A 57,671-nucleotide genomic window follows, 5' to 3' on the forward strand; every position below is an offset into this window, starting at 1 on the left:
CGATGCTGTGCCCAGACTTGATCTAGGGTCATGCCAGCATACGGGCCGTTTTCAACCGTGGCAGGGCCATGCGGATGTGCCGAAATTGCCCAACATTCGCCGGTATGGTCGCTCGGAATATCATAGCCGAAATCATCATGTAATTTCGTGCCACCCCAAATTTTTTCATGAAACACTGGCTTTAAAAAGTACGGTTCACTCATAAGATTTACTCACTCCATTGCTGAATTTGATACTTAAAGTTTAGCATATATGAAAGCGGTTGTGAAACTAGAGCGGCAATTTTGTAACCGTATCCGCCAACCAAGCCGCAATCAAGCGACGACGCGCTGGTAAAAACTGCTGATTATTGGCAACTGGATGGACGCGGTTTGATAAGAAGACTAGCGCTTGTTGTCGTTGACGGTCGAGCATCAACAACGTGCCGGTGTATCCGGTGTGAAAAATGACCGGTTGCTGTCCCGCTGCACGGTGCCAGAGATTCCAGCCAAAACTCCGCCGTAAATGGTGGTTCGGCGTCCAGTCTTGATACAGACTTGCAATGGTCGCCGGTTCCAAGACTTCTGGAATCGTCATTTGACCAAGCATCAACCGTGAAAACCGGACCAGGTCAGCAACACTCGCAAATAACCCAGCTGAGCCGCAACGTGCTCCTAACACCCGTGCTTTCGGATCATGTACGATTCCTTGCAATAACCCTGTCGCTTCCGTATACGTCGTTGGAATGGCTTGTTGTGGGTCTGGATCAAACGTCGCGTCTGGCAAATTCAATGGCTTGATAACACGTTCTGTAATGACTTGCTGAACTGGCTGGTGATAGACTTGCTCAATGACTAAACCCATCAAAATCAACCCTAAATCCGTGTAAACGACACGATGATTCCGATTACGTTCACTAAGCGGTAACTGTTGAATCGCAGCTAATAGGGCTGTGGCACCCAACGCATTACGATTCGGTATATACCCGCTCAAGCCACTCGTATGAGTCATCAGGTTGCGAATCGTAACGGTCGTGGACGGTAACGTTGGTAAATAGTCATGAACTGGCCGGTCCAGGTCTAACTTCCCAGCTGCCAACAATTGTAAGGCCACCGTGGTCGTTCCCACGACCTTGGTCACCGATGCCAGATCATAAACGGCGTGTGGCCAAATCGGCTTAGTCGTCGGTTGCAGCTGGGCCACACCCACTTGGCGTTCAATAACCTGCTCACCATCAATCAGTGCATAGCTCGCACCCGGAATCACCTTCTTCGCCACCATTGCCGCAATCTGGGCTTCAGTTCTCTCAAAATTCACCATTAAATCACTCATTCTCTCTCAAATTTATCCCTTGGCTAACATCCTACATTGCAGACCGTAGCCGACTTCATACTACTTATTGTACAAAATACAACTAATACGCATTGTGCTAGTTAATTTGTCATGATTCATGGTTAAATCATGGCAAGTTGGCGTCCTGTTCGTCAGCCGATGAGCGCCTTAGTCCGACTTCCGGGGCTGGCTGACAACGCTGGAACAGGGCGGACATCGATTTAAACTCACGCAGAAACCCACTGCGCAATTTCAAATTCGAGTCTTCTTCTAGCCCGGGGACCCCACCCGGACAAGAAGAATTTCGCCCTTGAGCATTGTCAGCCAGCCCCTACAGTCGGGAACCCGCTCGAATGGCAGATGAACGGCCACCTATCTGGGTACAATTGACCACTGAATATTAAGTGACTGGTCCTTCAAGCAAACTTTTAATCGATATTCGATGATGCTTTATGGCACTTTAATACTGAGAAGACTATCGAATATGATTTACAAAATCCACGGCCGATAGTCCTGAATTTAGTCGATAAAATTGCCTTCGTTTGTAGTTTCTGGCTTTGCCATCTCAAACGGCTAAAGAAAATTCTGACAATTTCAGTGAAACTGCTGGTTAGAAGTTCAAAACATGGGTAAAAAGGTTCAGCTATTGTTTAAAACCAGCCTTACAGTTGACTATCAAAATGACCGTATGCTAAGAACCGACAACTAATCTAACAAAAAGTTGGGTCCGCACACGTCTGCCTTTCGAATACCATCCCGGCTGGAAGGTATTCTGGGCAAGGCCAAGTATTTTCAGAGTGTGAGGTTCAGACGGGTTGGGACTGAGGATTAGCCTAGCTAGAGCGTTAAGCGGCGAACTTCCGCTTGGCGTTCTGGCGTAGCTAACCGGAAGTCCCTGTCTGACCCGAACACGTTTCGTCCATGTCGCAGCCAGCGTGAAAGACCAGTATTTAAGACGTGATTTGTCGGCTTAAATCTGTGTTGTCCACCACGTTCCGGCCATTGACCAGAATACCTGGAAGCCGGCCTAGGACGTCTCCACAATAGCAAGTTTACGCTAACTCGTACTGTTACCAGCGGTCCTCAGCTGGCGGCACTTGACCTCCGCAATCAGCCTCATGCTCGCCGAAACAGCCGTGGTAGAACCACTAACCAGTAACAGCCAAGCGCGATGCCGCCAATCACGAGTGGCCAAGGTTTGGATAACAGCTGATGTTGATAGCCGAGTGTACACGCGACTAGCACCACCGTACTTGCCCATTCAATAACTTGCCAATGCCGATTCAATACTTTCATCCGCCCATTCGTCTCCTTTTATTGTAACGCGTTCCCCGTCCTGCTCGCAGGATCCTCAATAATCTTAACCTAACCATAATCGCTTGACCACCCTCTTTTGGCCAATTAGAAACCCCTGGTCTTTGTTACGGCTACGAATGATTTTTGCCGACTAATTGACATCAAAAATATCTGCCGCCAGTATCAAATTTTTCACCTACTTACTAACAACAGATCTTATGGCGCCAAAAAACGACCTCAATCGCGTTCGGATTACGAACCGACCAAAGTCGTCATTTAATGCTTCAAAATTAGTCTAAATCAACTTTTTGAATCCAGCCTTCAGGTGCTTCACGGTCACCGAATTGGATCCCAGTTAATTCATCGTATAACTTCTTCGTAACTGGTCCAACTTCCGTCTCACTGTAGAAGACGTGTAGCTTGCCTTGATGTTCCAAGCCACCAATTGGTGAAATAACGGCGGCAGTCCCACAAGCGCCGGCTTCAGCAAAGCGGTCTAAGTCATCGATGTAAACATCGCCTTGTTCCGTCTTCATGCCGAATTTGTGTTCAGCTAAGTAAAGTAATGAGTACTTCGTCACTGAAGGCAAAATCGAAGGTGACTTTGGTGTTACGAAGGTGCCGTCCTTGGTGATTCCAAAGAAGTTCGCTGAACCAACTTCTTCAATCTTACGATGTTCAACGGGGTCTAAGTAGACACAGTCTGAGAACCCATCGGCATGTGCCTTTTGACCTGGGAATAAGCTGGCAGCATAGTTTCCACCGACTTTATAAGCACCGGTCCCTTTGTGGGCAGCACGGTCATATTCAGAAGTAGTGAAGTTCGTTGGCGTCATGCCACCTTTGAAGTAGCTCCCAACGGGCATCGCAAAGACGGTGAAGATATATTCGTCAGCTGGGTGCACACCGATGTTACCGCCGACCCCAATCATGAGTGGCCGTAAGTATAACGTTGCGCCAGTACCATATGGTGGCACGTAGTCTTGGTTCGCCTTGACGACTTGCTTAACGGCGTCCACAAACATGTCAGTTGGCACTTGTGGCATTAATAACCGTTCACAACTCGTTTGCATTCGAGCAGCATTACGGTCTGGCCGGAATAATTGGACACTGCCATCCTTAGTCCGATAAGCTTTTAAGCCTTCGAAATCTTGTTGGCCGTAGTGTAACGCGGTTGAACCTTCACTGATATGTAAGGTTGCGTCTCCGGTTAATTCTTTCTTATACCAGTCACCATCTTTCCAATACGCGCGGTAACGGTACGGAAGGTTACGGTATTCGAATCCTAAGTTGTTCCAGTCCAATTGTACGTCTGCCATATATTTCGACTTCTTTCATATGTAATTTCCAAATTGATTAATTTGAATTTAATTAAAAGATTAATGGTTAATTAGAACTTTGTCAAGGGGCAATGAAACATTTTCAACGTTTGACTCAATTTTTGGTATAATGGGGGTAAATATCGCAAAGGACTGGTTCGTCGTGGCTAGTAATTCAGATTCAATTTATAACGTCATGTTCTATATCGCCCATCATCCGGCTGAAATCGCCTTTACGCAGCCAGAATACACGAATGTCGTGCGGATGGGCATCCCCGACAGCGTCAAGGTCGCTAACCCTGAAATTTATTTTCCTGACAACAAATTATTAGTCAATCGATTTCAAGATGACTTCGTTGCTAAAAATGGGAACCTGCTAGACTTCTTCTTCGATTATACTGAGAAAAAAGTGCCGAATTACCACGAAGTCTGGGTTTCATCCGCGCATCTCCCAGCTAAGAAAATGTATTTCCTGGAACTTTCTTTTGAATAGTGTGTGGCATTGCTATTAATTAGCGAAAAACCTGTATCACCGTATGCCAAAAGCACCGTTTAGTTCACCCCAATCTTGGGCTGACTAAACGGTGCTTTTAAGTCTGACCTACTTCGTCATAAAAATGTATAAATCCGAAGCAGAGACACCAATCGTGAACCGCACACCCTTAGAAGTGATTGGATCGATGGTGGTCGTCGTACTACTGTTATCCTTAGTTTCCTTTTGGAACTGCTTCATCACCGTCTTGGCATTGGCACCAGTGGTCGTCGCCATTAATGCAAACGCGGTTCCGAAGTTCTTTTGACGGGTCTTATTCTTAAAGGCCTTCGTTGGCACAATCATCGCTGCGCCCATCACGTCACCCTTTTGAACGTTCATCCGAATCTTATAGTCCTTAGTCGTCAAAACGTTGCTCAGCCCATCGCTAGGCGTCTTAGTCGGCAACAACTGCGACTTGACCTTTTGCTTAGCAGTCTTCATCGCCGCCGCAACGGCTTGTTGACTCGTCTGGAGACTAGCCGCTTGCGTCTTAAGCTTGGCCGCGGCAGTTTGTTGCGCTTGTAGCGTTTGAGCTGCCGTGGTTGCGCCAGTCCCGCCAGCCTTTAGTTGGGCTTCGGCTTTTTTGACCTTCGTCTGAATCGTGGCCTGTTGCTTCTTGAGTGCGGCACCTTCTCCCTGCAATTTTTGGGCCTTCTTCTGGTCCGCTTTGCTTAATTTCGAGGCAATCAGTGCTTGATTATAAGTCGTCGCCATCTTTTGATAACTGGCGAGCTTCTTAGCCCCAGCCACGTGGACGGTCTTTGAATCAGAACCGGCTTTGATTTTGACCGCTTGGCGGGTCGTCTTGGTCGGAACTTGAATAACGAACGTATGATTATGCACATTCGCCGTCTTTTGTTGCCCACCGTCGAGCTGATAACGAACCGTCTTGGTATTGGCTTTACCCTTAACGGCCGCAACCAGCCCATTCTGTTTGTAAGTGGTTTTCGTTGTCGATAACGTCGTTTTACCACAGCCTGCTAACAAGACCGTTAGCACACCGGCAGTCACGGCAACTAATGCTGTTTTCCGGAACAATTGACACCCCTCCTTTAGCTGAGACTAATATTACCGGTAAATTGACTATTATATAGATCGGCGTAGAAGCCATTCTTCGCCATCAACTGTTCATGATTCCCAGTTTCGACTACGGAACCATGGTTCATGACGATGATGTTGTCGGCATCTTGAATCGTTGACAAACGGTGCGCGACCACGAAGCTTGTCCGATTCTTTAAGAGCCGTTCCATCGCGTGCTGGATATGAACTTCAGTCCGTGTATCGACTGAACTCGTGGCTTCATCCAAAATCAGAATTTCGGGATCCGCAACGAACGCGCGCGCAATCGTTAATAACTGCCGTTGTCCTTGCGAAATATTTGACGCTTCTTCGTTCAGAACAGTCTGGTAACCATCCGGTAATTTCCGGACAAAACTGTCAACGTGCGCGGCTTTAGCAGCGGCGTAGATTTCATCATCCGTCGCGTCTTCACGCCCATACTTCAAGTTGTCAAAAATCGTCCCAGTGAACAGCCAAGTATCTTGGAGCACCATCGCAAAGTGTGACCGCAAATCTTCACGGTCTAAGTCACGAGTATCCGTCCCATTCAACTTGATCGAACCGCCCTTAATATCGTAGAACCGTTCCAATAAGTTGATGATGGTCGTCTTACCAGCCCCAGTTGGTCCAACAATGGCGACTTGCTGACCACGTTTCACATCCAGATTGTAATCTTTCATTAACAAGTCGTTATCCGTATAGCCGAATTGGACGTGTTGCAAACTGATCAAGTTATCCGTATCCGTTTCAGCAGGCAAGTTCGACTTGGTCTGCTTCATTTCTTCTTCGTCTAAGACTTCGAAGACCCGTTCGGCAGAAGCGACGGTCGATTGAATCGTGTTCAATAAGTTGGCCATTTGTGAAATCGGTTGTGAGAACTGTTGCGTGTATTGAAGAAAGGCTTGGATGTTCCCTAATGAGACCTTCCCATTGGCAACGTCGATCCCACCAATAATGGCGACAAACACGTAACCGATGTTGTTCAAAAACATCATCAACGGCATGATGATCCCAGAGATAAATTGGGCTTTCCATGCGGACTGATAGTAATTTTCGTTTTGGACTTCGAAGTCATCGATGGCATCTTGTTCCTTGTTGAAACTCTTGATGACCACGTGACCCGCATAGTTTTCTTCAACTTGGTTGTTCAGTAACCCCAAGCTCTTTTGTTGCGTGCCGAAGAATTTTTGTGACTTCGGTGCAATCACACCGACGACCACGACACTCAGTGGAATCGTCACGAGCGCGATCAAGGTTAGCTTCCAACTAATAGAAATCATCATCCACAGTGTCCCGATAAAGGTCACCGTACTGGTTACCGCCTGCGTCAGGTTTTGTTGTAGCGTATTGGCGATGTTATCCATATCGTTGACGGCCCGGCTCATGATATCCCCGTTAGAATGGGTATCGTAGTATGAGATCGGCACTTTTTGCATCTTGCCCTTAAACGAGCGCCGTAATTTATAAACGGTCCGTTGCGAGATCCGGGTCATGATATATTGTTGGATAAAGTTGAACAGTGCTGAGGCCAAATACATGATAATCACGATTAGAATAATCTGACCGATCTTTTCAAAGTTGATTGGATAGCCTGACTGACTGATTCCGGCCTTCTGTTGCGCAGCACCCTTCATGATTCCTTTGTAGATTTCGGTGGTTGCTTTCCCTAAAATCTTAGGCGTCCGAATCTGGAAGATAACAGATGCAATGGCAAAAATCATCACAACGGCCAAACCGACCCAACGATCTGACATGTAGCGCATCAACCGAATCGCCGTTTTCCAAAAACTCTTAGGTTTTTCAACTAAGCCAGCGTGACCACCAGGGCCATGTCCGCCAGCTGGACGTGCCGGTTTTGTACTGGTATTCTTCTCACTCATTACAGCTGATCCTCCTCTCGTAATTGTGATTTCATAATTTCTTGATAAACTTCATTATTAGCCTTCAATTCAGCATGTGTTCCCTTACCGACTAATTTGCCGTTATCGAGAACCAGAATCAAGTCAGCATCCGCCACCGTTGCGATCCGTTGCGCAACAATGACCACGACACTCTGTTGAATCTGCTTGTCTTGCCGTAATTCAGCCCGCAGTTGGGCATCCGTCTTGAAGTCCAAGGCAGAAAACGAATCATCAAAGACGTAAGCTGAGGCTTGTTTGACAAGCGCACGGGCAATCGCTAACCGTTGCCGTTGTCCACCGGAGAAGTTACCCCCGCCCTGTTCAACGTGGGCATCTAAGCCGCCTTCTTCTTTGACGAAATCGGTCGAACGGGCAATTTCAAGTGCATGCCAGATTTCATCATCAGTGGCATGTTCATTCCCAAACTGCATGTTTTCTCGAATCGTCCCAGTGAACAATGTCGCCGTTTGAGGCACGAATGAGACCGCTTGGTGTAAATCAGCTAGTTTCAATTGACGGACATCCGTCCCATCCAGCTTGATCAACCCACTTTCAATATCATAGAACCGTGGAATCAGGTTGACTAAGGTCGTTTTCCCAGACCCAGTTCCCCCAATAATCGCCACAGTTTGACCAGAATGGGCCTTGAAGTCGATATCAGCTAGTGCCAACTGTTCTGCACTTTGATACCGGTAGTCGACATGGTCGAATTCCAGCGTATGTTCCGTCGTTGCAGGCAAGGTCGTCGCCTTGTCAGGATCAGTAATTTTCGGTTCAATATTTAAGACTTCTTGAATCCGGGAAGCTGAGGCGGCCGCCCGTGGAATGAAGGCGAACACCATCGCCAGCATCATGAAGCTCATCAGTACTTGCATCGCGTAAGTCATGAAGGCAATCATGTTCCCGACTTGCATGGTTTGGCTGCTGATCAATTGACCACCAAACCAGACGATTGCGACGTTGGTTCCACTCATGATCAAAGTCATGACGGGATAAGCCAAGGCAACGATCGTATTAACTTTAATGGCATTCTGCGTGTAATCTTGGTTGGCATCTTCGAAGCGATTCTGTTCGAATTTATCTTGACGGAAAGCCCGAATAACCCGAACCCCGGTCAAGCCTTCACGAAAGACCAAGTTGATACGGTCGGTCTTGGTTTGCATCGCCCGGAAGAGCGGAATGGCAAAGGCCATGATTAAACCAATAAAGATCAACAGGACTGGAATCGACACGACGAAGATCCAAGTCAATTCATGACTCTTGGTGTAGGCCAAAAAGCTCGCCCCGACCAGCATGATTGGCGCCATGATCATCATTCGCAACGCCATCATGGCAACGTTTTGAATTTGAACCACGTCATTGGTCGTCCGCGTAATCAGCGAAGACGTCTCAACTTTATCAAATTCATCATTAGAAAAGTTGATGACCTTCTTATATATATCTGACCGCAAGTTCTTCCCTAACTGTTGGGAAGACCGCGCCGCCAAGAAGACGTTTCCAAAGGCCGCCACGACAGACAATAACGAAAATCCAATCATTTCAAATCCGATTTTCCAAATATAATCAATGTCACCAGTGGCAACCCCGTTGTTCACAATATTAGATGTCAAACTAGGTAGATTTAAGGTCGCAATGACTTGCACGATCATAAATAAAATCGCGCCAATCACCGCGGGATAAGAAATCCGACCCTTTGCTATTTTAAGCATTTACACGCTCCCCTTCATTCATTATTAAATTAATAATGCAGTATATTAATCTAACGAAAAACGGTCATCTTGTCAACCATCTTTACAAGTCTCACGCAAACTATTGTAACGCACTGACCACTAATTGGCACTTAAAAGGTATTAAGAATTCTTTAAGGCCGGTTGTGACGACTCAAAAAAAGCGCCCGCTAGCAACATTGCTAGTCAGACGCTGGTCTAATCATGATTTTAAGGCTTGTCGTGCGCGTTGTGGGACTGCACTCACCGTGACCGCTTCCCAGGAATTCACATTTTGGCCCTTGGTGTCGATTTTCAAATAGTGGCATTGTTTCAGGCGGTGGTCCGCGGTAAACGTTAACCAACGCCGCTTGCCCTGACCGTCACTAGTCCGCAGACGATAGGTGTAGACATCCTCCCCCATCTGACCCAAGTGATGGTCGATCGGCTGATTCGTCAGCCCGTAAACGGTCGTTTCAGCGACCATTGGATTGACATTATCCAATGCCATCGCAAACTCATCACCCCGATTCTTCGTCAAGGCTGGACTCAAGATACCTAGTCCAACGCCCAATAACCCCACCAGTGCAATTAAACCCAGTAACCCCTTTTTCTTCATCATGCGACTCCCCCTCGTATTAATTAAGTTAAGTTCTAAGCTTAACGGAAGTCTGGCACGAAAGACATGGTAATTAAGCTTTCTTAATTGCCTTAACAAATTACTAATGTGACTAACACTTCCTTAATTATTAAGGAAGTTATTTTAACAATAGTACAATTATTATCGCGCGACGGTCGGATATCGATTAGAATGAGAAGTAAGATAACTGGTCATTACATTATGGGGGGAACAACATGACTATTCGGGGAATCAAAGCTTTACTCAGTCTGGCACTCGGGCTGGGTCTTTTATCAGGCTGCCAAGCCGCTACGACCGCGACCAAGACAACTAGCAGCCAATCCAGTCAGACATCCAGAGTCACCACTAAACGCACGCAGAAGGCCACTCAGCGCCATTCTACAAGCCAGCCGTATCGGCATTGGCATTCTGTCAAAGTCGTCCACTTACCGATTTTAATGTATCACAGCATTTCTAGCGGTAACCAGTTACGCGTCCCAGCAAGCGAATTTCGCACCCAGATGACTTATCTGAAGCGTCACGGGTACCGCACGCTGACCGCCGACGAAGCCGTTTACGCACTCAAAACACATCGGGTCCCGCAACAAAAAATCGTGTGGGTCACGCTCGATGATAGTTATAAAGACAATCTAACGGCAGCTTGGCCGATCTTGAAACAGACCAACCAACACGCGACCATCAACTTCATTACCGGCTTCACGAACAAAAAGAATCACTTGACGCTTGCGGACGCCCAACGTATGAAAGCCTCAGGCGTCGTTGATTTTCAAAGCCACACTGTTCGCCATTTGGATCTCAATAACCTCACCTATCAAGTCCAACTGAGCGAGCTCACTTGCTCCAAAAAGTGGCTCGACCAACATCTGCAACAAAAGACCGCGGTCATCTGTTACCCAGCTGGTCGGGCGAACCAGCAGACGATCAGAGCGGATAAGCAGGCCGGCTACCAGTACGCCCTCTCAACCGCGCCAGGAATCGCCACTAGCACGCAATCACCCTACAACTTAACTCGTCAACGGGTCACACCTGGAATGTCGCTGACGGCCTTTGAGAGCCTGCTAACGGGGATACGGTAAAGCCAGTTGAGCCTTTTATTCAGTTGGTCGATTATTGGCGCTAATTTGGCAATCAAATTCAACTTGCGTGATTGTTGGACTGCTGCAATCCATGTTCACTCGTCACACTAACCGTTCGCTTGATGGAGAACCAGAAAATAGGTGCAAAAAAATCCCAGCTAAGCAAGGCGCTAGCTGGGATTATCCGTTTGATTCAATTGGGTATACTGGGCTCGAACCAGTAAATTACGGATTCAGAGTCCGCTGCCTTACCAATTTGGCGAATACCCAATAACAACTATTTAATAGTAACTTTTCCATCAAATACTGTCAAGACTTTGCTGAAATTTTATGCAGCTTTTTTGGATTTTTTCTTGTACTCAACCACGGTCATCAACTAAACTAGTCAACAAGAAGGTGAGGACTTGTCAAAGACAGAACTTGATCGGCTATTTAACCATTTTCGCCAGCAACTAATCGTCTGGGCGGTGACTGCAATTGGTTTAGCCGTGATGCGTAATTTTTTATTACCACAATTATTAACGTTTGTCTTCTGGTGCAGTGTAGCATATTGCTTACTACTTTTCATCGGCCTAGTCATCGTCACTATTTTTCGTTGGCGACGCTCATAATTCATTTGACAAGTGCCTTATCATTCGGTAAGATAATAAATGAATTTGTGCCCGCTGGTCAAATTGGTTAAGACGTCGCCCTCTCAAGGCGGAGTTACGGGTTCGATCCCCGTGCGGGTGATAAGTCGACGTCGGATGAATAATTAGAAGTAGGCTAAACGTTATGATATCAACGTTTAGCCTACTTTTATTTTGGCCTTAATTGGCAAAAATCGGCCACATTTGAGTACAACCACTCAAGTAGGCACTATCAACCAACAAAGGCACCAGTTCTAATCGTATTACGATGAACGAAGCTCTGCACTGCGTTGTGCTAATTGTTATTCGGCATTCATTAGGGTTAAAACGTGCCACTCAAATGGCTTACTGTTCGTCCGCACATGCGCGTTTTTTTGCCTTCCAAGGCAGTTGACAATCTCTGACCGCCATTGCCCAGAATGCCTGTAAGCCGGCGTAGGACAAGCCTATCACTGCATGTCTACGGTAATTCGCACTGCTTCCAGCGGTCCTCAGCTGGCTGTTTTTGAACTTCAGAACTGGCATGATTCATAACAAATTAGCCCCCCGCTCACCGCACCCAATTTTTCATTTTTCTCAAACAAAACGGTTTACGCACTCTGGTTGAGGTTTATAATAGAGATGTAGACTGTCTGTTAAGCCTTGTAAATTAGGTTCCATGTAAAGTCAATACAAAGGAGATAATGTTATTGGTATACAAAGATGTTTTTGGTATCGATCACGATGATTGTCACATTGTTCAGACGCGGCACGAGTTCAATCGGATCTTCATTATTGAAAATGAAGTCGGCTCTCGTTTTACTTGCATCAAGGACAACGCCCCACTAGAGAAAAAGATGTCTGGGCATTGGAAATATGCAAAGGCGAGCGACGCCCCGAAGAACTACGCCGTTCCTTATAAGGCTCAGAAAAACTAACAACCGGTGAAAAGAGGATTACGATGCGGCGTTATCAACCGTTAACCAAACCAGATGGGCGGGTTCCCCACTCGACTAGTCACCATACCAATCCCTATTATGGGCAACGCGGTGCCGACTGGGTCAAAAATACGAATGCTTCCCTATTCAATGCGAAGCAAACGCACTCACTAACCAAGCGTGAGACTGAACAACGCGTCAGTCAACGCGCTCGCCAACTGCTATGGCTAGTCCTGGCAATCATTGCGATGGTGCTAGGTGGTTTTATCTTATTCTCGTTGGCAATTAATTTCTAATCGTCACCAAAAAACGCAACTCAGCTTGTTTAATAAGCTGAATTGCGTTTTTTTTACTAGCCCTTGATTTCTTTTGTATCCACGAGAACCTTGCTGACCATTCAAAGCTCATCAGTTAATTCAGAGGTCCGAATGCGGCCAAATTCATCGAGGAAGTTACCCAGGCGTTCTTCATTTACTTTTTCAATAGCGCGAGCCATCTTCTCGCCCTTCTCGGTCAACGTTAAGTAGCGATACCGGCGATCATAAGGATCAATGTTAAGCACAATCAAATCATTGTTGATTAGATAGGTTAGCTTCCTTGAAATCGCGGAAGACGAAACGTGGCGGTCAGCGGCTAGCTCCTTCACCGTAATCCGGTGGTCAGTGCTATGGTCAAGATAGTAGAGAATTAGAAACTGTTCAAAGGAAATATCGGCGTCTTTCACCATCGTTTGAATAATCTCCCGTAAGTGACTTTCCAGCCATGACATTCCCACTAAGACCTTTTCAAACAGTTCATCATCGTCATACTTGGCCTTCTTGGTATTAGTCTTCATCATTATTAAAACCCCATTCATGCGTCACGTTCAAGGTATCATCAACAACCCTGCAATTACGCACGGACTTCTGCTGTTGGCATTACCGTGATTTCAAGATCACGTGTCATTTGTTTTTCGATTGCAGTTTGAACATCATGGTCCGTTACAACTAAGCTGGATAACTTGCTCTTGCCATTGATAATGTCTTGAACGTGTTGATCATTCAAATCATCAGCGGAAACGATTGGCAACAAGTGGAAGTTGTCATTAGTTGCTTTCAAGCATTGGTCAAACAACGGTGAGTTGACGCCCATGACTAAGACGCTCTTTTGTTGTTGTAAGACGGATGCTAACCACCAGTTCAATAATTGTGCTTCGGAATGGAAGACATTGGTAATGGCTTCTTCCTTGTTCACAAGTTGAATGGATAATTCGTGGTTGCTCCCATATTGCTTGACCATTGCAAGTGAGTGGTCTGGACGATAGAAGTTTTCCAACGTCACTTGTGAGTTGTTGGTCCGGTCAAGGTATTGCGTTACTGATAAGAAACCAGCGGCGTCATAGACATCCCGACGAGTAGCGATTGAGCCGTTGAAGTACGTCATGTACCAGATTGCACCATTCTTGCGGTACTTCAAGGTCATGATTGGGTTTCCTTCATCGTCAGCAATTGAAACGATTTGCTTGTCAGCATTGCGCTTGTATTGCCATGCTGGATTGTCAGGTAATTCTGGCTTAGTCTTAGCAACCGCACCCGGAACCTTGGCTTGAATCGTGTAATACATATTGTACAAACCAGTGTGCTTTTGAACCAAACCAGCCGATTGATAACTGTTCCAGATTTCTGGCAAACTGTCGTTGTAGTTAACAGTAATCACATTGGCAGCGTCTTTGACTTCATCCTTCAAGAGTCCCATGATCATTTCCATGGAAGCTTTTTCTTCAGCGGATAAGGATTGGATCAAGTCCGTGCTGAAGAGGAAGTATTTGGCTGACTGATCAAATTCTACTGGTGAAACCAAGTGAGTCGTGCCGTAGTCCGATTTTAACTTAGCATCAATACCTTCGATTTTTTGTTGCAAACCGGTAACGATCGTGGCGTTTTGATCATAGTCATGCTGTAACCGATTGATTTTCTGATTAATGAGGTTCAATGAACGTTCTTGTTCATCCTGAGCACTCTTCGTCTTGCGATCGTACGCAACCAAAGCATCTTGAGCGGTATGTAAGTCTTTTTCCGCACTCGTAATCGCGTGTTCCTTCCGTGAGCGTTCACGGGTTTCAGTCTGTTCACGCTTCTGAAGTTTCACGAGTTCACTGTTGATTGAATCACTCTTTTGATACAGGTCTTGCGCTTGCTTCTCTTGTTGCTTCATCAGGACGAATAACTTCTTCAAGTCTTGTTCGCCTTGAATGGCCTTACGCATATCAGCTTCATTTTGCTTCAAATCAGCTAATGATTGTTCGGACTGAGTGATCTTCTTTTCTAATGACTTGATCGTCTGGTCGCTCTTGGCAAGCGCCTTTTTGGCATCATCATAACGCTTTTGGGCAGCATTGATCTTCTTGACCATACCATCACGTTCAGCGTCATTAGTCGTCACCACTTTGTCCTGCTTAGATAAAGTGACCTTAGCATCTTTTAACTGTTGTTCTAAGTTTAGTTGTTCAGCGACTAACGTTTCATACTGTTGCTTTTCATGCTTACGGTCCTGAACTAATTGAACCTTAAGTTCTCCCCGTAAAGTTTGGTATTGCTTGTTTAAGTCGGCCATTTCACGTTCAATAGCAGCACTATTCTTCGCCGCCGTTTGAGTCGCACGCCGCTGGTTGACCCGGTTTTGGCCCTTAACTGGGGCACTAGTTGAAGCCGTGGTGGCAGCACTAGTTGGCCGGACACCCACAGCCGACCGGACATTAGGGGTCGTACTGCTTTGGGTTGCCTTTGGTTTTGGCTTCTGAGCAGCAACGGTTGAAGTCGCCGTTGCACGCTCAGAATGATTGCGGTAATCCTCATTCTTATCTCTGCGCTTTTTATTGAACATCTTCATAATGCAACTCCTCCATAAACTTGATTGTTTGCTCAAAGAGTAGAAGGGTCTTCGCGGACCCTTCTATCCGTTCAGCAAATAATCAAGCTATTCTAATTATTATGCTTCATGCTTGCGACGAGAAACGCCAAAGTATAGCGCTGAACCCATCAACAAGGTTGAAAGACCTAACACAGCCAAGGCTGTCCCGTTTTCGTCTTCATCGGTTTGTGGTAACGTCTTCGCGTCAGAAGTCGTGGTCTTAGTCGTTACAACTGGCTTCAATGAAGCTGCAGCCGTAGCAGGCACAACCCCACTAGTCCCGTTGCTAGTCGTTGCCGTAGTGGTTGGGGCAACTTCATCATCAGAAACGGTCGTTGCTGGTGCAGTGGTTGTACCAGTTGAACCGTTGGATGAGTTGTTGTCATCCACATCATCATCACTAGGCGTCGTTACAGGTGCAGTAGTTGGTGCAGTTGTAGTCGTACCAGTGCCGCCACCATTGATGTTGTCGCCAGTACCAGGTGCAGTGGTTGGTGCACTAGTAGGTGCTGTCGTTGGAGCAGTAGTTGGTGCAGTTGTAGGTGCAGTTGTTGGCGTAGTAGTTGGTGCAGTCGTGGTGCCGCCGTTATCATTCTTAACATAAGTTAAGGTGATCGTTGCGTCATCAGCAACCGTACCACTCAATTTACCATCAGCTGACTTGTAAGTGTAACCATCGATGGATGGTGTTGCGACCGTGTAAGTGTCCCCAACTTTGTAAGTCGTGGTCGTTGCGGTCTTGATGGTGTTACCATCTGCATCAACATAGTTAACCGTGATCGTCTTAGTTTGTTCAGTTGGTGTGGTGCTACCGTTCTTCGTGTAAACAAGGGTAACCGTGTTGCCTTTGTAAGCAATCGTCCCGGCAATCGCATCACCAGTTGAGTGATCGTAAGTGTAACCTGCGATTTCTGGTTGACCAACCGTGTAAGCTTGTCCAACGATATATTCAGTTACGCTAGATGCTTTGATAGTGTTGCCATCTGCATCAACGTAATTGATCGTCAAGTTAGCTTTGTTTTCAACAGGAGTTGTTGAATCCTTAGTGTAAGTTAAGGTAATGGTCTTGTTGCCATCAACCGTACCAGTCAAAGCAGCATCGGCGGACTTGTAAGTGTAACCATCAATTGCTGGGGTTGCAACGGTGTAAGTTGAACCGTTGTCTAACGTTTGTGAAGTAGCAGCTTTGATTGTGTTGCCATCTTCATCGACGTAGTTAACCGTAACAGTTGATTGTTCTACTGGTGTTGCGTTCTTGGTGTAAGTTAAGGTAATTGTCTTATTACCATCAACCGTACCACTCAAAGCAGCATCAGCGGACTTGTAAGTGTAACCATCAATTGCTGGCGTTTCAACGTTGTAAGTTGAACCGTTATCTAACGTTTGTGAAGTAGCAGCTTTGATCGTGTTGCCATCTTCGTCGACGTAGTTAACCGTAACAGTTGATTGTTCTACTGGCGTTGCATTCTTGGTGTAAGTTAAGGTAATTGTCTTATTACCATCAACCGTACCAGTCAAAGCAGCATCGTCGGACTTGTAAGTGTAACCATCAATTGCTGGCGTTTCAACGGTGTAAGTTGAACCGTTGTCTAACGTTTGTGAAGTAGCAGCTTTGATCGTGTTGCCATCTTCATCCACGTAGTTAACTGTAACAGTCGATTGTTCTACTGGTGTTGCATCCTTAGTGTAAGTGAAGGTAACCGTGTTACCACCAGAAACAAAGGTCCCAGTTTGAGTTGCATCACCATCTAAGGTGTAACCATCGATTGCAGCGGCGTTAACACTGTAAGTCCCGCCAACTTGAGCGGCAGTCCCATCAGCACCTTCAGTGTAGGTCTTAGAAGCTAAGATCGTGTTACCATCAGCGTCGACATAGTTAACCGTTAATTGTGAAGCTTCAGTGTTTTGTGAATAGACTAAGGTCAATTCAGTACCGACCTTGGTAATGTTGCCATCACTATCAGTCGTATCTGCAGCAACCGTACCAGTCAAGGCACTCGACTTAGTAGTGTCTAAGCTGTAGTTGCTGAATGTTGCTGGCGTAACGGTGTAAGTGTTGTCAACATCACCTTGAACCGTGGTGTCATCAGCAATCTTATTGCCGTTTTCGTCAACATAATGAACAACGACAGTTCCGGCAGCAACGGAAGTATCCATTACTTGTGTTGCGTAAGTCCATGCCGTGATTTGAGCATTGGCATCGTTGTTGTTAGCATTGGATGACAACTTGTATACAGATGTCGTACCAGTGAATTCAAGTGCAGCAGCCCGGCCACCAGTCGTTGCGTCATCGTTTGCCTTGAACGTGTACAGAATAGTGACATAATTGTCAGCATCAGTTAACTTCGTAACATCAACAGTCGCAGTTGAGGCACCCGCAGCGTAACTGGATTCCGTGCCAGATTCAGTGGCATATTCAACAGCGGTCCAAGTCCCATTACTGTTGGAACCATTTGGTGCGATTGAAACTTGACCAGAGGCGTTTGCCCAATCAAGTGCTTGGCTCTTAGTTAAGCGAATGGCAACAGCATAAGTGTGACCAGCTGTAACTTTGATATCCGTCCCATCAACATTAGTCTGAATATATTGTGCTTGGTCTTGTAAGTGACCTGAGCCAGTAGAAGTTGCGGCACTTGAAAGCGTCCCAGCATCAACGGATCCATCAGCAGTCTTATCTGCAGCTTGTGAAGCAGGTGCAGTAACCGTTGGTGCGGTCGTTGAAGCCGTAGTCGTTGCAGTTGCTGAAGAAGTTGCGGCAGCTGAAGTTGGTGTTGCAACGGCAGCTTTTACCGTACTCTTAGCTGTAACGGCGCTAGCAGTTGAAGCAGCATCACTGGCTGGTGTGGTTGCACTAGCTTGGGCTGCAGAGCTGGCAACAGTTGAAGTAGCGGTTGAAGTTGCAGCTGAACTTGCAGCACTGGTTGTTGAAGTTGCCGTTGAGCTAGCAGCGCTAGTCGTTGAAGTAGCGGCACTAGCAGCTGAAGTAGCGGTACTCGTTGAAGATGCAGAACTGGCATCCGAAGCAGCTGCTTGGCTAGTTGATGAAGCGCTAGTCGCATCCGAACTAGCATCACTTGCAACTTGTTCCGTGGTGGTATCGGCGTTAGCCGTGGTATCAGCAGAAGCATTAACATTAGCGAATACAAGGCCTGCAGCTAAAGCTAAAGTCGTGGCCCCAGCATAGACCCAGCGTTTGCCATCTTTATACATCTTTACCCGATAAATTGAATCACCGGTCATTTTTTGATTATCTTTTGACATATGGAATCCTCCCCGAACACTCACGATTTTCCGCTCTTATGTAAAATGATGGGTGACAAATCGCTTGCCAGCCCATCATCTTAGTCGCGCTTATCGTGTTGTGTTTAATAACACCATAACGATTTTGTTGGCATTTTCAGTTATATTTAACGAATTAGCCCTTGATAGCAGCGATTACGTTTAAGATAAAACTGTGTAAACCACCAAAGATGTCGTTGGAAACACTTGATGTATATGATGATGTGTGCGTACCTGGTAAAATATGGAAATCATTGAAAAAGCTCATGATCTATTCCCCTTTATTGTTAGTTGGTTGATTAATTAGCCTTTGAATGCAGCAATCACGTTCAATACGAATTGGTAGAACGTGCCAAGTGGTTGGTTGCTTACATAACTAGTGTGTGATGAAGTATGTGTACCTGGTAAGAAGTGCAAATCTGAAAAGAAACTCATAATTATATCCTCCCTCATTATTTAATTAATATCAAGATATTAATTAATAAAACAAATAATTAGTTTATCTGAACGAATTAACCCTTGAAAGCAGCGATTAAGTTCAAGATGAAGCTGTGTAAACCACCGAAGATGTCGTTGGAAACACTTGAAGTGTATGATGACGTATGCGTACCTGGTAATACGTGGAAATCGTTAAAGAAACTCATGTTTGTATCCTCCTATGATTGTGTGATTACTTCTTGAAAGCAGCGATCAAGTTCAAGATGAAGCTGTGGAAACCACCAAAGATGTCGTTTGAAACACTTGAAGTATATGATGACGTATGCGTACCTGGTAATACGTGGAAATCGTTAAAGAAACTCATGTTTGTATCCTCCTATAAATTAACTGTGATTATTTGCTGAATAAGCTCTTGATTGCTGGAATCAAGTTTAAGATGAAGCTGTGGAAACCACCAAAGATGTCGTTTGAAACACTTGATGTGTATGATGACGTATGCGTACCTGGTAATACGTGGAAATCGTTAAAGAAACTCATGTTTGTATCCTCCTATAAATTGACTGTGATTATTTGCTGAATAAGCTCTTGATTGCTGGAATCAAGTTTAAGATGAAGCTGTGGAAGCCACCAAAGATGTCATTTGAAACACTTGATGTGTATGATGAAGTATGCGTACCTGGTAATACGTGGAAATCGTTAAAGAAACTCATGTTTGTATCCTCCTAAATTGACTGTGATTATTTGCTGAACAAACTCTTGATTGCTGGAATCAAGTTTAAGATGAAGCTGTGGAAGCCACCAAAAATGTCATTGGAAACACTTGAAGTGTATGATGACGTGTGGGTTCCTGGTAAGAAGTGCAAATCAGTAAAGAAACTCATGAATAACTCCTCCTTTGTCGTTAATAATTAAATCCTCAGGCCTTCCCAAACATGTGAAGAGCTTGATTAATGGAAACAAATTAAGGTTGGCAATCAGTCGGTAAAGCCGTTTAAAAATCAAACTGCTTGATTATCAGTTTGAATCACGACCCGTTCATAATTGAACTAACCTTTGATTGCGGCGATCACGTTCAATACGAATTGATAGAACGTCCCAAGTGGTTGGTTGCTAACATAACTCGTATGTGATGACGTGTGGGTTCCAAGTAAGAAATGTAAATCACTGAAGAAACTCATGGTTATATCCTCCTTATGAAATTTACAAATCATCCGTTGATCAGCAAACGATAATCAGCAATTTAATTTAATCTGTTAAATAACTAATATCGATTACTAATGCGAATGTGAAACAAGTAACCTGGTTTACGGTTTAAATCTTAACCAATTCTCCCCACAATCGTCAATAAAAATTCTAATATTTGAACAAATACAGGCCGATATCATATTCAATCAGTAAATGTGCATACTATAGACTACTTACGCGTTTCATCAACCCCCTCAAAATTGTCTCAATATCAATATATTTTATATTCTGCCAATATCAGCAACCATCTCAGAAAGCGGTTAAACCGTTGGTAATACTGTAATTCGTTCAACTGGTGAACCCCCGTCAGGTGTCGTTAGTTTCCGATTTTTCGGCCAGACCAGGTCGATTTTTCGAACCAAAATTTTGATTATAAAAGTGCCAAATTTGACGATATTATTAAAATTATTAATACTTTTGACGATTTCTCTTCACATTTTAGTGAATCACCAATCCATTACTATCCAGTACAATACATAAAAATCAGTAAAAAAAAGTGGTTATTGCACTGTTCGTACAATAACCACTTACTAATCACAGCAATCGATAATCAGCTGTGACGAATTTAACCATGTTGATACTGTAACCGATAAAAATCACGATAACGGTCATGCGTTGCGAGTAACGTGTTATGGTCCCCGTCACCTGTAATCCGGCCATCCTCCATGAACAGAATCCGTGGGTAGGCTTCAATCTGATTCAAACGGTGGACGATCGTAATCGTCGTCAAATCTGCGGGCAAGGTCGCCAGTAGTTGCGTGACCCGTTCTTGGTTCTGATTATCCAGACTAGCAGTCGCTTCATCCAAAATCAGCAGGGATGGTTCGCGAACCAGTGCCCGGACGATGGCAAGCCGTTGTCGTTGCCCACCAGAGACGTTCAGCCCCCGTTCACCGACATCTGTATCCAGGCCAGCCGATAGTTCTGCCAGCCAGTCTGCTAAGCCGACCTGCGCCAACAAGTCGCTGAGACGTTCATCTGAGACGGCTTGGGTCGAACCGAGTAACAAATTATCCCGAATCGTCCCTGGCATCAAGTCAACTTCTTGGCTGACATAGCCGATCCGGTCCCGAATCGACGGCACCGTATAGCTCGTCATTGCCTGACCATTAACGTTTAACTCCCCACGCGTTGGGGTGTAGTAGGATTCGAGCAGCGAGACCAGGGTCGTCTTCCCGCTCCCACTTTCGCCAATCAACGCGATTCGTTCCCCACGTTGAATTTGCATGTCAATATCCTTGAGGACTGGTTTATCCGGTTCATAGCCAAAGTCAACGTGATCGAAATCAATCGTGTTGATCGACGTCAGCGTTTCACCGCTGAGCCGCTTATCTTCGACCGGACTATCCAAAATGTTGTCGATCCGTTCCGTGGCTCCGACAGTCTGTTGTAAGGCCGTCACTAAACCAGTAACACTACTGAGCGGCGAAATCATTTGCACAGCGTACATTAGAAACGCCACTAAACTCCCAATCGTCAACGCGTTAGTTTGGACTAAAATCCCACCATACACGATGATGATGAAGATGGCAGCCAGTAACATGATGTTCAAAACGGGGTTCAACACCGAAATCAATTTGATTTGGCGAACACTAAAGCCCTTGATACGGTCAACTTGGTCTTTCCCCTGTTGTTTGAGGGCTTTTTCAGCGACCATCGCCTTGACCAGCCGGTTCTGACCAATCATCTGGACGGCCGCGCTATTCAAATTGGCCGTTTCCTTTTGAATCGCCTTTGAAATTCGGGCTAAGACTTGGCCCATCGGCACGATAATCACGGCCATTAGTGGTACCACAATCAAAATAATAATCGTTAAACGGAAGTTCAATAGTAACATCAACGTTAACGAGCCAACAATCGAGATAATCCCGTTGATGGCGTTCGAGAACTGGCTGGAAATCAATTCAAAAATCGTGGACGTATCATTGACGACCCGACTTGAGAGCTCCCCCGTTCGGTTGCGGTCAAAGTATGGAATCGGTAAATCAACGATGTGTTGCCAGAGCGCACTCCGCAACGTTGAGACTGCGTCGACCCCCGTATAACTGAGCAAAAAGCTCGAAGCGACACTGGCGAATAGTTGGACCACGATGACGATTGCCAGCTTGCTCAGTAATTGTCCCGAGGTCCCGTGATTGAAGGCATCGATAAATTCCTTCAACATCAACGTGATGCCCAGGCTACAAATCGTCGCCACAAACGACAGCAGGATACCGACGATAAATAGGCCTTTCTTCGGGTGCGCGTGCGTCATGATCAGCCGCAGTAGGTCGCGCGTGCCATACTTGGCCGGCTTTTGCTTAGCCGATGACGTGATAGGCGTTTCCATTAGTTGTAACTCCCCTCATTGCTTGAATATCCGGCTGAATCACATGATTATTCCACCGTTGCCAAATCATCGCCTCCGAGAAGCGACTACTGTTGCCATAGGCGTGTTCACTCATTTGTGCGAGCTTGGCTGGATGCTGCAAGAGCTCCAGGATGACCTTGCCTAACTCGACCAAATTGTTCGGTGTAATCAGTCGGCCATTGACACCATCTTGAATCATGGTCGATGGCCCATACTTGATGTCATACGACACCACGGGCACCCCATGGCTCAGACCCTCTAAGATACCGAGGTTAAACCCTTCATATTGGCTCGTGAGCACCATCAATTGAGCCGTATTATAGATTGGCTCCAGGTCGGCTTCAAAGCCCTTAAACGTGATAAATGACTGCCACTGTTGTGAACTGACTAGCGCCCGCAAGCGATTTTCTTCTTTAAACCCGGTCCACGAATCACCGTAGCCGTAGATGTCTAACGTCACATTCGGCTGCTTTTCATGAACGTAAGCGACCGCCTTGATCAACTGTTCTAGGTTCTTTTCAGCTGAAAGTCGGGCCACCGCAATGACTTTACCATCAATTCGCGTCTTAAAGTCGACGGGTTTTGATGCTAATTGTTCATCGCTAACGCTACCGACCGGAATCGCAATCGTCGGAATGACGTTGTGGATATGATTGGTCATATCATCGCACTCATCCTGCGTCGACATGATCAGCCCAGACATCTGGCTCGCATGATCTAAGCCAATCTGGGTATACGGCACGATTGGTGAATTGACGACGTCCAAAGGATCCAACGTGAAGTTACTGTGCAAAAATTCATACTTGCGCGCTGCCGTCGTCATTTTAACGATTGGATTCATCCCGGCATCGCTGCGGTCGACGATCATGGTGCCGTGGCCGCCGTATTCCGTATTCAACGCGTCGAGGAAGAATGCGGTCAGTTGATCCCAGTCTTCAAATTCGTAATTTTGACCGTGATAATTCAACAGACGTTGGTGCGTCGCGACGGGTTGTTGCTTGGCATTCGGCCGGAAGAACGTCTCTAACACGGGCTGCTGCTGCAAATTGCAGTGTTGTTCCAAGACGATGTTCTGATGTTCATCAAAATACTGGGCCACCGTCAAGAAGCCCCGCGTATCATAGTAATCGCGCCGGCTGACCGCCCCTTGCGGATTAAAAATGTCGACGTAATCGAGATAGCCGTCATTGTTGAGCATCAACGCTTTTTGCCGTTGTTCGCGCTGAATCACGTCAAATTCATTGGGGCTGACCCGTTCCAAGGTCTCTCCAGTGACCCGCGGATAGTTGGCCGCCGTTAACGGTTCCCCCTCATAATCAGTGGTACCTTGGAAATAATCGTACATGTTCACTTGAAACTCATCATCATAACCAATTTTTTTCATATTCTGATGCAAGTCGCGTACAAAGTTCCGGGTGACGATCAGTGCCGGGACCCGATGCTTCGTAAACAACTTTTGCCGCTGAATCATCGCCAATTCAATGGCCGATGGCAGCGAATCAATTTTACTCGTAATAAAGAAATACATTCACTCCGCCCCCACTTTTATTCATGTGATAAACTTTCGACCGGATCTAACCGGGCGGCCATGTGGGCTGGTGCTAAGGCGGCCAGCAGACTAATTACGACGCTGACAGTCACCCCACCGAGCATGGCTGCACCGGAGATTCGAACGATTGGATACTTAATCAGACTGTAAATTGCCATGTTTCCAAGTAATTGCCAACCTTCTGCGAATAGCAAGCCCATCACGGCGGCTAAGACACCAATCGTCAAGGCTTCCGCGAAGAACAGGTGGCTAATATCGTGCTTGCGGGCACCCAGCGCACGTAAGACCCCGATTTCACGTGTCCGTTCTGACACACTGACATACAGCACGACAATAATCATGATGGCTGAAACTAATAAGGCAATGCCGGCCACCCCAGTTAATACGTTAGTGGCTAAACGAATATACGTATTCAATGAATCAATTAAATCACCGATTCCCGTATAGTTATACTGTTGCTTCTTATTGTTACCCTTGATGGCCTTGATCTTGTGTTCAACTTGCTTAACATGCGACAATTTGTCGATTTGGACGATGGCAAAGTTTGGCCGGTATTGGACGTTTTTATCACTCAACATCCGTTTGACCGTCTTCGGTAGGACGACAACACTGGTGTCATCACTGCCCGTAATCCCACTGACCGTGACTGTCTTGTTGACCGTGACGGCTTGATTCTTGCGATTAACCGTTGCCATTTTAAGCGTCAGCTTCTTGTTCAACGCTTTTTGATAGTCCTTTTTACCGACCATCTTCTTGGCCAACTTCCGACCAATCAAGACTTCGTTGTTGCCAGGAAGCGTCCCGTTCTTGATCGTTTTGTTCAAGATCGTCGGATTATCCGTCTGAAGACTCGCTGTGACCGTGGTCTTCTTATAGCTGGCCTGCGCACTGGTGTAATAGCCCAATTCCGCAGACTGGACGTGCTTGATTCCCGCCAATTGTTTGGCATTAGCTGCCGTCACTTCCGCATTTTTAGCCGCGGTCACTTGTTCTTGATTGACAGCGTTCTTATATTCAGCGGCCGTAGTGGCTTTTTTCCGCGCGGCCGTGCTGACTTTACTCGTCTTTTTCGAGACCTGCACCGCTGTCGGATTGACTTGCGACGTAATCTGATGATTCATGTAATTTTGAATCCCCGAACCGAGCCCCAGCATGACGACGATACTACTGATTCCAATCGATGAGCCAAAGATAATCAGTAAGTAACGCAGCCACATCCGGCGCATATGCTGCATCGACATGTGGAACATTTGCCGAAAGCCCAGCGTCCGGTACTGCATCGGTTGCTTTTCGACTTCATCAAACGGTGCCCCGATGACTAATTCATCGTGAATTTGTCCATCATCCAAATGCACGATGCGCGTCCCATAGTCGGCAACTTCTTGCGAGTGGGTCACTGTGATGACCAACTTACCTTCCGCCGCAATCGAATAGAGGATGTCCATGACTTCCTGGGTGTTTTCACTATCCAGGGCCCCAGTTGGTTCATCCGCAATAATAATGTCCGGATCACTCGCCAGTGCCCGCGCGATTGCGACCCGTTGCTTTTGCCCACCGGACAATTCATTGGGATATTGATGCGTCTGTTGTTCCAACCCGACCCGTTTTAACAGATCCTTCGTTCGCTGCACCTGTTGCGCATGCGGTTCTTTGGTCATCTTGAGCGATAACATGACGTTATCAAGGACAGTTAAGTAACTTACCAAGTTGAAGTTTTGAAAGATAAACCCAATCGTTTCACGGCGATACCGGTCCATTTGGCGGACATTCATCGAACGCAAAGACTGACCATCAAGTAACACATCCCCGTCGTAATGATGATCTAGTCCCCCAATGATGTTCATCAGCGTTGATTTCCCACCGCCGGACTCCCCAAGAATTGAAATAAACTCCCCACGATCAAAGTTTAAATTAATGCCTTTCAAGATGACATTTTCTTGGTGATTTAAGGTATAGGCCTTACGAATATCATGTAATTCTAAAAAGCTCATATATGTACCTCCACTATTTTTTATCGGACATTCCCCACGATGCTTTTCCTCAGTATTAACATTGCGATTTTTGGTGAATGATGTAAAGTGTTATTGAATACCAGGGTTCAACGTTCATTATCAAAATTATAATTACTCCAAACCCGATAGCAGCGCGTGTTTGCTAGTTACAATTTGTAAAATATTGCGGTTTAGCGGTCGTATTTAAATCAAAAATTTTCATATTCTGTCGGGACAGTTGGTACCCCAGCTGCGTCTAAATTAGCATGAGCTTGGTGTCGAACCCCACAGTTTCAAGGTGTACACAAAAACGGGTAACCACTGCGATTGATGGTTACCCGTTTATGACTAATTTGATGACTCGTATAGACCGTCTTTGATACTCACCCGGCACGCACGATTGAAGGTCTCGATTTCATTTAAAAAACGACCGCTTCGTCACGACGCGATAAATCGCATCCGCCAGCCCAGTCACAAAGACCACGATTAGGCCAGCGAACTGCAACCACGGCACCTGTTGTTCGATGGCTTGAACTTCACTGCCGAGCCAGAAGACGATCAACCCGACGACAATAATAATACTTTCGATAATGTTTAATTTTCGCATTCTGAACTCCTCTTATGCCGCCCCACCATTCAGTTTCTGGCCGGTAGCGGGCTTAACTTTGATATAGGACTATTATAACCTGCCGGACTGGAATGCGCAGGTGCTTTTCGGGGTGATTCTGCGGAAATTTGCATGGGTGGCATGTGGCATACTGACTGGGGGACAAATTGGTGTGGCTTATTTATTTTCATTAAATATATGATATGATTGATTTTGCGTTGCGTTTTTATTTACATATCAGTAGAAATAGATGCCAAGCTTGCGCTCAAGCAACTATTCCAAACTATCACGTATCGGGGAAAATAACGTGCTAGTTTGTATCGTCGTAACTGTTAAATGAACAATTCATATTTGGAGGAATTATGGACACTTTTGCCGAGATTATGTTTTTCATCTCATTATTGATAACCATCTACTTTATCTGCCGGGGAATTTTCAATCTTATTAAGGGTGGCGGCGCCAAACAATCATTTAAGTATGGTTTAATCGCGCTGGCTGCTTCTTTGCTGTTTGTAATCGTCGGCATAATCGCCAATCCAGTCAAGACGACCACAAGCCACCAAGACAGGATTGCAAAGGCCCAAACGAGTCGGACATCAAAGAGACACACTTCAGCTAAAAGTGCTGATAACAGTGCTAGCAAGAAACAGTCTAGCAAATCCAGCAGTAACAAAGCTAATTCCAAGAAGTCCACTTCTCATAAATCTAGCACCAAAAAAGTTAATTCTAAGAAGTCTGCTTCTCACAAAACCAGTACCAAAAAAACGAGTTCCAAGAAGTCTGTTTCTCACAAATCCAGTAGCAAAAAAGTTAGTTCAAAAAAGTCTACTTCTCACAAATCTAGCACCAAAAAAGCTAGTTCTATGAAGTCCGCTTCTCACAAATCTAGCACCAAAAAGCAGACTTCAAAGAGCAACCAGGCCACTAAAAAGACAATGGCCCAAAAATCTTCAAGCAAGCGTGAGTCTAAAAGCAAAAAGGCTACTAAAAAGCACTATAATTTCAGTAAAATTAAGCTTGGTATGACTAAATCACAAGTGATTGCCATTCTAGGAAAACCCACAGACCAAAACTCAAGCACACTTATTTACGGATCAGCTGACTTGGATTTTGATCATGATAAATTATTTGATGGCTCTCCTCGTAAAATCCACAAAGCTGCCAACAAAAAAGCAAAGGCTGAGGCTAAAAAAGCTAGTCGTAAAAAAGTAAATGCAAGTCAACTCAAATCATTTGCAAAAGCCTTTGGTCAAAAGGATGTCGAAACCTTACAAAGAAATGTCGGCATTGCGTACTCATCGACTGAAACGCCTCAAGGCATGGCTTATGGCTGGAAAACCAATTATGGCATGTTGTATCGTCTGGATGATAGCGAGACTGGTCTGACACACGTTTATAAAGGCGGTCTCGGTGACGATGGAACCGAACTGTATGTTGGACAGACAATCAAGCAAAAACAACGCAGAAGTTATTACTACTATTAATGCGTGAAGCAATTAATCAGTTGCTTTCACAACAGTATTTGCAGATGTCTAACTGCTTTTAATTTGCTAATCGCACATTCAACCAAATTAACGCCGACCATTACGTTAAAACACAAACTTATTAAAAGCACCCGAACACTGATCTTTTGGCTCTGTGTCAACAAGGATCAATCAGTGTTCGGGTGCTTTTTGTTATCAATTAGGCTTTCGATAAATCACACAAAAAAGCCCCAAAACGACCTAATTCGTTGGAAACATGACCACGAACATGACCATGTAAACGAATTAACGTTTTGGGACTCTTGTTTTTAAGCTCTATCTATATGCTAGAAAGCCTTATTTATCAAGGCGTGCAGTTAACTTCTTCGTTAATTCTTCATAGCCAGGCTTGCCAAGTAAAGCAAACATGTTGTTCTTGTAAGCTTCAACACCTGGTTGGTTGAATGGGTTGATACCATTCAAGTAACCAGAGATGGCAACAGCAGCTTCAAAGAAGTACATCGTGTAACCTAAGGTGTAGGCATCCTGTGAAGGAATGTTAACGACCATGTTAGGAACACCGCCATCAACGTGGGCCATGATAACCCCTTCGAAGGCTTTAGTGTTAACTTGAGCCATCGTCTTACCTTCAAGATACTTCAAACCATCAAGGTTTTCGGCTTCCTTAGGAATGTCAACGTCGCTAGTGGCGTTGTCAACTTTAACGACCGTTTCCATCAAGTTACGACGACCTTCTTGGATATATTGACCCAAGGAGTGTAAGTCGGTCGTAAAGTTAGCTGATGATGGGTAGATCCCCTTTTGGTCTTTCCCTTCGGATTCACCCATTAATTGCTTCCACCATTCTGAGAACATCGCCATGTTTGGTTCGTAATTTTCAAGAATTTCAGTGGTATAGCCCTTCCGGTACAAAATGTTCCGGTAAGCAGCATATTGGTAAGCTTCGTTTTTAGTTAAGTCAGCATCTTTGTATTCGTTTGAAGCGTCAGCAGCACCCTTCATTAATGAATCGATGTCGCCACCTGAAACGGCAATTGGTAATAAACCAACTGGGGTTAAGACAGTGAAGCGGCCACCAACATCATCAGGAATAACAAAGGTTTCGTAACCTTCAGCGTCAGCTTCTTGCTTCAAAGCACCACGTTTGCGGTCAGTAGTGGCATAGATCCGGCTCTTAGCGCCTTCTTCACCATACTTCGCGATCAAACGTTCCTTGAAGACACGGAATGCGATTGAAGGTTCAGTCGTCGTACCAGACTTCGAAATGATGTTAACAGAGAAGTCGCGGTCGCCAATCAAGTGAATCAAATCGTTGACGTATGAAGATGAGATTGAGTTCCCAGCAAAGACAACTTGTGGGAATTTACGGTCTTCACGTGAAAGTGATGACCAGAAAGTTTCGTGTAAGAATTCAATGGCTGCCCGTGCACCGAGGTATGAACCACCAATCCCGATTACAACGAGGACGTCAGAGTCGTCTTGAATCTTCTTTGCAGCGGTTTTGATCCGTGCAAATTCTTCCTTATCGTAATCTGTTGGTAAATTTAACCAGCCGCGGAAATCATTACCGGCGCCGGTTCCTTCACGCAGCTCCTTATCAGCAGCTGTGACCATAGCTTGCATTTCGCCAAGTTCGTTGTCATGGACGAACTTAGTTAAATTAGAGCTGTCAAATGAAATGTGTGCCATTTACTATTACCTCTTTCTTTACGTATTTACATGTCATATTATACAATAGCTCATCGCATAATGAAAAGCGCTTCCCCCCTTTTTTCGTAAATTTTCGCAATTTATGTAAAAAATAAATATCCTTATCAACAAAAAAGGTGCTGATAACTAGACGTTACCGCACCTTTGACGAATCTTCTTAAATCATAAATTACAATATTAATGTTTTAGTAAAGTTTTACTAAGCCTTCATCAACGAGAGGGCCACGCCACCCACGATGACTAAAATCGAACCGATGACCACGTAGACCATTTCACGCTTGGTTTTATGTTCACCTAAGAGGTAGATACTCCCGAACGTGGAAATAACGATTCCCATTTGTGACAGTGAGTAAGCCACCGCTTGGCCAATCTGTGCCATTGCCATGAACATGAAGAGATTCCCCACGCCCCAGACAAGGCCAGTCACGATGTTACGATACGTTGCCTTAACGACCCACGGCTTGTCTTTGAAGGACCAAATCAAGGCCCCGAGCAACATCCCGACAGCTTGTGGCATCACGACTGCTTGCGCATTGACATTACCATAATGGACAACGATGGTATAACCAGCGTAACCAATAGTAGATAAAATCAAGGCACGAATCCCAACGCCCCAGTTTTCGGAAGCACTACGGTTCGGGTCAGTCTTATCAGTTAAGGAAGTCAGTACGGCCCCAGCAATCAACACGATAACGGAGATCGAGCCGATCCAGTACATATTACCATGCCATTCGTTAAATAACAGCACCCCAGCCAACGCATTGGCAACCAGTTGCATCCCGGTTGAAATTGGGGTCGTCCGTGAGATCCCGACGGCTTTCATTGACGTAAATTGTTGCCCTTGACCAATACTCCAGAATAACCCTGAAACGATCCCAATCAACCAAATTTTGCTTGTTAAAGATGGTTGTTCAACTGCCCAGAGTGCTAAGCCGAATACTAAGGCCCCCATGGTCATCCCAAGGGTCTGTTGCCGGGCGGTTCCGCCCATTCGACCACTAATTAAGCCGATACTGCCCCACGCGATCGCGGGGATCAGTGCAATTAGAATTCCCATTACTAATAATCCTCATTTCTATGTTTTCTCTCTTGCCATACGACAAAGAAATATTTTACCAGTTAAGTAACCGTTTTACCAGTCACAATCAGGGATTCAGCACTAAATATAATTATATTTATATTTTCATGAATTCGTTTTCTTTATCGATAGAGACCGTTTTCAATTAATGAAAACGGTCCCCGAAATTACGTTTAAAATTTTTTTATTTGCAGGCAAAATGATGCCGAAAAACTTACTTATCGAGCGTCAAAACGAGTACTTTTAAGTAGTTACTTGCCAAGTACGCCTTGCGCGTCACAAAGTCTGCTGGTAAGCGGAACGTCTCACTCAGCGTAAAGTGCCGGTCGCTGCCAACAAAGGCTGCCGTGACCGCAGCTTTAAACTTCTTCATTGAGAAGTTGTTGGCGGTCGTCGCAATCACCAGTTGGCCATCACGCCGAACAACTGGCAACGTAGCGGTCAATAAATCCGTCAAGTCAGTGGCAACTTGGAACTTCTGCTTCTTGACCCGTGCAAAGGTCGGTGCCGTCACAACGACCACATCGTAACTTAAATGATGCTTTTGCGCATAGTCCAGGTAGCGATTGACTTCAATTGCCCGAATTTCTTGCTTGTCTGGGTCGATATTGTTGACTGCTAATTGGTCTGCAGTTTCCTTAGCGCCCTTCTTGCTCGTTTCAATCGAGATCGTTTTAGCGGCGCCGGCAACTGCGGCAGCAGCCGTCACCCCATTCTCTTGACTAAACAAGTTCAAGACGGTCTTACCTGGCAATTCTGCCCCGGCTAACCAGTCGCGAATTGGTCGCATGTCGAGTAACAAGCCTGTGGTCAAATCATCTGCGAGATGTACCGGATAAGTCACATCGCCTTCCGTTACCAGCAATGGTTCGGGCGCCGCTTCACCAGTCACTAACTGGCTCTTCAGGTTAGCTTCTTCCACGTTGAAACGCAACTTGGCATAGATCCCCTTGAACTGATGGTCAGTCGCTGCTTCAAAGGCGGCGTAGATCATTTCACGTTGTTGATAGACGCCTTGCGCATACCAGGTAAAGACATAATAATCTTGATACCGGTCAATGGCTAGGCCACCCAGACCGTCACCATCGGCATTGAACACCCGTTGTGGTAGCTGTGGGTCCAAGCTAGTTGCCCGCCGGACCAAGGCTTGTTTGAACAGCTTGCGGAAGTAGTCAGTCGTTGGCGTCTCGCTTTCATCTAAGCTCAGCACCCACCCTAATTGCCGGCGATGCTTGGCGACTAAGGCGTAACCCATAAATTGTGAGCTGGCCATTAACGCGATAAAAGAACCGTCCGTTAACTTCATTGAAGGATCTTTTAAGTCATCTTGGACGAGCAGTGGATAGCCGTCCTTGACCTTACGCTGGGAATTACCCGTAATTTGTACTCTTTGCATATTAATTGTTTCTCCTATTCATTCTAAAACTTATCTACACTAGTCATGACGCGCTGTTGTGCCTTGTTAAGGGTAACATATTTAGGCCGGAAGCGCGAGGTGCAACGGCCTAATGACGCATTAAGTCCCAAACGTGTGACGTATTCAAACATGATTAGCTGGGCTCGTCGACAGTTGTGTTGCCAGTCACAGCTTCCCCTGACCCGCGCCACTTACGCCTCAGTCAGGGTTCATGGCGACAAAAACCGGGCTGGCACGTAACGCCACACCCGGTTCGTTTAAATCATTAATAGGCCATTCAGTCGTCATTAACGAACACTAATCATCCATGATTGGTTTGTCATACCCGTCATCTGGGAAGGTCACCGTGAAGCGCGTCCCTTCATTCTCAGCACTATCTACTTCAATCGACCCACCATGTTGTTGCACGAGTTGGTGCGAAATCGCGAGCCCGAGGCCAGATTCACCATACTTGGTACTCTTCCGCGATGGATCAGCCTTATAGTAACGTTCCCAAATATTCTTGACCTGATCCGGTGTCATGCCGATACCGTGGTCTTGAATGGAGATGACCGTCGCGTGCTCAGTTCGTTGACCAGTCACTTCGATGGCACTACCTTGTGAGAATTGGATGGCGTTCTGCATGATATTAAACAACACTTGAACAAAACGGTCATAGTCAGCCCAGACCGGCAGTTTATCAGGCGCAGTCAATACAAAGTGATCATCCGCGGCGTCAGCCTTCTTTGTGAGTTGTTCAACTAAGTTATGCAAAACTTCAGCGCCGTCAAAATTGGTCTTGTTCAAAGCAATCTGACCGGTCCGAATCTTTTCATAATCCAGGTTCTCATTGACTAACCGGATCAAACGTTTCGTTTCATTTTGCATCAGTTCAATTGAATGGGCCTTATCCTCTTCCGGAATCGCGTCATAAGCGAGGCCTTCCAGAATTCCGTTGATGGTCGTCAGCGGTGTCCGCATTTCATGAGCAGCATCCGCCATAAATTCACGTCGCCGTTTTTCTTGGCGTTTGATTTCTTCATTAGATTCACGCAAGGAGCTGACCATGCCGTTGAAATCATCGGCCAAATCATCGATTTCGTCCTTGTGATTACTGTCCACTTGAATATCAAAATCGCCATTGGCAACGGAGTGCGTTGCATACCGCAACCGGTTGATGCGCCGGACGGAATACCGTGCTAGGACGTAACTCAGCAGTAGGGCCGCAATCCCAGAGACCAGCAACGCGATGAACAGGTTCTTTTCAATCTGTTGCTCACTCGCCTGTAAGGTCTGTTCGAAGGACCCGATTGAAATCGCACCGACGAACTTCTTAGTACTGCCATTCTTATAGAACAACGGCACGAGCACATCAATCGTTCGCAGCGACGGCGTATTCACGGGTTGGTCGCGGTTACGCGTCCGGAAAGTGACGTGTGGCGACTGGGTAATGATCTTATTTTGCTTCAGCTTTTTCCAATCCTTGGCTGAAATCTTTGGATCATAGATCGACCCACCCGGGGCACTATCCATCGACGCACCAATGCCAGTCGGATAAACCAGCTTCTTATTCGCGTCATAGACCGAAAAATGGATGTGTTGATCCCGTAAAATTACCGTACCATCGCTTAAGAACTGCTGATTGAAACCCACGACTTTGTTGGTTTTCGTATTGTAGCGAATCGCTTCTTTTTCAATACTCGCGGCATACTGTTGTAGCTGTTGCCACGAATTGTTATAGAGCATCGTTCTGGTGGTTCGAATAAACGAAAACCCCAGGACCACGATCACCGTGATAATCACGGCAAAGAATGCCAGCATTTGTTGATAGATCAGTTTCATTGAGCGTCAACTCCACTATCATCAAACTTGTAGCCGACCCCCCAAACCGTCTGGATGATTTGTGGACCAGCCTTTTCAATCTTCTGCCGTAACTTCTTGATGTGGGCGTCAACCGTCCGCTCATCACCGTAGTATTCATAGTCCCAAACGAGTTGTAACAGCTGTTCCCGTGAGAAGACTTGCCGTGGCTTTTGGGCCAGCGTCTTCAATAAGTCAAATTCTTTTGGTGTCAAATCTTGAATCTGGACACCGGCTAAGTAAGCTTCACGCGTCTTCGTATTGAGCTTAAAGTGGTCCGTCTGTACATCAAATGAACTGACTGCATTGGCCGGTTGCTCAGCAGGCGCCGTCTTGGCCAAGTCTGCCCGCCGGTGTAATGCTTTGATCCGGGCGATCAGCGTAATTGGTGAAAATGGCTTGGTGACATAGTCGTCAGCACCCATTTCGAGGCCCAGTACTTGGTCACTTTCTGAGTCACGAGCCGTCAACATAATAATTGGTACAGTTGGAGAAGCCTTGCGAATATCCGCACTAACTTGCATCCCATCTTTACCGGGTAAGTTTAAATCAAGTGTCACCATATCCCAACCGTTGGGATCTTCGTTGAACATCTCAACGGCTTCATTACCATCATAAGCAAAGTGGGCGTCCCACTGTTCCTTCTTAAAAAACATTGCCATCATTTCAGAGACGGATTTATTATCTTCAATCATTAATAGTTTCATAGTCCAACGTCCTCCAAGTTAATTACAATTGCTAACTATATTGATTAATCATCATGTATTAACCTACTTATTATCATACCCTACTTCGCGCTAGGATTCAGGATTAGTATAACAACAAATTTATAACAAACCTTGGCTGATTTGTGAAAGATTTGTGTCAAACTGCAATTCGTGGGGCTCATCAGGCCATGGTGGCAGGAATGCTCAGGCCACGAGAATACTGGTCTTAGGGCGCAAAAAACAATTCTCTCAGCCGGTTACCCTGCTTTGAAAATTGTTTTTCATCGTGATCGTATTACAGTCTGATGATTAGCTTGCCACCAAGACTGCTACTTAGTTTTTAAATGAATGAATTGGGGCCGGAATATGACCGCCACGATTGATAAACGTCGTCGGCTGGTTCTGGTTGACCGGCATCACCGGTGCACTCCCAAACAAACCCCCGAATTCGACTGCTTCGCCAACGTCCTTGCCAGTTGCTGGAATGACCCGAACCGCAGTCGTCTTATTGTTGATCATACCGATTGCGGCTTCATCCGCAATCATCCCGCTGATGGTTGCCGCGCTGGTATCACCAGGAACCGCAATCATGTCGAGTCCAACGGAACAAACTGCCGTCATCGCTTCTAGCTTTTCAATGTTCAAACGTCCCGCGCTGACCGCTCGAATCATCTCAGCATCTTCCGAAACTGGAATAAATGCGCCAGACAAGCCACCGACGTGTTCACAAGCCATGACGCCACCTTTTTTGACCGCATCATTTAACAGTGCCAGTGCCGCGGTCGTCCCCGGTGCCCCGACACTTTCTAAGCCGATTTCTTCCAAGATTTCAGCGACTGAATCACCTTCATTAGGCGTTGGTGCCAGTGACAAGTCGACGATTCCAAATGGCACGTGTAACCGTTCCGCCGCGATGGTGCCGACGAACTGCCCCATCCGCGTCACTTTAAAGGCCGTCTTCTTAATTTGTTCAGAGACCACGTCGATCGATTGACCGCGGACTTCTTCTAACGCCCGTTTGACAACGCCCGGGCCGCTGATTCCCACGTTAATGACCCGGTCGGCTTCACCAACACCGTGAAACGCGCCAGCCATGAACGGATTATCATCAACGGCATTCGCGAAGACCACCAAACTCATACAGTTCACCGGATCATCCGCCGCAATCTGCTTGATGATGTGACCCATCTCACCGACGGCATCCAGGTTAATGCCGGCACGGGTCGAACCGACGTTGACCGAACTGCAAACGCGCGTGGTCGCCGCCAGTGCTTCAGGAATCGAGGCAATCAGCTTACGGTCGCCACTTTGATAACCCTTTTGCACGAGTGCTGAAAAGCCACCAATCAAATCAACGCCCAGTGCCTGCGCTGCCCGTTCCATCGTTACCGCGTAGGCCACGTAATCGTGGTCGGCACTCGCAGCGGCAATCAAGGCGATGGGTGTCACCGCAATGCGTTTGTTAATGATTGGAATCCCGTATTCTTCTTGGATCTGCTCAGCAACCTTGACTAAATCTTTGGCACTCGTCGTAATTTTGTCATAGATTTTTTGCCGCGACCGTTCACCATCGCTATCGATACAGTCGAAAAGCGAGATGCCCATCGTAATGGTCCGAATGTCCAAATTCTCTTCGGCGACCATCTGGATTGTTTCTAATATTGACCGACTTTCCATGATGACCTCCTATAATTTCTGAATGGCATCGAAGACAGCCTGACGCTGAATCCGAATCGTGAGTTGTGACGCTTCTCCCAGCGCTTCAAGCTTGGCTTTGGCCGAGGCAAAACTCAACTGGTCATCATCCCATTCGGCTGACAACATCATGGTAAAGTTATGATCCATCAACGTTTGCGAAATATCGACAATATTAATGTTCAACCGGGCTAATTCGTTTGCGACCTTGGCAACGATCCCAACTTGATCCTGACCAACGACAGTAATAATTGCTTTCATTGTATATGACCCTCCACTTGACGCATGATTGCTTGCGTTTAATTGTTCATATCATAGCATGACTATTGCGGAAACGCACTGCTTTGCGGCCGATTTTTACGAGGCAGCGGTTGCGAGTTAATGAAGTAACTCATGAGAATAATAAGAGATTCCTCATTAAGATAGGCGTTGCGGCGGGGTTTTGCTATAATGAAAAATGCTGATTATTTTCAGAAAGGAGTCTTATTTTGACACAACAACATCACTTACGGGGCGTGCTGCTGGCGAGCAGTGCCTGTATTCTCTGGGGCATTTCCGGTGTTGCGGCGAGTACCCTCTTCATTGCCAATCCGCATCTAACTGCCATGTGGCTGACTCAGGTGCGCATGATTAGTGCGGGCCTAATCCTGATTATCTGGGGATTAATCGCGGGTAAACGGCCGTTTAAAATCTGGCGTGTGCGTCATGATGCTTGGACGGTGGTCAGCTATGGCCTTCTAGGTCTCATTCCGGTCCAACTCTGCTATTTTGAAGCGGTGCGCGCCGGAAACGCACCCGTTGCGACCATTATTCAATTCCTGGGACCATTTATCATTAGCATTTATTACTTCTTATTTAAACACGTCCTTCCCAGTCGCGTGGAAGGACTTGGAATGTTGATGGCCTTTATCGGCACCGTGCTGATTGTGACGCACGGCCACTTGAATAGCCTGGCCATCTCGCCAGTGGTGCTCTTTTGGGGCGGGCTCTCCGCAATCGGGGTCGCCACTAACACCTTGATCCCACGGACACTGCTTCCGAAATACGGGGCATTGACGGTCACGGGCTGGGGGCTGCTGATTGCTGGTGTTTTTCTAACCGCACTACAACCGATGTGGCGCGTCCACCTGACGCTGACGTGGTTCCAATTCGGCTTGCTACTAGTCATCATCCTGTTAGGAACGGTCGCCCCATTCTTAATGTTTGCTCGTAGTCTCAGCGACATTTTACCGACGACCGCTAGTCTAATGGATGCGTTTGAACCATTAGCCGCGACGGTCTTCTCGATCGCGTTTCTGAACGTCCAACTGACTCGCTTCGATTTTATCGGGGGCCTACTCGTCATCTTGGCAGTCATGGCACTCTCCATCAATCCACACCGGATGTTCAGATATTTGCGCCGCCGACGGACACATACGAGTTCTTAAATTTTTAAAATTGCGCTAAGGCCGCTTAAAATCGCCGTTTTAACAATAACGGGCAATCTTAGACAGATTAGTTGGCAGAATCAACAGGCTATGCTAAACTAAGATTGTTGAATTTGGGGATGTTCTGGATTCGACAGGTATAGTTTGAGTTCGGATTGCGCTTCGTAGGTTGCGTCTACGTAAAAACGCTCAGTTTAAATTATAACTGCAAAAAATAATAACAATTCTTACGCTTTAGCTGCCTAATAAGCGCTTAACGTAGATCCTCCTAGAATCGTCCATGTTCTAGATCTGGGTCCTAAATTTAGTGGACTTACGCTCAAAGCTTCCACCTGGAGTTGCGAGAAGAGACTAATCAGGTTAGTCATTGCTGGGTGCCCTGTCACACGGCGTTTGTAATGATGAAATTCAAATAGTATGACTATGAGCGTAGATATCCGAGGGGCAATATGCTTGGACGCGAGTTCGACTCTCGCCATCTCCATTAATGATTTTCAGGACGATGTGACAAGCTCCAGAACACTTGTTATATCGGTATTCATCAAAGCTATCTTAAACGGATAGCTTTTTTATTTTGCTTTGATTGCTCCACTATGGCACTCATAGTTGGAGATATTTTTTATGTTCATGTCCTAACAGGTCGACATTGTCTTGATAATCTAGCCGTTTTATCACCAGCACGATTAGTACCGCAACAACAAGCGTTGCGACTATGTTTGTGCGCCCTTTAATACGCCTCCCGTTCCTTGTCTCATATCGATGGACAACTACGACATTCCATTGTCCAGTTTTCAGCAACGCAACCTGACCGCGATGACCATATGATACAGTTTGAATTGTGACAAACGCTGGTCAATTAATGTTTTGATTTTCTAAAATAATAAAATAGTTTCACATGTAATTGCTAATTTGTATAAAAGGCTCATTCTAAAACACGACTGTGCAAAAAATGCACAGTCATGTTCGGACTATATGGTTTATAAAGCATATAGTCCGAACATGGAGTACAAAATTTGTACAATAAATCAAAAGCGTCGCTGCTTTAGTCATTAAAAAAGCTGACTCGCCATCAGCCCACTACATCGCATGTATCCAACTCGTGACAACATTGAACGATTGCTCATTCTAAAAGACATTGGCGATTCAATCCCAAATACAAGGATTGAATCGCCAATGTCTAAAGTGTCCATATGGGTAGCTGACAAATTTGCTCAATAAAACAGTTGAATTAATTCCTAGCAATAATTATCACTAAATCAATCTACTAGGGTTGTCCAGTCATTGCCAGTCGATAGTATCAGTGCTAAACTCAGTGACGCTATCATAGCAGCTATCAGGAGACTCTTATATATCACCACACCCCAAGCAAATCGCTTCGCAGAGACGATGGTAAATTTATCGGCCGGTCTTTTTTCCCAATACCGCCGTATCGGAATTATCGTCAAATTATACAGCCGCCATACCGGGAGACATAGGGCACAGAAAAGTATCGCCCCCACCCACGGATAGCCTGCAGTAGCAATTATTATTTGCAATAAGAACATCATTTGCATAGCTGTTCTTAAGACTATATACCACAAGTACCTGTTCATTTCACGTCGACTTTGTAAGTGCAAATACACGCTTCTAGCAACTAATCGTGAATAAAAATCAAAAATTGGTGCATCAATACGTATCTCCCTATGAAATAGCTTAAACAATATGGCACCAACTACGGTATAGATTGAAGTGACCATAGACAACAAATCTATAATAGCTTGAATGTACATTGGCTACGCTCCTCCTAAAATCAAAGATTAGTGTCAATCTGGTTACTACAACACTGCTTGAACGCCAGTATCTCAATTTACAATTATGGTCCTATTTATGAAGCAAAGTTGGACCTTTTTTTGCCTTTTAATATGAATATTTACCCGTTATCCACAATCTGACCTGACACTTTACCCACTCACAACTCGAAAATCCCGTCTAACTATTATTGCCCATAAGAAGTGCCGAGCACAAAAAATCGCCATAACAGCAACTGCCATTACGACGATTTCCAAATTCTGAATTATAAACTACCCAATCGGCGGCGATTGAAACCCACCTGAGTGAGGATCCGATACAGCAACGGGACAAGGACCACACACGCCACCGCATTGATTGTCGCCGCTAGTAAGCTCGTAAACGACCCAATCATCGCAACTTTTAGTGTGGTTCCGACCATTAGCGCCTCGATAACACCGGTACACCAAGACGTGATGATCTTAGTCAATCCTGCCACAAACGAAACCCAGTAGAGCTTGGCCAAGCTGTGTTCCGTGTAGCCAATTGACTTGAAGCTTAAGTTGACCATTGCGGCCAGGATAATCGCTTCAATCACAGTTAACCAGGCTGTCGCCGCATAACCGTTCAAAATATCGAATAAGCCCAGTCCAATGGCCCCAGCTGCGGCTCCGTAGCCGAAGCCTAGTAACATCACGGCCAGAACCGTTAAAATATTGCCAAAGTGAATAAATGGCCGCCCGACGATTGCCGGTAACGGAATTCTTAAGACACTGATTCCAATGAAAATAATTGCGGCAAAAAGTCCGGTAAAGACTAACTTCTTTAAGTGTTCAGACCGACCCATTCATTGACCCTCCATTCTTACACATTATTTTATCATCTAATTTTAATACAAAATTGGACTGAATGATAGTCCTAATTTATTGAGGGCGTCTGGGCATCGCAATAATCGTGGCCTTGCTCGTCTTAGTCGCGCTGATTTGATAGGCGACTGCTAATAAATCATACGCTGCCCGTGGCATATCATAGTCATGGCACAGCAAATAGTAGCCCAGGTCGACGCCAATCTGGTGTGCGATCGCCACAGGGTCACCGCTCTGATTAAGACGTTGCTGCGCCCGGGCTACTAACCGGGCCAAGACCACATTACTGCGAACGTCAATTGTCATACTTGCAAGTGCTAATTGCGCTGCCAACCGCTCCCTGGGTTGGCTTGCGCGTGCTTTTGCCTTCGCCATCTTCCTCAACTCCTCATTGTTATCATAGGAGTTTCGCTTCGGCTTGGCAACGAATGACACCCTCAAAACCGCGTCATGACAACCCTCAGTTACATTTCACAAAATAATTTATGTTCAAATTCCATTCCTAATCCAAGCAATTCGCGGTGCTGATTCAACTTAAATCAATACGTCAGTTTAGTTTACGAATTAATTTATGTTCACACCGACGCGTCGAACACTAGGCATCCTGGTCGGTAAGTCCCCAAATCAGCACGACGATTCCAATGATCAAGACACCGACAAAAACCATGAAGATGGCTGGAATCGTGAAACCAATCGTCATCAAGGCACCAATCAGGAATGGGCCAATCGTTGCGCCAATTCGGCCGATCGACTGTGCACTTCCCATTCCCATCCCACGAATATCGGCTGGAAACTGCCCAGGCGTAAAGGCAATCATGATGCCCCACGCACCAAGGGTGAAGAATGAGAGCCAGGCACCGCTAATAATGATCATCGTTGGATTATTGGCTAATCCGAAAGCAGCGGCACTAACCATTGTGCCAATCAAATAGGTCGTTAAAACGGCTTTACGAGACACAACACCAATCAACCATGCGGCCAGGTAGTAGCCCGGTAATTGGGCCAAACTCATTAGTAGCGTATAACCAAAGCCGTGTACCAACGAAAACCCGCGTAATACAAGCACACTTGGCAGCCATAAAAACATTCCGTAATAGGTGAACATAATGACGAACCATAGTACGCTGAGGCAGATGGTCGCCCGCCGATGTGTTGGTGACCAAACTCGCCGCAGGGCTTCCCTGAAAGCGACTCGCTCAACCGAGGGCGCCCCTGCTTCGGTCGTTTCTGCTGGTAGGTGCCGACGTAATCCTAATGCGTATAATCCCATTAGGGCCGTGATCAGAACGGTCAAGCGCCAGCCAATCATCGGCATCACTAGGAAGGATAGCAGTGACGCCGCAATCCAACCGATCGCCCAGAAGCTATCCACTAGCACTAACATCCGCGACCGTTGGGTACCACGATAATGGTCCGCAATCGTCGTGGCGGCAACTGGTAGCTCGCCACCCAGCCCGATACCAGTGATTAAGCGAACCGCGATAAACCACCCGACACTGGGCGTCACCGTCAATAATAAATTACCGATTGAAAATAATAGCAAGGTCCCAATCAAGACTGGTTTACGACCGAACTTGTCGGCTAAATAGCCACACCCCAAGGCCCCAATCATCATCCCCAATGATGTCACGGCGCTGACGGCCCCCAGTTGACCCGCTGTTAAATGCCAGCTTTGTTTGATGACCGGCATGATAAATGATAGTAATGCAACGTCGAGTGCATCGAACAGCCACGCCGTTCCAATCACCCATAGCAACTTATGACTCGCCAGTTGCTTGACACTTACTGTATTCATTAGACTTCTCCCCCATAGACCTAACCCGTTACCGATTTTAGGTATTTTTTACCTTTAAAGGTGGTATAAAGGTATCACACCAATCAAACGGTGTCAACCGACTGATTTGAGGCGATACACTTTGGCAGGCCGTCCAGATGAATGGGACTGGGCCGTTCCCGCCTCCACAAAGAGATGCGCATGGGTCTTACGAAAATTGGAATTGTCGATCGTCGTCACGGGACGGCGCCACAAAATCGCGTAGACCTCTCGCGCTTGCTTGAGTGTAAAATGCGAACCGAGCACCAGTAAGATGGTCGGCGCATAATCTAGGCGATTGCGCACCCGTTGTAGCGCCGTCTTAATGATCAACGCATGGTCAGCAGTCAACGACGGCACTGGCGGGGTTTGTTGATAAAATTCCGCAGCACTCACAGCATCCGCCACACCTTTAAACGTCAACTCACCGGCCACCAAATCATCGCGATCTTGCCGCGGTGTCACCGCAAACCACCGGACATCCCGCGCGCCATAGCCGGGAACGAGTTGCGGTTTGACTGGCAAATAGACCATGTAAGTCAATGCCAAGGACCGCTCGTCTGGTACCCGCGCCACCGCAGTAAACGTTCCCAATTGTTCGGTATGGAATTGGGCCAATTGGACGCCCAGCTTCTCACGAACTAAGCGCAATGCCGCGGCATCCGCACTCTCGTCAGCACGTAAATAAGTCGTCGGCAAGCCCCAAGTTTCCTTAAAGGGTGCGTGATTACGCTGCAGCAGTAAAATCAGCAACTGCTTGGTCACGGGATCAAAACTCCAAATAATATTTGTAATACTGATTAGCGGTCGATTACTAACTGGCTGCGGCATGGTCGACTTCCTCCTACAAAAACGGCCACTGGCAAGTGCCGTGGCCGTAACGTTCATTATTTTAGTTAATGGCTTGCAACGCTTGAACGGTCCAGCCATTGATGGCGGACTTTTCAATAATTGCCTTTTTAATTTCCCAGACATCCGCCTTGATATAACGGTGTCGGGCGGTCATCAGTGGTATATCAGTGTAAACCTCTTGACCGCGATTAATGGTAACTCGCATTAAATTACATCCTTTCCTAATGCTCAGGAAATTTGTAAATAATTCTAATACTAAATACTGGGGCAAGTACGTGATACTAAAAATTAATTTATTCAAAGTCTGAGATAATTTAGTTCGACGTCGTGAAATCCCCCGAACCAGTAATTAACTTTAACATACCCCGTCGTGAATCGCTAACAGAACGACCGCGTTTTGAATTATTTTAAACTTCTTTAGCAAATGAAGGCGTTTACATTGCCTTGGATTCACAATGGCCTTACACTGAAGGTAACTTGATAACGGGAGGTTTTTACATGCGCAATTATAAATATGCAGTATACGGCGGCATCACTATCGTTTATTTAATTGCTTTATATGCATTGTATCACCTTATTCGACTGGCTTATATTCTCTTCTTGTTGTGACCCTGATCCAGTCATAGTCAATCGTTGCTAGTCGCTTGGCTATAAATCTGGACTGACGCCAGTTACGCTTCATCCAGATTTCATCAAAAAAATGACCGTTTCAAGAATGGACAACCCGTTCTTGAAGCGGTCGTTTTGTGACGAGACGCGCTATTTAGACAGCCTAATCTAAAACTGACGACCATTCCGTAATGTCAGAATGACCGTCAGTTTTTAGGTGATTGCATGAATCACTTTGTTCAGTATCTTTATCCACGGCGCGTTAAGTGACCTGCCTAAGTATGAGCTGTAAGTCCCAACGATGTGAGCCCCAATCAAGACTTACTCAGACAATTGCCACCATCACCGATGCCACAAGTAACGGTCAACGGCTAAGGCAACGTGTGCGTTTTCGTGAAGCTGACTGTGTTGGGCGTGTTTACCATAAAAGTCTTTTTCAGTATAGTCAACACTTCGGCCCCGCAGTAAATACTTGATTGAGCGGGCCGATACGTTGGTGACCAAGCTATCCGAGTGGCTGCCGTCATTCAGCGTGCCGACAATATTGAGTAAGTGCACGTGGGTTGGAAAGTTGGTCCGTTTGGCCGCCAACAACTCATACGCCGCGTGCAAGTATTTCGGTTGTCCAGAAGCTAGGAATGAATTCTGATTGGCGACATCATCTTCGCCGACCACGCCATCAAACGGCCCCGCAATCGTGACTAATTTGTTGATGCTGGGAAAATCTGCCGTTTGCTTGGTCATGAGCATATTGACGCTAGCGACACACCCCGCCGAATGGGCCACGATATTATATTGCTTAAAGGCATGCTGTTGCTGAACCGTCGTGATGACCTTGGCTAACCAGGCACTCTGCTGATCGTACTGCGCCAGATTATTCTTAAACACGACCTGAATAATGGGATTGCGAACATGTCCCTGCCACTTACCCGTCAGCGTGACGGTGCCACTAGTGTTGACGGTCGCGACGAGGACTTTATGCGCATGAGCCGTCTTTTCAGCATGCTTGATCAACGTATTGGTCGATTTCGCACTCCCTTGAAACCCATGGACATAAAACGTCGGGGTCGTACTATCAATGTAGGCTGACACCCGTTTTTGACTTGTGGACTGACGCGACTTAGTGCTCGTTGGTTTCGCTTGACTAGTACAGCCCGCCAGGCCAAAGACTAACAACAGCGTCAGTAGCCACCATTTCATTTGTTTCACTTTGTTCGCCTCATCAATTGTTTATTTAACCAAATTTACGCCAAAACCGACTACCAGTTCCGCTTAATGGCCACTAATTCATCCTGGAGGTACGTCGTTGCCAGTTGCAAGTAAGTGACGTGCTTTCCTGGTGTTGGCGCGTGCAAGATCCAGCCGTCACCCGCATACAGTGCGACGTGGTGGACCGCACCCTGCCCGTGATCATGGGCAAAGAAGCACAGATCACCTGGCTGCGCGGCTTCCCGTTCAACGGCGACGCCCTTATCAATCTGATCCTGCGCATCCCGCGGCAATTGAATGCCAACACAGCGATGCAGACTGTAAACGAAGCCTGAACAGTCAAAACCATACGCGCTGATACCGCCCCACAAATAGCGTAAATCTAGGAATGTTTCGCCTAATCGAACTAGGGTCGCACCACGGGTCAAATTCGCGGTTTTGAAGCCGAACTGAGTCGCTCGTTTGGCAACTTTGGCAACTCCAAGTGGCGTCTGAACCGTATAATAACGGTGGTCCTTACTACCAATCACTGGTAATTCTGTCCCCAAACTCAACCGTAGTAACGTCCGACCATCCGCTTTCAGTAGCGGTGTAAATCCACGGCGAATCGTTACCGTTGGCCCAGTCTGAATCGGCAACGGGACCGTCGACAATTGTGCGGCCCAGATCCAGCCCGGATAACCCTGTAAATGATGGTCATCACGCTGACTCGCAACGTAGCCATACGCCCAGCCATCGACAAAGCGTTCAACTAAGAAGACATCATTAAAGAGTGCCTGTGTGACAATCCGGTTCTCACGTTCTAACTTCACCGTCTCCGCGTCACTAAGCTGTGCCAACCAGGCTTGCAGGCCCGCGTTAGCAATCGCCGACGTATCGATTGGTAACGTCCGCGGTTGGCGCCACACATTGGCAACCGCCGCCATAATTCGCGTTGTTTGCAGCTTCATCTTTTGTCACCCCATTTTTGATCATTCTATTTTTCATCATCCTATTTTTTCTCAGTGTACCACATCCGACTACCAGCGTCTTGAGCGATTACTTAACCTTATAAAGATTTTTATTGCTAACAGCGGCATCCATCATCAATGGTTAACTTTACTGGCAGTTATTACCGGTAAACCACGTTAAGAAGCTATCCTTTCTGTAAAAAGTTCACCGTAAATATTAAAAACAACTGTGAAAGTATGCTATGATACTAATAATTACTTTAGGAGGCGTTTTGACGATGGATAAGACCGATTTGAAGATTTTGAACGCCTTGCAGGCCGATGCACGCATCTCGTTAAAAGCACTTGCGGACCAGTGTTTCATCTCCTCACCCGCAATCTCCGCGCGCATCACCCGCCTGAAAAAGAGCGGCATCATTCGTGACTATCAGGCCAATCTGAACTATGAAAAATTAAACTATCATATTAAAGCTTATATTCAACTCCAACTTGAACCGACCCAAAAAGAGCGGTTCTACCCATTTGTCGCTGGAATTCCCAACATTCTCGAATGTGACTGTGTGACTGGTGAATATTCGCAAATTTTGAAAGTCATCTTCGAATCCACGCAGGCGCTCGACGAATTCGTCAACCAGTTACAGACCTTTGGTAAGACGAGCACCCAGATCGTCTTCTCCACTAGTGTTGCCAACCGCAGGCTCCGTTTGCCTGAAGACCAAGATGTGGATAGCGACGAACAATAAGTACTGACTGTGTCAATTGAACTTGATTAAAGCAAGAGCCGTCGCTTCGATTAGAAAAGAAGCGACGGCTCTCTTATTTATACTGACCATCAAGCGACTGGTCGGCCCCCAACTACTGCTTTATCAGCGCGGTAGCTATCCAAACCAGTCTGGTGTGGATTCAGTCTAATTTCATGTCATCAGCACAGACCGCAAAAGGCACTCACTGTTAAGCCCAATTCAACAATCGAAAAATAGCGTGGGCACTCGTCAACTGATAACGTTGCTTCAAATGCTCCAAGCCAATGTCACAACTGACTAGTAATCCCAGGCCACCGACGACTCCGGCCCACAACCACGTCCCTAGCCAATGAACCATGATGAGACAAATGAGCGTCGAAATTGCGCCCACTAACATGCCAAGCGTTAAACTCACAAACCACCGTCGCATTGCGCACCTCCATTAGGCAAATCGATTCATCATATAAATAACGCCCATACCAATGACCCATAACGCGGTCAATGGCATTAAGGTCAATAATCCAAATTGATACCAACAGACGACTGTCATGAATAGAATTTCGATACTATGAACCAAAATCAACAATTGAAAATAACTTCGGAAAAGCCACTTGATGCCAATACTGACTAAAAAGCCGATTCCCAGCACGCTATAAAACATGCCATGCACCATGATGCAGTCCCCCCTCAAACACTGTTAATTGACCAAACTTACAAGTTCAGTATGCCGAATATCGGTAGAAATTATCACCATATTAATGTAAAGAGCATGTTATCTTTTTGTAAAGATGTCCAAATAAGCTTCAAACCTGACAATCAGTGGTTAACAGTTACCTGGGTTACATGTTATGATTAAAGGACAAAGCAATTAAACGCAATGATTATGGGGGCACACTGTGTTACAACTATTCACACTATCCAGCCTAGGACGAGATTTTTTCAATATCAAAATGTTGATTATTGTGCTCATTACGATTGGTCTCATCACTTTAATGACCATTCTGACCTACGCGCTCGAACACCAAGCTAACCAGCACCAAGCACCAACCTGGCGTTATCTGGCTCACGGCACCGAAGCAGTCAGCGTTCTCGTCAGTATGATTTTGTTACGCCAAATTTTTATCACCCTGAATTCCGGCAGTGTGATTAGCTGGACTTATGCAACCGTCCAGCTAACGGTACTCTTGTTCAGTTTGAACACGATGCGCAACCTGGCCGTGGAAGTCATCAACATTTTGATGCCACTTTTCATCTACGGACAGGCCATATGGCTCGGACATACCACCCAGTATCTACCAGTCTTCATGGTCATGACGGTGATTTTGATTGGCACCGTCATTTATATCGCTCACAATTACCAGGCTTTGATTGCCAATCAGTGGAAATACCTGGGCTTTCAAGTGCTGTATAGTGGCACGTGGTGGGGCGTGATCTGGTCGTTTCATCCGTTCAAACTGACCCACACATTGTTCATTATTTTAGGTTTCATCGTCTATATGTGGCTCATCCGACTTGCAGTGCGTTGGACTCAGAAATTTTTCGACGAGGTCCTCACCTTCGATCACCAAGTCAATTATGATGAGCTGACGGGCATCCGCAACCGCGCCAGCTTCGATACCAGCGCTCAAGAAGTCTTTCGAGTGTACCAGCGTCGCAACATGGGGCCGGTCACCATGGCGATGTTTGACATCGACCATTTCAAAAATTTCAATGATGAACACGGCCACTTGGCAGGCGACGCCGTGCTGCGGCACGTCGCGAAATTTGTTGATCTACAATTGAAGCAACGAAGTACGCACGGGCAATTATTCCGTTACGGCGGCGAAGAGTTTATCATTATCTTTCGCGGCATGCCTGCGCTTGAAGTCGGTCAAGTCATGCGAACGATTCAGCGGGAACTTGCTGCCGAACCACTGGAATTTGAAGGCAGCACCCTGGCCGTCACCGTCTCAATCGGCATCTCCGAATTACAAGCAACTGACCACAGCTTCACCGATTGGTTTGTCCGCGTCGATGACTACCTCTATCAATCCAAACAAGCAGGCCGCGACCGCACAACGGTTGAGAATCGGTTGCTGACGGATAATTAAGCGATGAACGGGATTTGCAAACAAAAATAGGTTCTTCAAGAATTGGATGATCAATTTTTGAAGAACCTATTTTCATTTAGCCATAACCGCCAATCGATGCTGACACATTGGCGCGGTTTGTCTTTAATCGCCAGTGAACAAACACGCAGACGTGCTTATTTAAACGACCGCACAAATTCCTGGCCAAGCTCGTAAATCCTACACAGCACTAGTCTTAGCCCTGCCGTTCCTTCAAGCTCAGTTTTTCGACGTTTAATTCCTTATCGACCCAACCATTGACGAAGCTGCTTTCGTGGCTAACCAAAATCAGGTTACCAGGGAAGGCTTGCAATGCCCGCTTCAGCCCTTCCTTGGTCTCATCATCCAAGTGGTTGGTCGGTTCGTCCATAATCAAGAAGTTGCTAGGGACTAGCTCGAGTAGCGCCAACTTGACTTTGGTCTGTTCGCCCCCGCTTAAGAGGTGCATGGGTTTCATGGCATTAGCAGCGTTGATCCCACATTTGGCAAGCTTTGTCCGAATCGTTTTTGGCAACATCGTCGGATATTCGTTTTGAATCGTTTGTAACGGCGTCAACTGCGGGTTATCCCATTCCAAGTCTTGGTTGAAATAGTTGATTTTAGCCGATGGTGAGAAGTTGGACTTCCCACTTAAAGCTGGAATCACGCCTAAAATCGACTTGATCAGCGTCGATTTACCGACCCCGTTGAAGCCTTTAAACGCCAGCTTTTCGCCGTTGGTCATCGTAAAGGTCACTGGTTCCAGCAATGGTTTACCGTAACCAACGGAGAGTTTCGTCACACTCAACGCGTTTTGCGACCCAGTATCCAAATAAGGGAACGAGAACTTCGCGTGGACGTTTTCACTCGGCGGATCGACCCGTTCCATATGCGACAGCATCTTCTCCCGCGACTTGGCCATCGTCGACTTCGAGCCGGCTTTGTTCTTACGAATAAACTTCTCTGCCTTTTCAATCACAACTTGTTGCTTTTCAAAGGCCTTCAATTGTGCTTCCTTGCGTGCTTCTTTTTGCCGCATTGCAGATTTAAAGTCGCCGCGATACTTGATGATCTTCCCAAACGCCACGTCGCAAATGCAATTCGTGACTTGTTGCAAGAAATCATAATCATGGGAAATAACCATGACGGCCCCATCAAAGCCATTCAGATAGTCTTCCAACCAACTGATATGAGCAGTATCTAGGTAGTTGGTCGGTTCGTCCAGAATAATTACATCCGGATTTTCAAGCAGCAGCTTGGCCAAAATAATCTTCGACCGTTGTCCACCAGACATCTCACTGATGACGTGGTCGCGGCCGATTTCGTCCAAACCAAGCCCGGTAATGACCCGTTCCATTTCAGTTTCAATATCATAAAAATTATTAGCTTCCAATGTTTCCTGAATCCGGCCGGCCTTCTCCAAGAGTTGGTCGTCCATCTTTTCAGCATAGTCCGCGTACAACTGTTGCATCTGCGCATCCAAGTCGTATAGTCGCTGGAAAGCCGTTTTCAGAAACGCATACAGCGTCATCCCCGCAGGAATATCGGCATATTGGTCCAAATACCCCGTGCGCACGTTGCGTTGCCATTTGATTTGCCCGGATAATGGCAAGATTTGACCCGTTAGAATCTTGATCAGGGTACTCTTCCCCGCCCCGTTTTGGCCCACGATTCCCATGTGGTCCGCGCGTTCTAACGTAAAATTGGCATCTTCATATAACTTCCGGTCCGCAAAGCTTTGCGATAAATCCGTTACTTCTAGTAAAGCCATGTTAGTTTCAACCTACACTTTCATTTTGTCCCGTACTAAAACAGGCCCCGTTACGTCACGAGGCCCGTTGCGATAAGTGGCTTCTACCAATTAGGCGAAGACCAATTCCTTATCTAGTTCATATTGCATATGGAAGTACATCCGATCACCGATAGGTTTAATCCCTACCGTCTCATAATGGTAGCGGTCATAGAGCTTCTTCGCTCCTAAGTTTGCCATATCCACGTTCAAACCGATTCGTTGTTGTCCGGCTTGACGAGCATATTGTGGTAAGGCGGCCAGTAGCTTGCCACCAATCCCATGACCCTGATAATTCGGGTCGACCGCAATCGAATCCAGGTACCATTCGTGCTCATAACTTTCAGCTTCAGCTTCAAATGCTGAACCAAACGCATCATTATCCGCAGTGACCCGTGCTAACACGTCATCAACCGCGTCCTCATTTTTGTCAGGATAACCAAACGCTACCCCAACCACTTGACCATCGGCCTCGGCCACCACCGTCGTCGCTTTTCCGGACAAATAATCTGGTGTCCGGTACGCGGCAGTAATGGCCTGCTCTAAGTCAGGTTCAGGAATGTCGTCTAGTTCCTCAAGTTGCATTTCATCAAAAATCATATTAATTAGCGGTGCTATCTGGCCCGCGTCGTCTTGATCGGCTGGTCGAATTGTTATCACGAATAGCCCTCCTTCTTATTGTAATCTCTACATTACTATGAAACGTCAAGGTTGTCAAAAGTCGAGTCCGCTGGGAACGGTTACAGATGTCACTTTCTATGAACGGGTTATTTTGCTTATGCGTTGTGCTGGTTAATTTATCATGAATCATGATTAAATCATGCTATTTTCTAAGGTCAAGTGCTGCCAGCTGAGACCCGCTGGAAACAGTGCGAGTTAGCGTAAACTTGCTGTGGTGGATGCTTCCTAGTCCGGCTTCCAGGCATTTCTGACAACGCTGGAACGTGATGGACACAGATTTAAGCCGAAAGCCCACGTCTTAAATACTGGTCTTCCATGTCTCCCGCAATATGGATGAAACGTGTTCGGGTCAGACTTATTTCTAACAATTGCTAAATGCGCTACTCATGATTAAATGCTTCGGACATGCAGCTTCACCCAACTTGTCAGAACTTTCTCCAGTCGCCAGAGATAACAATCTTGAATTCTGAGTGCAGGCTATTGGATCGGCTAAATTCACGACTAGTCACCACTGAAATTAGTGGCATTAAGATTTACGAATAATATTCAGGTAATCTTCTCAGTAACCAAGTACCATAATTCAGCATCAATACCGATTGAAAGTTCGCCTGAAGGTCCAGTCACTAAATATTCAGTGGTCAATTGCACCAAGTTAGGTGGCTGTTCATCCGCCATTCGAGCGGGTTCCCGACTGGAGGGGCTGGCTGACAATGCTCAAGGGCGAAATTCTTCTTGTCCGGGTGAATTTCCCGGGCTAGAAGAAGACTCGTATTTGAAATTGCGCAGTGGGTTTCTGCGTGAGTTCAAATCGATGTCCGCCCTGTTCCAGCGTTGTCAACCAGCCCCGGAGGTCGGACTAAGGTGCGCACCGGCAGACGAACAGTAATCCAAACCGGCATGATTTAATCATGATCCATGACAACTTAACTAGCCCAATGCGTTTAATTTGGCTATTGCCGCATCCCATCCGTTTGGGTCAATAGCCACACGCAATGCGCATGGGCGCACAATCGTGGTATACTGGAAAACGAATTTATTTTGAAGGGATTTGAGTTTGTGAATATTCGCGACATTGATCATATCACCCTAACCGTCACCGATATTGCCCGGTCATTGCGGTTTTATCATGAAGTGTTCGACCTGCCGATTGTGACCTTTGAAGGTGACCGGCAAGCGGTCCTCGTTGGCAAACAAAAGATTAATTTTGAAACGGTCGCAGCGCCTCACCAACCGGCAGCGGCAACCCCCACGCCCGGAAGTGCCGACCTTTGCTTGATTGCCAAAGATAACTTAGACGATATTCAACACCACCTCAAGAGCTATTTCGTGGATATCGTCGAAGGCCCCGTTGAACGCACTGGTGCCCACGGTCAACTGACTTCACTGTACGTTCGCGATCCCGATAATAATCTGATTGAAATCAGCAACTACCGCTAATTCGGTGGTTTAGAATTTAAGGCTAAAACTAACGCCAAGCGACATCGGTTTATTGTAACCAGTGTCGCTTGGCGTTTTTAGCAGGATCAATTTTGGACGCAATCCTCGTCATTCGGATTAATATGCCGTCTAAATGTTGGGTTTCTCAATTACTTCCAATCAACGTACGAAACTAACTCACGGACCGTCTTCACCCGTGCTAGTCACGCTGGTCTAATTGCCCCTAAAAATGCCGGCCAAATCAGACACGATTTAGTCGGCATTTTATCATTTAATTTATTTTATTCAGCAGCGCCAATCAAGTCGCCACTAGTGACGTGGCCCTTTGGATTGAGCGTCAGGTTCGTGACATGATCCATGTTCGTAATAACGACCATCATCGTCGTGGCCTTGCCCGCAGCTTTGATGGCGGCCAAATCGACCGTTGCCACGGCGCGTCCAGCTACCAGTTCATCACCAGCAGCAACGTGTAACGTAAATGGCGTCCCATTCATTTCGACCGTGTTGATTCCCATATGCAACAGGATTTCTAGGCCACTAGCGGTCTTCAAGCCAATCGCATGCTTCGTCGGGAAGACACTGGTGACTGTCCCGCTAACGGGCGCCAAGATCTCGCCATCTTCTGGTTCGACAGCGTAGCCATCACCGAGCAACTTACCCGCAAAAGTTTCGTCCGCAACGTCACTGATGGGCATCAATTGGCCAGTCGCTGGCGCATGGAGCACCGTGGTTACTGGCACTGCCTCGTTATCAGTTGCGGCTGAATCGTCAGATGCCGACTGGTTCGTTGCCGCTGTTTCAGGTTCCGTAGTCGCTGTGGCCGATTGAACAGCCAACTGACCGCTAAATAATTGCTGTAATGCTTCGGCAACGAACTGCACTTCGGTCCCGATGACGATATGGATGTTGTGCACATCTAACACGTTCAGTCCGGGAACCCCAGCTGCCATCACAGCGGGTTGGTCAACTTGGGCAGTATCTTTTAATTGTAAACGTAAACGGGTCGTACAATTATTAATGACACTAATATTATCATGCCCACCAATCGCCGCATAAATTTGTTTGGCCTGACGCATGTACTTATCGTCCGTTGCAGCCACTGCGACAGCCGGCGTGGTCGCGTGATCTGCGGTGATTCCGGCCGCCGTTGCATCAACGCCAGCAGCCACTGCTTCACGACCAGGCGTCCGCAAGTTGAACCGTTTAATAGCAAAATCAAAGCCAAAGTAGTAGATGACTGCCATAACGACCCCTTGAACTAACAACATGTAAGGTTGGTTTGCTAATGGCATCCGGAAACTCAGCAAGTAGTCGACCAAGCCACCACTAAAGGAAAAGCTAGCCGTCCAATGCATCAACGCCGCAAACCCGAGCGACAAGCCCATGAAGACGGCATGCAACAGGTACAGTGGCCAAGCAACGAACATGAACGAAAATTCAAGTGGTTCCGTGACCCCAGTAAAGAATGAGGCGAAGGCCCCTGCCAGCATCAGTGAGCCGACTTCCTTCTTGCGTTCTGGCCGCGCATTGCGATAAATCGCGTAGGCACCAGCTGGCAAGCCGAACATCATGATTGGGAAGAAGCCCGCTTCATACATACCAGTGATCCCCTTGACACCGTGGCTGGCCCAGAAATTACCAATATCATTGATTCCCGCTACGTTATACCAGAACACTGAATTCAGTGCGTGGTGTAGCCCAGTCGGAATCAACAACCGGTTGAAGAAGCCGTACAGACCGGCTCCCACAAAGCCCAGTTTGGAAATCCCCGTTGCAAACAACACGATGGCATCATAGACGAACGGCCAGACAAAGTATAAGGCCGCCGTGACAATCAACATCACGAAGGCCGCCATAATTGGCACCAATCGTTTGCCACTAAAGAACGACAAAGCCATCGGAAGTTTGACCTCGTGGAAGCGATTATACAGTGCGGCCGCAATCAAACCGGCACTGATCCCAATCAAGACGTTGTTATCTAGCGCGGAAAACACCGGATTGATGTGGCTCGCCTTCACGTTCAACATCGTTGCTAGTGTCGCTGGTTTTAACACCGTCACCGGCACTTCAAATGCGATCAACCCAGCAATCGCGGCTGCTCCGTCCTTATTAACTGACATCCCAATCGCCAGCCCGACTGCAAACAGCAAGGCTAAGTTGTTCAGGACAACGTCGCCACCCTGAATTAAGTAGTTCGCAAACAGCCACTGCTTCGGGAGATAATTCCCAATCCCGACTAGAATCGCTGCTGCGGGCAACGTTGCAATCGGCAGCATTAACGACTGACCGATTTTCTGAAAATATGTCTTCATACCAATTTCTCCTCAATCTCTTTTTATGCACGCTATAAATCCTATCACAACATGTTTTCATTGCAAGTTTTCTCGAATCAATTAGTGTATAGACCAATATGGAAATAACCGTTTTCAACGTGATGAAATTAAGTTTGTCGGCGCACAAAAAAAGTTCTGAAAGTTATCAGAACTTTTTCATTAATATTCTTATTTTTCAGCAACCGGTACTTCTGGATGCCGGTATTGACGCATCATTTCTGCTAAGTGAACTTCATGGGTCACAAATTCGTGAACCCGGCAGACATAGTCATGTTCCCGACCGATTTTTGCAATATAGCCGTTGATGTAATCAACTTCGGTTGGCCGTCCCTTTGAGAAATCTTGATACATTGACGGGTAATGGTACTTATAAGCCCGACTGACCGTTTCCACGGAATCGATTTCTTCTTGACGGGTTTCAATTAACTTGATGCCCGCGCGTTCACAGGCATCGTAGGCTTCATTGAACATCTGAGTGGCCATATCCTTAACGCCTGGATATTCAATGAACTGGCCCATTTGGATTTCAAACATCGTACATAAGCTGTTGGTGACCGCGTTGAAAACGACCTTCGACATACACATGCCCATAAAATTATCGGACCAAATTGGATTTAAGTTGGCTGCTTTGAAATCCGCCATCGCTTGACGGGTCGTTTCGTCGATTTCGCCTGCATACTTACTCATATGCATCGCTTCACTGCCTTCAGGGCCCATGAAGTCAACGTCAGCCGGTCCATTTAAAACGGTCGCAATCATGGCAGTCCCACCGATGATATGGTCTTCAGGGAAATATTGGGCAATTTTTTCGAAATGTCCCATCCCATTCATGGCCGCAAAGACGTACTGGTCATCATGGAAAATCGGTGCATCTCGTTTTAATTCATCGGCTAACTGCATTTGCTTTTTGAAAATGATCCAAACATCTGGATGGCCTTGGTATTCTTCTGGATAGTAGATGTTGATTGGAACCACGTGGCGATTTTGATGGTCACGTGCGACCGTGACACCACCCTGTTCACGCACCTTTTCAACGTTTGGTTCCCACGTATCGATAAAATCAACGTCAACACCGGCGTTTTCTTGTAACATCACGCCATACCGATAACCCATTGCACCTGCGCCAATAATGCCATATTTCATAAGTAAAACCATCCTTTCGTGTTGCCACTATGTGTCTACTGCCATCTGTTCGTGAGCTGGATACTTCCAATCACGAACGTTATGTGTTCAGGTTCAAATCCACCTGTAAGATTAATGACGAGCCTACTTGAAGCCTCATCAAATGAATATGTGTGACGACCTATGTGTCCCAGTTTTAGGACAATGCTTGTGAACTATGTGAAACTGCTATGTGTCTCAACCGGGCACCTAGTTGTGTGCCCGTTGATGAAAATTAAAACTATGTGTTAACTTGATGAAAAAAGCGCCCTCTGAATAATCATCACTTAGATTATCCAGAGGACGCTTCCACGCGGTACCACCTCATTATTTAACCGAATTCACATTCGATTACTCAGCGCGTTCACAACAACTAAACGCGTGCACGGTAATGGGTGCTCCCAGCGAACCTCGTAAAGTTCACGCCAACCTTTTAGCTTTCCACTCGTTGTCATCACACCTTCACAGCTCCCGGTGCTTTCTGCGCATCACAACGTGCTTACTCCTTAAAACGTTTCGGCTTTTCATCAAGTTTTAATGTTATAACCATAATGCCATTCCAGCTAAATGTCAACCTTATTTGAAAACTTTTTTCTGTAAACTTTGAAAATCGTCGAAAAAAGCAGACTGTTTCGTGACAGTCTGCTCGTTTGATTTTAGGGGTGCTGTTTAAGGTCAGCTGATATTCAATGGTCAACTGCGTATAAGCGTCCGTTCGTCTGTCAATCTGGCAGTTTACCGACGATCGGGGCTGGTGGACTTATGACGACCATTAGCTGACGCACAAGTATCCGATTCTGACCCTAATCCCCTTGGTTCTCCTGATTCAGTGCAGTTAATAATGGTTTCCAATCCAGTGACCAGATCATACCCAGAGCGTGGTCGCCGGTTAAGACGCCGAGGACTGGACCAATCGTTCCCGTTTTGACCCGCACAGCTGGGAATTGGTAACGTAATTCACTCGCCCAATCTTCAGCGATTTGCTCGTCGTTAGCGCTGATCACATCCAGACGCACCGGCAATTGGCTGGTTACGACGAACTGTTCAAACTCATCTTGAACGGCTTGTTGGGCGTTTTTCAAAGTCCGTTCCTTACCCATCAGCTGAATCTTGCCATGTTCATTCAACGTGATAATCGGCTTGTTGCGTAACACCATCGTCCCGGCCAAACTACTATTGTTGTAGATTCGCCCATTTTTGACGAGATGCCGCATTGAATTAACGATCAAGACCGTTGTCGTGGCGGCGCGTAACCGTGTTAATTGCGTTAAAATATCAGC

General features: G+C 46.3%; 54 protein-coding genes, 2 tRNA genes and 1 other RNA gene (2 of these 57 cut by a window edge). 12 read left to right on the forward strand and 45 right to left on the reverse strand.

Annotated features, from left to right (window positions below):
• The 4 genes from manA to MZO40_RS08085 all read right to left on the reverse strand — a co-directional run.
• Positions 1-203 carry the start of a mannose-6-phosphate isomerase, class I gene (manA, locus tag MZO40_RS08070; protein ID WP_065674774.1) on the reverse strand. It extends 763 nt beyond the left edge of the window, so the window shows 203 of its 966 coding nt (coding positions 1-203); it begins with the start codon at positions 201-203; its stop codon lies beyond the left edge, outside the window.
• A gap of 67 nt (positions 204-270) precedes the next feature.
• Positions 271-1,299 (reverse strand): serine hydrolase, encoded by a 1,029-nt coding sequence (locus MZO40_RS08075; protein ID WP_105962023.1) that lies wholly within the window; start codon positions 1,297-1,299, stop codon positions 271-273.
• A 1,128-nt stretch (positions 1,300-2,427) separates the two neighbouring features.
• Complete coding sequence (locus MZO40_RS08080; protein ID WP_252133210.1) at positions 2,428-2,607, reverse strand: hypothetical protein; 180 nt, start codon at positions 2,605-2,607, stop codon at positions 2,428-2,430.
• Between the two features lie 290 nt (positions 2,608-2,897).
• A complete protein-coding gene (locus MZO40_RS08085; RefSeq protein ID WP_050339406.1) occupies positions 2,898-3,926 on the reverse strand; it encodes a branched-chain amino acid aminotransferase in 1,029 nt (342 codons plus the stop codon).
• A 130-nt stretch (positions 3,927-4,056) separates the two neighbouring features.
• Here MZO40_RS08085 and MZO40_RS08090 point away from each other — a divergent pair, with 130 nt between their 5' ends.
• On the forward strand, positions 4,057-4,419 hold the full coding sequence (locus tag MZO40_RS08090; RefSeq protein WP_152706087.1) for a hypothetical protein: 363 nt from the start codon (positions 4,057-4,059) through the stop codon (positions 4,417-4,419).
• 108 nt (positions 4,420-4,527) lie between these two features.
• On the opposite strand, the gene MZO40_RS08095 is transcribed toward MZO40_RS08090, so the two are convergent.
• The 4 genes from MZO40_RS08095 to MZO40_RS08110 form a co-directional block, all read right to left on the reverse strand.
• Positions 4,528-5,499, reverse strand: coding sequence for a hypothetical protein (locus MZO40_RS08095; protein ID WP_252133211.1), 972 nt, complete (start codon positions 5,497-5,499; stop codon positions 4,528-4,530).
• Positions 5,500-5,513: 14 nt separating this feature from the next.
• Positions 5,514-7,400: an ABC transporter ATP-binding protein gene (locus MZO40_RS08100; protein WP_021338352.1), complete on the reverse strand. Its 1,887-nt coding sequence runs from the start codon at positions 7,398-7,400 to the stop codon at positions 5,514-5,516.
• Complete coding sequence (locus tag MZO40_RS08105) at positions 7,400-9,130, reverse strand: ABC transporter ATP-binding protein (protein ID WP_122217842.1); 1,731 nt, start codon at positions 9,128-9,130, stop codon at positions 7,400-7,402. Before MZO40_RS08105 ends, MZO40_RS08100 begins: the two co-directional genes overlap by 1 nt.
• A 220-nt stretch (positions 9,131-9,350) precedes the next feature.
• Entirely contained in the window at positions 9,351-9,749 is a 399-nt protein-coding gene (locus MZO40_RS08110) for a YxeA family protein (protein ID WP_225424067.1), read from the reverse strand.
• 233 nt (positions 9,750-9,982) lie between these two features.
• On the opposite strand from MZO40_RS08110, the gene MZO40_RS08115 reads away from it, so the two are divergent.
• The gene (locus MZO40_RS08115) at positions 9,983-10,843 is read left to right on the forward strand and encodes a polysaccharide deacetylase family protein (RefSeq protein WP_252133212.1); all 861 of its coding nucleotides are present in this window, start codon (positions 9,983-9,985) and stop codon (positions 10,841-10,843) included.
• 197 nt (positions 10,844-11,040) lie between these two features.
• On the opposite strand, the gene MZO40_RS08120 is transcribed toward MZO40_RS08115, so the two are convergent.
• Positions 11,041-11,113, reverse strand: a tRNA-Gln gene (locus MZO40_RS08120).
• A 134-nt stretch (positions 11,114-11,247) separates the two neighbouring features.
• Here MZO40_RS08120 and MZO40_RS08125 point away from each other — a divergent pair.
• The 4 genes from MZO40_RS08125 to MZO40_RS08140 all read left to right on the forward strand — a co-directional run bounded on the left by MZO40_RS08125 (position 11,248) and on the right by MZO40_RS08140 (position 12,685).
• Positions 11,248-11,454 carry a hypothetical protein gene (locus MZO40_RS08125; protein ID WP_003639245.1) on the forward strand — a complete coding sequence of 69 codons (207 nt, stop codon included), beginning with the start codon at positions 11,248-11,250 and terminating at the stop codon, positions 11,452-11,454.
• Between the two features lie 48 nt (positions 11,455-11,502).
• Positions 11,503-11,575, forward strand: a tRNA-Glu gene (locus tag MZO40_RS08130).
• A gap of 580 nt (positions 11,576-12,155) precedes the next feature.
• Complete coding sequence (locus MZO40_RS08135) at positions 12,156-12,389, forward strand: hypothetical protein (RefSeq protein WP_105919852.1); 234 nt, start codon at positions 12,156-12,158, stop codon at positions 12,387-12,389.
• A gap of 23 nt (positions 12,390-12,412) precedes the next feature.
• The gene (locus tag MZO40_RS08140) at positions 12,413-12,685 is read left to right on the forward strand and encodes a hypothetical protein (protein WP_105922407.1); all 273 of its coding nucleotides are present in this window, start codon (positions 12,413-12,415) and stop codon (positions 12,683-12,685) included.
• Between the two features lie 101 nt (positions 12,686-12,786).
• Here MZO40_RS08140 and MZO40_RS08145 read toward each other — a convergent pair whose 3' ends face one another.
• The 14 genes from MZO40_RS08145 to MZO40_RS08190 all read right to left on the reverse strand — a co-directional run bounded on the left by MZO40_RS08145 (position 12,787) and on the right by MZO40_RS08190 (position 26,737).
• Positions 12,787-13,227, reverse strand: a complete 441-nt coding sequence (locus tag MZO40_RS08145; protein ID WP_252133213.1) for a MarR family winged helix-turn-helix transcriptional regulator — start codon at positions 13,225-13,227, stop codon at positions 12,787-12,789.
• 53 nt (positions 13,228-13,280) lie between these two features.
• A complete protein-coding gene (locus MZO40_RS08150; RefSeq protein ID WP_088771018.1) occupies positions 13,281-15,257 on the reverse strand; it encodes a hypothetical protein in 1,977 nt (658 codons plus the stop codon).
• A gap of 99 nt (positions 15,258-15,356) precedes the next feature.
• Positions 15,357-18,539, reverse strand: coding sequence for a MucBP domain-containing protein (locus tag MZO40_RS08155; RefSeq protein WP_252133214.1), 3,183 nt, complete (start codon positions 18,537-18,539; stop codon positions 15,357-15,359).
• A 321-nt stretch (positions 18,540-18,860) separates the two neighbouring features.
• Positions 18,861-18,992 (reverse strand): hypothetical protein, encoded by a 132-nt coding sequence (locus tag MZO40_RS17415; protein ID WP_003642767.1) that lies wholly within the window; start codon positions 18,990-18,992, stop codon positions 18,861-18,863.
• Positions 18,993-19,069: 77 nt separating this feature from the next.
• Positions 19,070-19,201: a hypothetical protein gene (locus tag MZO40_RS17420; protein WP_082230292.1), complete on the reverse strand. Its 132-nt coding sequence runs from the start codon at positions 19,199-19,201 to the stop codon at positions 19,070-19,072.
• 26 nt (positions 19,202-19,227) lie between these two features.
• Positions 19,228-19,359 (reverse strand): hypothetical protein, encoded by a 132-nt coding sequence (locus MZO40_RS17425; RefSeq protein WP_088771015.1) that lies wholly within the window; start codon positions 19,357-19,359, stop codon positions 19,228-19,230.
• A gap of 29 nt (positions 19,360-19,388) precedes the next feature.
• Entirely contained in the window at positions 19,389-19,532 is a 144-nt protein-coding gene (locus MZO40_RS08160; protein WP_011101805.1) for a hypothetical protein, read from the reverse strand.
• Between the two features lie 29 nt (positions 19,533-19,561).
• Complete coding sequence (locus MZO40_RS08165) at positions 19,562-19,705, reverse strand: hypothetical protein (protein WP_011101805.1); 144 nt, start codon at positions 19,703-19,705, stop codon at positions 19,562-19,564.
• A gap of 27 nt (positions 19,706-19,732) precedes the next feature.
• The gene (locus tag MZO40_RS08170; protein ID WP_003639252.1) at positions 19,733-19,876 is read right to left on the reverse strand and encodes a hypothetical protein; all 144 of its coding nucleotides are present in this window, start codon (positions 19,874-19,876) and stop codon (positions 19,733-19,735) included.
• A gap of 165 nt (positions 19,877-20,041) precedes the next feature.
• Positions 20,042-20,173: a hypothetical protein gene (locus MZO40_RS17430; RefSeq protein ID WP_286208165.1), complete on the reverse strand. Its 132-nt coding sequence runs from the start codon at positions 20,171-20,173 to the stop codon at positions 20,042-20,044.
• A gap of 632 nt (positions 20,174-20,805) precedes the next feature.
• Complete coding sequence (locus MZO40_RS08175) at positions 20,806-22,569, reverse strand: ABC transporter ATP-binding protein (RefSeq protein ID WP_088771014.1); 1,764 nt, start codon at positions 22,567-22,569, stop codon at positions 20,806-20,808.
• A complete protein-coding gene (locus MZO40_RS08180) occupies positions 22,541-24,118 on the reverse strand; it encodes a glycosyltransferase (RefSeq protein ID WP_088771013.1) in 1,578 nt (525 codons plus the stop codon). Before MZO40_RS08180 ends, MZO40_RS08175 begins: the two co-directional genes overlap by 29 nt.
• 17 nt (positions 24,119-24,135) lie before the next feature.
• A complete protein-coding gene (locus MZO40_RS08185; protein ID WP_252133215.1) occupies positions 24,136-26,130 on the reverse strand; it encodes an ATP-binding cassette domain-containing protein in 1,995 nt (664 codons plus the stop codon).
• Between the two features lie 415 nt (positions 26,131-26,545).
• Positions 26,546-26,737, reverse strand: a complete 192-nt coding sequence (locus tag MZO40_RS08190; protein ID WP_050339457.1) for a hypothetical protein — start codon at positions 26,735-26,737, stop codon at positions 26,546-26,548.
• A 362-nt stretch (positions 26,738-27,099) separates the two neighbouring features.
• On the opposite strand from MZO40_RS08190, the gene MZO40_RS08195 reads away from it, so the two are divergent.
• Complete coding sequence (locus MZO40_RS08195; protein WP_225424066.1) at positions 27,100-28,221, forward strand: outer membrane protein assembly factor BamE; 1,122 nt, start codon at positions 27,100-27,102, stop codon at positions 28,219-28,221.
• Between the two features lie 336 nt (positions 28,222-28,557).
• On the opposite strand, the gene MZO40_RS08200 is transcribed toward MZO40_RS08195, so the two are convergent.
• From MZO40_RS08200 to MZO40_RS08230, 7 genes are all read right to left on the reverse strand, one after another.
• Positions 28,558-29,910 carry a glucose-6-phosphate isomerase gene (locus tag MZO40_RS08200; protein WP_105960842.1) on the reverse strand — a complete coding sequence of 451 codons (1,353 nt, stop codon included), beginning with the start codon at positions 29,908-29,910 and terminating at the stop codon, positions 28,558-28,560.
• 220 nt (positions 29,911-30,130) lie between these two features.
• Entirely contained in the window at positions 30,131-30,988 is an 858-nt protein-coding gene (locus tag MZO40_RS08205) for a GRP family sugar transporter (RefSeq protein ID WP_003639260.1), read from the reverse strand.
• 235 nt (positions 30,989-31,223) lie between these two features.
• A complete protein-coding gene (locus MZO40_RS08210) occupies positions 31,224-32,405 on the reverse strand; it encodes a class I SAM-dependent methyltransferase (protein WP_003639261.1) in 1,182 nt (393 codons plus the stop codon).
• A gap of 318 nt (positions 32,406-32,723) precedes the next feature.
• Positions 32,724-34,247, reverse strand: coding sequence for a HAMP domain-containing sensor histidine kinase (locus MZO40_RS08215; protein ID WP_088771010.1), 1,524 nt, complete (start codon positions 34,245-34,247; stop codon positions 32,724-32,726).
• Entirely contained in the window at positions 34,244-34,972 is a 729-nt protein-coding gene (locus MZO40_RS08220; protein ID WP_003639263.1) for a response regulator transcription factor, read from the reverse strand. Before MZO40_RS08220 ends, MZO40_RS08215 begins: the two co-directional genes overlap by 4 nt.
• A 333-nt stretch (positions 34,973-35,305) precedes the next feature.
• On the reverse strand, positions 35,306-36,649 hold the full coding sequence (locus tag MZO40_RS08225) for a PFL family protein (protein WP_003639264.1): 1,344 nt from the start codon (positions 36,647-36,649) through the stop codon (positions 35,306-35,308).
• A gap of 9 nt (positions 36,650-36,658) precedes the next feature.
• Positions 36,659-36,928 carry an ACT domain-containing protein gene (locus tag MZO40_RS08230; RefSeq protein WP_003639265.1) on the reverse strand — a complete coding sequence of 90 codons (270 nt, stop codon included), beginning with the start codon at positions 36,926-36,928 and terminating at the stop codon, positions 36,659-36,661.
• Between the two features lie 227 nt (positions 36,929-37,155).
• On the opposite strand from MZO40_RS08230, the gene MZO40_RS08235 reads away from it, so the two are divergent.
• On the forward strand, positions 37,156-38,094 hold the full coding sequence (locus MZO40_RS08235) for a DMT family transporter (RefSeq protein WP_105960843.1): 939 nt from the start codon (positions 37,156-37,158) through the stop codon (positions 38,092-38,094).
• A gap of 115 nt (positions 38,095-38,209) precedes the next feature.
• Positions 38,210-38,581: a transfer-messenger RNA gene (gene ssrA, locus MZO40_RS08240) on the forward strand.
• 1,566 nt (positions 38,582-40,147) lie between these two features.
• On the opposite strand, the gene MZO40_RS08245 is transcribed toward ssrA, so the two are convergent.
• The 7 genes from MZO40_RS08245 to MZO40_RS08275 all read right to left on the reverse strand — a co-directional run bounded on the left by MZO40_RS08245 (position 40,148) and on the right by MZO40_RS08275 (position 46,154).
• Positions 40,148-40,708 carry an ECF transporter S component gene (locus MZO40_RS08245; protein ID WP_021338366.1) on the reverse strand — a complete coding sequence of 187 codons (561 nt, stop codon included), beginning with the start codon at positions 40,706-40,708 and terminating at the stop codon, positions 40,148-40,150.
• A 76-nt stretch (positions 40,709-40,784) separates the two neighbouring features.
• Positions 40,785-41,102, reverse strand: a complete 318-nt coding sequence (locus tag MZO40_RS08250) for a hypothetical protein (RefSeq protein ID WP_105960845.1) — start codon at positions 41,100-41,102, stop codon at positions 40,785-40,787.
• 220 nt (positions 41,103-41,322) lie between these two features.
• Positions 41,323-42,522 (reverse strand): MFS transporter, encoded by a 1,200-nt coding sequence (locus tag MZO40_RS08255; RefSeq protein WP_088771004.1) that lies wholly within the window; start codon positions 42,520-42,522, stop codon positions 41,323-41,325.
• Between the two features lie 93 nt (positions 42,523-42,615).
• Positions 42,616-43,371 (reverse strand): NrtR DNA-binding winged helix domain-containing protein, encoded by a 756-nt coding sequence (locus MZO40_RS08260; protein WP_105922414.1) that lies wholly within the window; start codon positions 43,369-43,371, stop codon positions 42,616-42,618.
• A gap of 61 nt (positions 43,372-43,432) precedes the next feature.
• On the reverse strand, positions 43,433-43,597 hold the full coding sequence (locus MZO40_RS08265; protein ID WP_003639271.1) for a hypothetical protein: 165 nt from the start codon (positions 43,595-43,597) through the stop codon (positions 43,433-43,435).
• Positions 43,598-44,343: 746 nt separating this feature from the next.
• A complete protein-coding gene (locus tag MZO40_RS08270) occupies positions 44,344-45,201 on the reverse strand; it encodes an alpha/beta hydrolase (protein ID WP_225367169.1) in 858 nt (285 codons plus the stop codon).
• A gap of 59 nt (positions 45,202-45,260) precedes the next feature.
• A complete protein-coding gene (locus MZO40_RS08275) occupies positions 45,261-46,154 on the reverse strand; it encodes a C40 family peptidase (protein ID WP_101874295.1) in 894 nt (297 codons plus the stop codon).
• 284 nt (positions 46,155-46,438) lie between these two features.
• Here MZO40_RS08275 and MZO40_RS08280 point away from each other — a divergent pair, with 284 nt between their 5' ends.
• Complete coding sequence (locus tag MZO40_RS08280; protein WP_252133216.1) at positions 46,439-46,903, forward strand: Lrp/AsnC family transcriptional regulator; 465 nt, start codon at positions 46,439-46,441, stop codon at positions 46,901-46,903.
• 208 nt (positions 46,904-47,111) lie between these two features.
• On the opposite strand, the gene MZO40_RS08285 is transcribed toward MZO40_RS08280, so the two are convergent.
• Together MZO40_RS08285 and MZO40_RS08290 are read right to left on the reverse strand one after the other, a co-directional pair.
• Positions 47,112-47,333, reverse strand: a complete 222-nt coding sequence (locus MZO40_RS08285) for a hypothetical protein (protein WP_105919863.1) — start codon at positions 47,331-47,333, stop codon at positions 47,112-47,114.
• 12 nt (positions 47,334-47,345) lie between these two features.
• Positions 47,346-47,576, reverse strand: a complete 231-nt coding sequence (locus MZO40_RS08290; RefSeq protein ID WP_050339470.1) for a hypothetical protein — start codon at positions 47,574-47,576, stop codon at positions 47,346-47,348.
• Positions 47,577-47,799: 223 nt separating this feature from the next.
• On the opposite strand from MZO40_RS08290, the gene MZO40_RS08295 reads away from it, so the two are divergent.
• Positions 47,800-48,993 (forward strand): GGDEF domain-containing protein, encoded by a 1,194-nt coding sequence (locus MZO40_RS08295; RefSeq protein ID WP_105960847.1) that lies wholly within the window; start codon positions 47,800-47,802, stop codon positions 48,991-48,993.
• Positions 48,994-49,207: 214 nt separating this feature from the next.
• Here the strand turns inward: MZO40_RS08295 and MZO40_RS08300 are convergent, their stop codons facing one another.
• From MZO40_RS08300 to MZO40_RS17435, 3 genes are all read right to left on the reverse strand, one after another.
• Positions 49,208-50,761, reverse strand: coding sequence for an ABC-F family ATP-binding cassette domain-containing protein (locus tag MZO40_RS08300; RefSeq protein ID WP_050339473.1), 1,554 nt, complete (start codon positions 50,759-50,761; stop codon positions 49,208-49,210).
• Positions 50,762-50,851: 90 nt separating this feature from the next.
• Positions 50,852-51,439, reverse strand: coding sequence for a GNAT family N-acetyltransferase (locus MZO40_RS08305; protein WP_003639279.1), 588 nt, complete (start codon positions 51,437-51,439; stop codon positions 50,852-50,854).
• Positions 51,440-52,006: 567 nt separating this feature from the next.
• Positions 52,007-52,135, reverse strand: coding sequence for a hypothetical protein (locus MZO40_RS17435; RefSeq protein WP_263852133.1), 129 nt, complete (start codon positions 52,133-52,135; stop codon positions 52,007-52,009).
• A gap of 381 nt (positions 52,136-52,516) precedes the next feature.
• Here MZO40_RS17435 and MZO40_RS08310 point away from each other — a divergent pair, with 381 nt between their 5' ends.
• Positions 52,517-52,897, forward strand: a complete 381-nt coding sequence (locus MZO40_RS08310; protein ID WP_050339474.1) for a VOC family protein — start codon at positions 52,517-52,519, stop codon at positions 52,895-52,897.
• A gap of 281 nt (positions 52,898-53,178) precedes the next feature.
• Here MZO40_RS08310 and nagE read toward each other — a convergent pair whose 3' ends face one another.
• The 3 genes from nagE to MZO40_RS08325 form a co-directional block, all read right to left on the reverse strand.
• A complete protein-coding gene (gene nagE, locus MZO40_RS08315; protein WP_252133217.1) occupies positions 53,179-55,209 on the reverse strand; it encodes an N-acetylglucosamine-specific PTS transporter subunit IIBC in 2,031 nt (676 codons plus the stop codon).
• 189 nt (positions 55,210-55,398) lie between these two features.
• On the reverse strand, positions 55,399-56,373 hold the full coding sequence (locus tag MZO40_RS08320; protein WP_003639282.1) for a ketopantoate reductase family protein: 975 nt from the start codon (positions 56,371-56,373) through the stop codon (positions 55,399-55,401).
• An 821-nt stretch (positions 56,374-57,194) separates the two neighbouring features.
• Positions 57,195-57,671 carry the 3' portion of a DegV family protein gene (locus tag MZO40_RS08325; protein ID WP_050339476.1) on the reverse strand. The gene runs 423 nt beyond the window's last position, so the window shows 477 of its 900 coding nt (coding positions 424-900); its start codon lies off the right edge, out of view; it ends in the stop codon at positions 57,195-57,197.

The organism is Lactiplantibacillus sp. B652 (assembly GCF_023806745.1).
In the GTDB taxonomy this organism is placed as follows: Bacteria; Bacillota; Bacilli; order Lactobacillales; family Lactobacillaceae; genus Lactiplantibacillus; species Lactiplantibacillus pentosus.

Excerpts from the sequence above, each read along its gene's own strand:
- MZO40_RS08190 (WP_050339457.1), bottom strand. The coding sequence starts at position 26,737 with ATGCGAAAATTAAACATTATCGAAAGTATTATTATTGTCGTCGGGTTG.
- MZO40_RS08250 (WP_105960845.1), bottom strand. The coding sequence starts at position 41,102 with ATGGCGAAGGCAAAAGCACGCGCAAGCCAACCCAGGGAGCGGTTGGCA.
- MZO40_RS08185 (WP_252133215.1), bottom strand. The coding sequence starts at position 26,130 with ATGAGCTTTTTAGAATTACATGATATTCGTAAGGCCTATACCTTAAAT.
- MZO40_RS08260 (WP_105922414.1), bottom strand. The coding sequence starts at position 43,371 with ATGCCGCAGCCAGTTAGTAATCGACCGCTAATCAGTATTACAAATATT.
- MZO40_RS08205 (WP_003639260.1), bottom strand. The coding sequence starts at position 30,988 with ATGGGAATTCTAATTGCACTGATCCCCGCGATCGCGTGGGGCAGTATC.
- MZO40_RS17415 (WP_003642767.1), bottom strand. The coding sequence starts at position 18,992 with ATGAGTTTCTTTTCAGATTTGCACTTCTTACCAGGTACACATACTTCA.
- MZO40_RS08200 (WP_105960842.1), bottom strand. The coding sequence starts at position 29,910 with ATGGCACACATTTCATTTGACAGCTCTAATTTAACTAAGTTCGTCCAT.
- MZO40_RS08085 (WP_050339406.1), bottom strand. The coding sequence starts at position 3,926 with ATGGCAGACGTACAATTGGACTGGAACAACTTAGGATTCGAATACCGT.
- MZO40_RS08165 (WP_011101805.1), bottom strand. The coding sequence starts at position 19,705 with ATGAGTTTCTTTAACGATTTCCACGTATTACCAGGTACGCATACTTCA.
- MZO40_RS08155 (WP_252133214.1), bottom strand. The coding sequence starts at position 18,539 with ATGTCAAAAGATAATCAAAAAATGACCGGTGATTCAATTTATCGGGTA.
- MZO40_RS08180 (WP_088771013.1), bottom strand. The coding sequence starts at position 24,118 with ATGTATTTCTTTATTACGAGTAAAATTGATTCGCTGCCATCGGCCATT.
- MZO40_RS08105 (WP_122217842.1), bottom strand. The coding sequence starts at position 9,130 with ATGCTTAAAATAGCAAAGGGTCGGATTTCTTATCCCGCGGTGATTGGC.
- MZO40_RS08175 (WP_088771014.1), bottom strand. The coding sequence starts at position 22,569 with ATGGAAACGCCTATCACGTCATCGGCTAAGCAAAAGCCGGCCAAGTAT.
- MZO40_RS17420 (WP_082230292.1), bottom strand. The coding sequence starts at position 19,201 with ATGAGTTTCTTTAACGATTTCCACGTATTACCAGGTACGCATACGTCA.
- MZO40_RS08265 (WP_003639271.1), bottom strand. The coding sequence starts at position 43,597 with ATGCGAGTTACCATTAATCGCGGTCAAGAGGTTTACACTGATATACCA.
- MZO40_RS08140 (WP_105922407.1), top strand. The coding sequence starts at position 12,413 with ATGCGGCGTTATCAACCGTTAACCAAACCAGATGGGCGGGTTCCCCAC.
- MZO40_RS08115 (WP_252133212.1), top strand. The coding sequence starts at position 9,983 with ATGACTATTCGGGGAATCAAAGCTTTACTCAGTCTGGCACTCGGGCTG.
- MZO40_RS17430 (WP_286208165.1), bottom strand. The coding sequence starts at position 20,173 with ATGAGTTTCTTCAGTGATTTACATTTCTTACTTGGAACCCACACGTCA.
- MZO40_RS08145 (WP_252133213.1), bottom strand. The coding sequence starts at position 13,227 with ATGATGAAGACTAATACCAAGAAGGCCAAGTATGACGATGATGAACTG.
- MZO40_RS08270 (WP_225367169.1), bottom strand. The coding sequence starts at position 45,201 with ATGAAATGGTGGCTACTGACGCTGTTGTTAGTCTTTGGCCTGGCGGGC.
- MZO40_RS08300 (WP_050339473.1), bottom strand. The coding sequence starts at position 50,761 with ATGGCTTTACTAGAAGTAACGGATTTATCGCAAAGCTTTGCGGACCGG.
- MZO40_RS08110 (WP_225424067.1), bottom strand. The coding sequence starts at position 9,749 with ATGATGAAGAAAAAGGGGTTACTGGGTTTAATTGCACTGGTGGGGTTA.
- MZO40_RS08100 (WP_021338352.1), bottom strand. The coding sequence starts at position 7,400 with ATGAGTGAGAAGAATACCAGTACAAAACCGGCACGTCCAGCTGGCGGA.
- MZO40_RS08215 (WP_088771010.1), bottom strand. The coding sequence starts at position 34,247 with ATGAAACTGATCTATCAACAAATGCTGGCATTCTTTGCCGTGATTATC.
- MZO40_RS08135 (WP_105919852.1), top strand. The coding sequence starts at position 12,156 with ATGTTATTGGTATACAAAGATGTTTTTGGTATCGATCACGATGATTGT.
- MZO40_RS08245 (WP_021338366.1), bottom strand. The coding sequence starts at position 40,708 with ATGGGTCGGTCTGAACACTTAAAGAAGTTAGTCTTTACCGGACTTTTT.
- MZO40_RS08225 (WP_003639264.1), bottom strand. The coding sequence starts at position 36,649 with ATGGAAAGTCGGTCAATATTAGAAACAATCCAGATGGTCGCCGAAGAG.
- MZO40_RS08230 (WP_003639265.1), bottom strand. The coding sequence starts at position 36,928 with ATGAAAGCAATTATTACTGTCGTTGGTCAGGATCAAGTTGGGATCGTT.
- MZO40_RS08255 (WP_088771004.1), bottom strand. The coding sequence starts at position 42,522 with ATGAATACAGTAAGTGTCAAGCAACTGGCGAGTCATAAGTTGCTATGG.
- MZO40_RS08285 (WP_105919863.1), bottom strand. The coding sequence starts at position 47,333 with ATGCGACGGTGGTTTGTGAGTTTAACGCTTGGCATGTTAGTGGGCGCA.
- MZO40_RS08220 (WP_003639263.1), bottom strand. The coding sequence starts at position 34,972 with ATGAAACTATTAATGATTGAAGATAATAAATCCGTCTCTGAAATGATG.
- MZO40_RS08150 (WP_088771018.1), bottom strand. The coding sequence starts at position 15,257 with ATGAAGATGTTCAATAAAAAGCGCAGAGATAAGAATGAGGATTACCGC.
- MZO40_RS08210 (WP_003639261.1), bottom strand. The coding sequence starts at position 32,405 with ATGCAAAGAGTACAAATTACGGGTAATTCCCAGCGTAAGGTCAAGGAC.
- MZO40_RS17425 (WP_088771015.1), bottom strand. The coding sequence starts at position 19,359 with ATGAGTTTCTTTAACGATTTCCACGTATTACCAGGTACGCATACGTCA.
- MZO40_RS08320 (WP_003639282.1), bottom strand. The coding sequence starts at position 56,373 with ATGAAATATGGCATTATTGGCGCAGGTGCAATGGGTTATCGGTATGGC.
- MZO40_RS08075 (WP_105962023.1), bottom strand. The coding sequence starts at position 1,299 with ATGGTGAATTTTGAGAGAACTGAAGCCCAGATTGCGGCAATGGTGGCG.
- MZO40_RS08090 (WP_152706087.1), top strand. The coding sequence starts at position 4,057 with ATGGGGGTAAATATCGCAAAGGACTGGTTCGTCGTGGCTAGTAATTCA.
- nagE (WP_252133217.1), bottom strand. The coding sequence starts at position 55,209 with ATGAAGACATATTTTCAGAAAATCGGTCAGTCGTTAATGCTGCCGATT.
- MZO40_RS08195 (WP_225424066.1), top strand. The coding sequence starts at position 27,100 with ATGGACACTTTTGCCGAGATTATGTTTTTCATCTCATTATTGATAACC.
- MZO40_RS08280 (WP_252133216.1), top strand. The coding sequence starts at position 46,439 with ATGGATAAGACCGATTTGAAGATTTTGAACGCCTTGCAGGCCGATGCA.
- MZO40_RS08290 (WP_050339470.1), bottom strand. The coding sequence starts at position 47,576 with ATGGTGCATGGCATGTTTTATAGCGTGCTGGGAATCGGCTTTTTAGTC.
- MZO40_RS08160 (WP_011101805.1), bottom strand. The coding sequence starts at position 19,532 with ATGAGTTTCTTTAACGATTTCCACGTATTACCAGGTACGCATACGTCA.
- MZO40_RS17435 (WP_263852133.1), bottom strand. The coding sequence starts at position 52,135 with ATGGCGGATGAACAGCCACCTAACTTGGTGCAATTGACCACTGAATAT.
- MZO40_RS08170 (WP_003639252.1), bottom strand. The coding sequence starts at position 19,876 with ATGAGTTTCTTTACTGATTTGCACTTCTTACCAGGAACCCACACGTCA.
- MZO40_RS08080 (WP_252133210.1), bottom strand. The coding sequence starts at position 2,607 with ATGAAAGTATTGAATCGGCATTGGCAAGTTATTGAATGGGCAAGTACG.